This is a genomic window from Corynebacterium sp. HMSC073H12, assembly GCF_001837775.1.
GTDB lineage: Bacteria > Actinomycetota > Actinomycetes > Mycobacteriales > Mycobacteriaceae > Corynebacterium > Corynebacterium amycolatum.
In genome coordinates this window covers 352,689-410,359 of the sequence record NZ_KV834038.1, presented here as the reverse complement: position 1 = coordinate 410,359, position 57,671 = coordinate 352,689, and the positions used below count along the sequence as shown (strand labels likewise).

The window sequence follows — 57,671 nt, the reverse complement described above, 5'->3', positions numbered from 1 at the left end:
CGTCCGGCCTGATTTACGGCTGGCTGGCATTTTTGGTCGTGCGCGGTTTTGTGAACCGCCGGGTGATGCAGATTATTTTGGGCGTGATTCTGGCATCGATGTACTCGGGCCTTATCTGGGGAGTGCTGCCAACACAGATGGCTGTTAGTTGGCAGATGCACCTCTTCGGTGGGCTTGCGGGCATCTGGGCTGCGGTGATGTTTAAGCGCGGTCGCGCACGTGGCTAAGAGTGCACGTCGCTAAGAGCCCGAGGTAAGCGGCATCAACTCCTGGCGGAAACGGCCTAGAATAGGAGCTTCGGTGTTTGACCAACGATATGAGGAGTCCAGATAGCGGTGGGAGTAGAAGCAGGAACTCAGGCAGTCAATCAGCTGACGGCGCAGGATAGCGGCTTCCCCGACCGAACAGCGCCGATTGGCATCTTCGACTCCGGTGTCGGTGGGCTGACAGTGGCGCGTGCCATCATGGATCAGCTGCCGCACGAGTCGATTATGTACATCGGCGATACTGCCAACGGCCCTTACGGCCCACTGCGCATCGCCGAGGTTCGTCAGCACGCTGAAGCGATTGCCGATGAACTGGTTGCACGCGGCTGCAAGATGATAGTCATTGCCTGCAACACTGCTTCGGCCGCATTTTTGCGTGATGCCCGCGAGCGCTACCCAGTCCCAGTAGTCGAGGTCATTCTGCCCGCCGTGCGCCGTGCGGTCTCGACCACCAGGAACGGAAAAGTCGGCGTAATCGGTACCGCCGCCACGATTCGCTCCCGTGCCTACCAAGATCTCTTTGATGCAGTGCCCGGCGTGGATGTCTCCGCGGTCGATTGCCCGCGATTCGTGGACTTTGTCGAGCGAGGAATTACCTCTGGTCGCCAGATTCTGGGACTTGCAGAGGGCTACCTCGCGCCGTTGCAGGCCGATGGTGTGGACACCCTCGTGCTGGGCTGCACCCACTATCCGCTGCTGTCTGGTGTGATTCAGCTGGCCATGGGGGAGGACGTCGCCCTAGTGTCCTCGGCGGAGGAGACGTCGAAGGACGTTCTGCGCATCCTCACAAAGACCGACATGCTCGCTGACCCGGAGAGTAATCCGACCCCTGTGCGCACATTTGAATCCACTGGAGATCCGCAAGTTTTTGCATCACTGGCAAAGCGCTTCCTCGGACCCGGTATTAGCCAGGTCACTATGCATTCCCAAATGTGACCTTTCTTATTAAATCCAGACACTCCATTGGTTTTTTGCTCGTTTTTGATCAATTACATGGCAAGCTTGAAGTATGCGATTGAAGGTTCTGGGATGTACAGGCAGCATGGGTGGCCCATCGGCGCCAGCATCTGGCTACCTCATTGAGCTGGATAACGGTCGAACCTTTGTCATTGATTTGGGTCCCGGTGTCCTCGCCGAATTGCAGAAGATCTCTGATCCTGCAGCCTGTGATTTGTTACTAACTCATGTGCACCCAGACCACACTGCAGACATTCCAGGGCTGCTCGTCTGGCGTCGCTTCCACCCGACAGCCCCGGCGAGTTCCCGGAATCTCCTGGTTGGCCCCGGAGACATTCACGACCGGATAGGCACCATGTGCAAAGCACTGGGAAGTGAAGAAGATGCCAACTTGGAAGACACTTTTGACCAGGTTGTGAGTAACCCCGGTGAGCCTCTGTTTGTCGGTGGAGGCGAAGCGGGCGGAGGCGCCGTCGTCACGCCGTATAGCATGATCCACCCGGTGCCAGCTGTTGGATATCGCATTGAAGCAGATGGTCTGACCATTGCGTACACCGGAGATACTGCGTGGACCGATGAACTGGTGGAGCTGGCGCGGAATGCGGATATCTTCATCTGTGAAGCCACATGGTGCAGCAACGAAGAGGGCACACCGCCGGACATGCACCTGACGGGCTATGAGGCCGGAAAGGCAGCGACACTGGCGGGGGTCAAGAAGCTGGTGCTGACTCACATTCCGCCATACGCCGACGGTGAGGAAGCACTGCGTGCTGCGAAGAGTACCTTTGCCGGTGACGTTGAATTGGCCTACCTGGGCATGGAGCTAGGCGGCTAGTCTCAGCGATTATCGGGTTTCCGTACAGCTGTCGCACCGCATTCGCGCCGGGCGGTAGGGTAGTTGGCATGACTACAGCTAATTCCGATTTTCGCCGTGCCGATGGACGCGCGGTTGATGAAATGCGCAAGGTGACCATCACTCGTGGCTTCACCGACAATCCGGCAGGTTCTGTGCTGGTTACTTTCGGCAATACGCGTGTGATGTGCACCGCTTCCGTTGAGCAGTCGGTGCCGCGATTCAAGCGTGACTCCGGCGAGGGCTGGCTGACTGCTGAGTACTCCATGCTGCCGGCCTCTACCCACGAGCGCATGCCCCGCGAGTCGATGCGCGGCAAGGTCAAGGGTCGTACCCACGAGATTTCCCGTCTAATCGGTCGCTCTCTTCGGGCTGCTATCGACTTGAAGGAGCTCGGTGAGAACACCATCAACATCGACTGTGATGTTCTGCAGGCGGATGGTGGTACCCGCACCGCCTCCATCACCGGTGCGTACGTCGCGCTGGCTGATGCCTTGACATACCTGCATGCAGCGGGTGCAGTTCCGGGCACTCCGCTGAAGGCGCCAGTCGCAGCTGTTTCGGTCGGCATTATTGACGGCCGCGTCTGCCTGGACCTGCCTTACGAGGAGGACTCGCGCGCTGAGGTGGACCTCAACGTGGTGATGACCGCAGAGGGCAAGTTCGTCGAAATCCAGGGCACTGGCGAGGAAGGCACCTTCGACCGAGGTCAGCTGAATGACATGCTCGACTCTGCGGAAAAGGGTCTGCATGAACTCATCGCCCTGCAGCAGGAAGTGCTGCGCGCGCCGTACCCGGGTGAGCTGCCGTGAAGCTCCTCGTCGCTACCCGAAATTCTAAAAAACTAGTCGAGCTCGACCGCATTCTGCGTGCGGCGGGTATTGACTCTGTGGAGCTTCTTTCGCTTAGCGATGTCCCGGAGTACCCAGAGCGCCCTGAAACCGGTCGCACTTTTGCAGACAACGCCTATATCAAGGCTTTTGATGGCGCGACAAACACCGGCTACGCGTGCTTGGCAGACGATTCGGGGCTCAGCGTCGATGAGCTAAACGGCATGCCGGGTGTGCTCTCGGCGCGATGGTCCGGCACTCATGGCGACGACGTCGCTAACTACGAGCTGCTGCTCGCTCAAATGGGTGACTGTCCAGATGAGCGTCGCACTGCGTCCTTCCGTACCGCCTGCGCGTTGGTCGTCCCTGGTGTCAAGGAGGTGCCGTCCGCGCTTGCCGACGGCGGTTTCCCAGCCGTCCTCGATGAAGCCGGTAACCTGCTGCTGGTTGTAGAGGGCCGCTGGCCTGGCTCCATTCTGCGCGAGCCTGTTGGGGACAATGGGTTCGGCTATGATCCGGTGTTCGCGCCCGCAGTTGGTGAGGGCAATGATGCGGAGGGCACTTTGTCTGCGGCACAAATGAGCGCCGAAGACAAGGACGCTTTTAGCCACAGGGGGCGTGCACTGCGTGCCTTGACTCCGGCGCTGAAAATCCTGGCTGAGGCAGAGTCTGAGGGATAGCCCACGGGCGAGCCCTCGAGGGGGGGGAGCCCGCTACTTCAGCTGGAAAGCGGTCTCGACTTCCTCACGGCGCTTCTTCTCGACAAAGAAGGAGAGGAACGGGACGACACCGCCGAGCGCGGTAATAATCCACTTTGATGGTTCCCAGCGGGCCTTGGTGCCCAGGTTTACGGTGGCAATCAGGAATGCCATGTAGCCGAAGCCGTGAATCTGGGCGGTGTAGAAGAACCACCGTGGCGCGTCGGCGGAGTTGTCGAGGATGAGGTACTTGTAAATCATCTCGGCACACAGCAAGAGCAGCATCACACCCGTGAAGTAGGCAGTGACGGAGAAGTACGTCAGTGCCTTCCTTACGCGCTCTTGACGATCTGGATTGATATTGGTCACTAAAAGTCCTTTTCTCGAATAAGCAGTTATCGCCTAGGCGTTGGTGCCAGAGTCCGTCGATCGTGTCTCATCCACACGCTGCACCTTTCGCGAGCCATCTGGGTTGGTCGGCAGGAATTCGTCTGGAATTTCCGTCATGACATCGTCTTTAGTCTCAAAAGCGGCCTCGCTATTGCCGCTCAGGCGCTCGCGTTCGTACTCCATGTACTTGCGGTAGGCCCAAATAAAGAACAGACCGAAAGCAGGCCACTGCAGTGCGTATCCCAGGTTTTGGAATGAGCTGGTTGTGTTCCACCTGCTGAGCTGCCAGTAGGCGAGTGCAAGAGTGGCGCCGACTGCAAGAGCCAAGAAGATCAGTTGAACCACGCGTGTACGAGTGGGAATCTTTGCAGGCTTGTCAGTGGTATCGGAATGCTGTGAAGTGGACACATAACCACCATAGCTAGTCTGTGACCTGCCAAGCTAGCGCGCTTGCTGGATAAGGTAGGGGATGGGACATTAGGAATTCTGTGGCAAACCCGTTAAAGTGTGTACAGTCCAAATGAGCTGTGAAGGTTCGTTGCGCCTTTAGGCGGCTAATAAGTAGTCCATGCCTACGGGGGCTGTACGGAACTTTCACGGATTTGCGACGGGCGCCTGTGGCGGAATTGGCAGACGCGCTGGATTTAGGTTCCAGTGCCTTAGGGCGTGGGAGTTCAAGTCTCCCCAGGCGCACATATATATACCTCGTGACTATGCAGGTCACGGGGTATTTTTATTTTCTTCCCACCAGATTTTTCGCCCTCATTACGCCGCGTGTCCAGAATCTGACCCATTTCCCGCCCGAAGCTACTCCAAGGTCGCCAATCTCCCATGCAGGGTGTAGAAGCATAACTATGAAAATTGTCGTCTGTGTCATTTATCCCCGCTACCCGGATAACACTGAACCTCTCGGCGGCTTTGTCGAATCCGAAGAAACTGCCCTCGCGATTGACAACTGGTGGCGTGGACAGCCTGGCGACATGATTGGTACCTGGGAAGATTTCGAGGTCGAGGTCGAAAGCCGCGATCAACTCCTATATGGAGTCTTTACCGGCACTCCCACTCTCGAAATCACCGATAGCAGTTTCTGGGACCCCATCTGCTATGGGGTATACACCGACCGAGAAGAAGCTGAGGAGGCAACTAAACCGAAGTCGATGTGGGAAACAAACAACAGCCCCCAAAAATACGTCCTCCCCTTCCGCCTGGGCTGGAAGTTTGACCGGTATTTCCCCGATGGAAAGCCCTGGCCGCCAGACCAGTTGTAGATCTGCGACAGTCCCGCCTCTTTTGGCGGGAACACAAGACAGGGCAGTCGCACAGCGCGTGTGAGTACCATTCTGGGAAACCTCTGTTCGCTCATTCCACTGCGTAGGGCAATCGAACCTGTCGATACAATGACGCTGATCGAATCGTATCTTGAATCGTAAGGTGGAAGCAGGGAGGCAGCATGAGCATCTCGATGCATCTGGATGAGTACATGGCGCGTCGTGGCATAGTTCCCGACGACACTGTGGTCAACGATGATCCCTGCGCAATCTTCGACGGCAAAGTCGAGCGCGACGGTAGGTCGCAGCAGGACCTTGAAGAGTCAGAGCGGCGCTTAGAAGAAGCGGAGTCCGCAATTTTGGATGCGCTAGGCGATTAATTGGCGAAAAACTGAGCGTTCTAGTCGCGCATTGACGCTCATTCTGAGTGTGATGTTCATCACCGATTAGGTGTAAATCGACGCAGTTACCGTGGCTTCATTTTCCGTCGCCGATGCTGCCACGGGGATGAAGCGCAAGCAGTTTCCCAGCAGGGGAACACTGTTTCCTACCTGCGAAGTTCTTTCACTTTTGACGCGTTGTGCTCGCTGATCTTGCAGCCGTGTCAGGCCTCTCGTTTTGGGGCTGCAAATTATCTTCGCGTTGATGGCAGCGCAAAACTGCGCGAGAAAAACATGATGGATTCCTCATGATTTATGGCATAGTGTCCTGGCAAGGATTTGGAAACAAAAGATGTTTTCATTTCGTACTCCACAAGACAAGGACCTCAGCCACGTGAAATACGAAAAACTCGCCACTTTGCAGACCAATGTCGTAACTGCTCCAGACCTGGGTACCTTTGCAGTCACTTTTGCCGGTCAATCGCAACCATGGCTGGACACTCTCTCCAGCGTCATGGCCAGTGGCAACTCAAAGAAACTACGGGAAGTTTTCACTCGCGCTGAGGAACTGCTCGCACCGCTTGACGACGATCTCATCGGCCAGCTTCCCGCAGGTTTTGACCCCTTTGGCTGGGCAATCTCACTCGTGACAGACGAGCCTTTTACCGGAGATACAACCAACCCAGCGGTCAGCGTCCCAGGCATCGTCTTGGCACAGTTGGGCATCGTCGAGCTGCTGGCAAAGCAGGGAATTAATATCACCGAAGCGGTAGCGGTAACCGGTCATTCGCAAGGTGTTCTTGCCGCTGAGATTGTCGCTCGCCCAGAGAAGGCAGCAGAGCTTGTTGCACTTGCTCGCCTCATCGGTGTCGCGTGTGCACGCGGAAGCCGAGTAGCTGGATTTGGGCGCGCGCCGATGATGAGCATCTCTGGCCTGACGGTCGAGGAGTTGGAACCTCTGCTCCCACAGGGTTGCGTCATCGGTCTGAAGAATACGCAGACCACTAGCGTAGTTATCGGCAAGCAAGATGAACTAGACCAGCTGGCAGAGCAGCTCGCAGCGCACCAGCTGAAGGGGAGGGAAGTCGAATGTACAGTTTTGCCAGTTAGCGGCGCATTCCATCACCCAGCGCTGGTACCTGCTGTGGCATGGGTAGTGGAGCGAGCTGAGCGCATTGGGCTAGATGCGGAAACGGCGGACCGGCTTGCGCGTGCAATCTTGGTTGACTCCAGTGACTGGAGCGCCGAGGTACGGGGGCTCATCGACCAAGGGGCAACCACCATCTTGGATCTGGGGCCGAACACAGGCGTCGTCAAGCTGACAGAACGTAACTCTGAAGGCTATGGCGTAGCGGTGATTGCTGCGGCAACAGCTGCGGGGAGGAGTGTCCTGTCTGAGAGCGACATTGAGCATCCGACATCGTGGCTGGAGTTTGCACCGCGTCTGGTCACTGGGGATAAGCCCCGTGTCGAGACGAAGTTCACCAAGTTGACCGGGCGCTCGCCAATTCTGCTCGGCGGTATGACCCCGACAACCGTTGACCCTGAGATCGTGGCGGCTGCTGCGAATGCGGGGTTCTGGGCGGAGCTGGCCGGTGGCGGCCAAGTCACGCCGGAAATCTTCGAGGCTAATGTGGCGCGACTCTCCGAACTGCTCGAGGAGGGCCGCAGTGCACAGTTCAACACCATGTTTTTGGATCCGTACCTGTGGGGTTTGCATATTGGAAGCCGGCGTTTGCTCCCGCGTGCGGTGGCAGCCGGTCGACCGATTGATGGCGTAACCATCTCTGCGGGAATCCCCGAGGTGGACGAGGCAGTTGAGCTAGTAAAGCAGCTGCGTGAGGGCGGAATTCCGCATATTTCCTTCAAGCCGGGCACAATCGCACAAATCGATTCGGTGCTTGAAATTGCAGATACCTTGGCGCAGCAGGCCACGCCGTATCCAATCATCATGCAGGTTGAAGGTGGGCGTGCTGGTGGCCATCACTCTTGGGAAGACCTCGATGACCTGCTAATTAACACCTACGCAAAGATTCGCAGGCGAGATGTGGTGCTTGCTGTTGGCGGTGGCATCGGCAAGCCAGAACAGGCCCGTGATTATCTGATGGGTACGTGGTCGACACGTTACGGGTTGGCGCCGATGCCGGTAGATGCTGTCATCATTGGCACAGCTGCGATGGCGGCAAAGGAGTCGACCGCCTCTGAGTCCGTGAAACAAATGCTGGTCGACACCGTCGGCACTGACAACTGGATTCCCGCCGGTAGCGCCATGGATGGCATGGCGTCGGGGCGTAGCCAGTTGGGTGCTGATATCCACGAAATTGATAACGCCGCAGCGCGCGCTGGCAGATTGCTTGACGAAGTCGCAGGTGATCTCACTAAGGTGACCGAACGGCGCTCAGAAATTATCGAGGCAATTAACGCCACCGCGAAGCCGTACTTCGGAGACATCAGCACCATGACGTATGCCGAGGTGTTGAATCGCTATCTCGAATTGTGTGCGCCCGAAGGGACGTTCCTCGATCCGACGTGGTCGACGCGCTTTGTCGCACTCGTCGACCGCGTAGAGGCACGATTGAATGCCGTCGATGCGGGCACGTTTGCCGCGCTTGCCGACGGCGACAGCTTGCGCACCCAGCCGCAGACCGAGATCTCGCGACTATCCGGCCTGTTGGACCTGGATACCCAGCTCCACCCAGCCGATGTCACGTTCTTTATCTCTGAGCTCTGCCGCACACCCGGCAAACCTGTGCCCTTCGTTCCGGTCATCGATGCTGAGGTTCGTCGCTGGTGGCGATCGGACTCCCTATGGCAGGCGCATGACTCTCGCTACGATGCGGATCAAGTCTGCATCATCCCAGGGCCGCAGGCTGTTTCGGGCATTACCCGCGCGAATGAGCCAGTAGCGGAGATTCTGGGCCGGTTTGAAAAAGCTACCGCACAGGCATTGATGGATACCGGCTACCTGCCAGAGGTACCTGTTGACGCCCTCAGCCGGATGCTCGCAGCACCTGTGATTTGGTGGGCTGGCCGACAGCAGCCGAACCCGGCGCTGGCACTTGGCGCGGAACATGAGTGGGTATGTGTATCTGACACAAGTGATGTCTCTCGTTCGCAACGCCTGGAACACCCAGGTACTGGTGCCATGTTGGAGACCATTGGCGCTGATGGGAGCAATGATGAGGGCGGGGAGGACCTCGTCTGGGCACAGCTGACGGTTCCGCTGCCCGATGCTGCGGGGGAGAATACGAAACTGCGAATTCGCCTGTGCCAGAGTGCAGCGGTGGGCGCAGTGCCCGTCGTTAAGCATGCGGATGCGACAGCCGCGATGCGGGAGCTGACGCGAATCGCAGCTGGCGGTGAGCTTGCAAACATCGTCGATGGGGTCGCGGAGTGGGAATCCGTGTGGGATCCGATGGCGATGGCTGACTACGATGCGGTCACTATTGCAGCTGCCGGCGATGAGTCACAGGCGACGGTGCCGGACGCGTTGGTTGGACATGCTTGGCCGGCGATTTTTGCGGCAGTCGCGCAGGCACGTACTGAGACCGGCATTGATGTTGTTGAGGGCATGCTCGCGCTTGTTCACCTTGAGCATCACATTCGTATGATTGGGGCTCTGCCGCAGGAAACCACAACGTTGCGGATTAGTGCGCGTGTCGACGAGGTCGTTGATACGGACTTAGGGCGACTAGTCGTGGTGCGCGCGGAGGTTCGTGATGGCGATGCATTGCTCGCCACCTTGAGCGAGCGCTTTGCCATTCGTGGCCGAAACGGCGGCGAGACAGCGCAGACCAATACTGTGCCATTTCCAACGGTCACGGATACGCCACGGAGTTTCCGCGGTGCGTTGACCGTGGAAGCGCCTAAGGCGATGGAGCCATTTAGCTGTGTCACGGGCGATCGCAATCCTATCCACGTCGATTCCCGTGCAGCAGCGTTAGCTGGTCTACCGGGGGTTATTGTCCATGGAATGTGGCTGTCGGCGATGGCCGAGCATGCGGCTGTTGCCACGTCAGATGCCGGCATTGGCAATCGGGTGATTGAGTTCACTGCGACTATGCTGAGCCCGGTTCTGCCTGGACAAGAAGTGAAATTCTCTGTCGAACGCCGTGGTTTTGATGACCGCCCAGGCGCCGGTGAAGTCCGCGAAGTCACGGCCACAGTAGATGGCGAGCTGGTTTTGACCGCCACTGCTGTAATTGCCGCACCGACGACCGCATATGTCTTCCCTGGTCAGGGGATTCAATCACAGGGGATGGGGCTGTCTGCTCGGACTCGCAGCGTAGCGGCCCGCCGCGTGTGGGACCAGGCTGATGCGATGACCCGAGAGAAGCTTGGCTTTTCCGTACTGGCTATTGTCCGGGACAACCCGGTAGAGGTGGTCGTGGATGGTGTGCGCTATTTCCACCCAGAAGGTGTTCTGAATCTGACTCAGTTCACCCAGGTTGCGATGGCGACGTTGGGGCTGGCACAGGTTGCGGAGCTTCGTGAAGCAGGGCTGCTGGATGAAACAGCTCACTTTGCGGGGCACTCTGTCGGTGAGTACAACGCGCTGGCGGCTTTCGCTGGTGCGCTTGACGCAGACGCCGTGTTGGAGGTTGTCTACCGCCGCGGTTTGACCATGCATGAACTGGTCGAACGTGATGAGCAGGGGAGGTCCAACTATGGTTTGTGCGCCCTGCGTCCGGACAAGATTGGCGTAGGCGAGGACGAGGTCATCGAGTTTGTTAATCGGCTGTCGCAGGAAACCGGTGAGTTCCTCGAAGTCGTAAATCTCAACCTGGCAGGCAAGCAGTACGCCGTCGCTGGCACCGTCGCGGGGCTAGCGGCACTGGCTGAACAGTGCGAGCGCCGTAGCTCGGACGGCAAGGGATTCGTGCGTATCCCAGGTATTGATGTGCCATTCCACTCCAGTGTCCTACGCGACGGTGTGGATTCCTTCCGCAAACACCTGGAGCGGCTGCTACCAGCGGAAATTTCTCCAGAACGCCTGGTGGGACGCTATATCCCGAATCTCACCGCGACCTCTTTTGAGCTGACTGAGAAGTTCGTCCGCCAGATGGCTGCAGTCGTCGACTCAGACATTCTGGAAAACATCCTTGCCGATTTCGACTCTGCCGCTGAAAACCCGGCGCGCCTGGCCCGCATGTTGCTGGTCGAGCTGCTGGCCTGGCAATTCTGCTCACCGGTGAGGTGGATTGAAACGCAGGATCTGCTGCTTGAGGCTCTCGGTGTCAGCCGCATTATTGAAGTCGGTGTAGGTACAGCGCCCACACTGGCAAACCTGGCTGCCCGTACCTGCCAGTTGCCCCGTCACCGAAGCCGGGACATTCGAGTGTTCAATCTCGAACGTGATGCTGATGCAGTGTTTATGCGCGACCAAATTCAGCCGGAAAAGCCTGAGTCCGAGTCGGAGGTGACAACAGAGCAGGACTCGGCGCAGGCTCTATCTGGAGCAGCGGGAGCAGCGGGAGTAGCGGCCGCAGTGGGAGCAGCAGAGCAGGCAGTATCCACCGAACAATCCGCGGCGACCGAACAGGCCACCACGATCACGAGTGCTGCCACTCCGGCTGCCGAAGTTGCTGATATTTCCGTCAGCCCGGCAGAAGCGCTGGAAGTTCTTATTTGCCAATGGACGAAGGTGCGCCCCGACCAGCTCGGTGCCGCTGACTCCATCGAGACTCTGGTCGATGGAGTCTCATCTCGACGCAATCAACTGCTGCTCGATCTCGGAGTGGAATTTGAGCTCGGTTCAATCGAGGGGGCAGCAGATGCGGAACTGGCGGATCTAAAGGACAAGATTGATAGCTTGGCCAGTGGGTATTCGGCATTCGGTCCGATTCTCTCCGAAGCCATTGCCGACGGTATTCGCCGGATTACCGGTCCTGCTGGTGCAGGTGCGAATTACATCGATGATTATGTGCTGGGTGAATGGCAGCTTGGCAAGGGGTGGGCAACCGCAGTCAGTGCTGAGATTATGCTTGGTACTCGTGAGGGCGCATCCCTGCGCGGCGGCGATCTTGCGCATCTGGCACCGGCCGCCCCAACCAATACTGCTGAACTCAACCAGCTGATCGATGAAGCGATCCTTGAGGTCGCCACGCAGCGAGGTGTAGCTGTCGCTAAGCCGTCGGCAAGTGACAGTGGTGCTGGGGTGGTCGACTCGGCTGCACTCACTGAGTTTGCAGATAAACTGACAGGTCAGCGAGGCATTCTTGCTACCGCGGCACGCACGATTCTGGAGCAACTCGGCCACGAGATTACCGATGCCATTGACTTCGATGCCGAAGACGCCGACAGCAACCTGGTAAATCTTGTCACCGCTGAACTCGGCGCGGACTGGCCGAAGCTGGTCACCCCGACGTTTACGCCCACCAAGGCAGTGCTTCTCGACGACCGCTGGGCCACCTCCCGCGATGACCTCGCGCGACTATGGGCAGCCACTGATGAGGATGCGGCTGGCACCGCGCCGGGCAGTATCCATGAAACCGCAGTTGAGCAGGCACAGTGGTGGGCTGCCAAGGCAGACGAGGCAGGACGGACACAGTTGGCGAGTATCTACCGCCAGTTGGCGGATGAGGTCATCACGAATGTGGACGAACTGCCGATGAGCTCCGACATTGCAGTTGTTACCGGCGCATCGCCAAATTCGATTGGTTCCGCCGTAACTGCACAGCTGCTGTCTCAGGGGGCAACCGTTGTTGTTACCACTTCACGCCTTGGACGCGAACGCCTGAGCTTCTACAAGCAGCTCTATCGCGTGAATGCGCAGGGCGAGGCGAAGCTGTGGGTGGTACCGGCGAACTTGTCCAGCTTCCAGGACCTGGATTCCCTTATTGACTGGATTGGAACCGAACAGACTACAACAATTGGTGCGGAAGTGGTCGTGACCAAGCCCGCACTGTCACCGACGCTACTATTCCCGTTCGCGGCGCCTACGGTTTCGGGCTCGCTTGCCGACGCCGGTCCTGCGTCCGAGACCCAAATGCGTCTGCTTCTGTGGTCGGTGGAACGACTCATCGCAGGGATGTCAGCACTTGGTGGGGACAATAATCTGCAGCATCGTTTGCATGTGGTGCTGCCGGGTTCACCGAACCGTGGTCGCTTCGGCGGCGATGGTGCCTATGGTGAAGCCAAGGCCGCTCTCGACGCAGTGGTGGCGCGCTGGAATGTGGAGGACGCTTGGCGTACCCGCACCACTCTGGCTCATGCACAGATTGGTTGGGTCCGAGGAACCAACCTGATGGGTGGAAACGATCCGTTGGTTGCTGCAGTGGAAGCAAAGGGAGTTCGCACCTTCTCCACCGAAGAAATGGCAGCTGAACTGATTGAGCTCGCGAGCTCGGAGACTCGGAAGAATGCTCAAACCCGCCCGATTCAGGCCGATCTCACCGGCGGATTGGGTGACGTTGACCTCAACATTGCGCAATTGGCGCAGGAGGCTGCACAGGCGGCTGGCCTATCAGCTCAAAACTCCGAGGTCGCTAGTGGGGCGCGCTCGCAGGAGCCGTCGTCAAGCCGTGTCTTAAGCGGCCTGCCAAGCCCGCGTCGACCGATTTCGCAGACAACACCGACCTTTGGTGACATCGCAGCGGCTCCGGAGGACATGGTGGTCATCGTGGGCGCCGGTGAGCTTGGACCGTACGGTTCTTCCCGGACGCGCTTTGAGGCCGAAGTCGATGATATTTCTGCAGCTGGAATTGTGGAATTAGCCTGGTCAATGGGGCTGATTTCCTATGAGGGTGGCTGGCGCGATGCCGATGGGCAACCGTTAGCAGAAAGCGACATTGCTTCGCGCTACCGCGATGAAGTGTTGGCGCGAGTTGGTGTGCGTCGTTACGCCGATGATGGCGATTTGGTTGATAATACGATGACTGAGCTGACCACGGTCTACCTGGATCGTGCGTTGAGCTTTGCGGTGCGCGATCGCGCGGCAGCGGAGACTTTTGTCAGTTCCAACCCTGACAACACCACTGCGAGCTTCGATGCTGAGACAGGGCAGTGGCTTGTGACACGAGCCGCTGGCACGCCGGTTCAGGTTCCGCGCCGAATGGCGATGAGCCGCTATGTTGGCGGTCAGATTCCGCAGGGCTTTGACCCGACACGCTACGGTATTCCGGCGGACATGATGGACAATCTGGACCGCGTGAGCTTGTGGAACATTGTCTGTACTGTTGATGCGTTCCTGTCATCGGGCTTCAGCCCAGCACAACTGCTGGAAGCGGTCAACCCGGCGCGAGTGTCGTCGACACAGGGCACAGGTATTGGTGCGATGGAGTCGCTGCGCAGTCTCTACATCGACGGCCTACTGGGGCAACCGCGAGCCAATGACGTCCTGCAGGAGGCATTGCCAAATGTTATTGCCGCCCACGTGATGCAGTCTTATGTCGGTGGCTACGGACAGATGATTCACCCTGTCGCAGCCTGTGCGACGGCAGCGGTGTCGGTGGAGGAGGGCGTCGACAAGATAGCCCTGGGTAAGGCAGATTTCGTTGTCGCAGGTGGCTTCGATGACCTATCCACAGAGGGGATTACAGGTTTCGGCGACATGGCCGCCACAGCTGACTCCGCCACCATGGAAGATAAGGGTATCGACCATGCGTACTTCTCCAGGCCGAACGATCGTCGACGCGGAGGCTTCGTGGAGTCGCAAGGTGGCGGAACGGTGCTGTTGGCTCGCGGAGACATCGCTCGTGACATGGGACTCCCCGTGCTCGGTGTCGTGGCATACGCCCAGTCCTTCGCCGACGGCGCGCACACATCCATCCCGGCGCCGGGTTTGGGTGCACTAGCGGCAGCTCAGGGCGGCGAGAAGTCTCGGTTGGCTCGCGCACTTGCATCACTCGATGTCACTGCGGATCAGGTCGCGGTGTTGTCCAAGCACGATACCTCGACCAATGCCAATGACCCCAATGAGTCTGAACTGCATGAACGCATTGCAGATGAACTCGGTCGCGAGCGCTCGAACCCGCTGCTGGTGGTCTCTCAGAAATCCCTGACCGGACACGCCAAGGGGGGAGCTGCAGCGTTCCAGATCATTGGTCTGACTCAAGTATTGCGCAGCGGCATTGTGCCAGGTAATCGATCGCTGGACTGCGTCGATCCCGCATTGGCTGAGCATTCGCGTCTGGTATGGCCGACGAAGGCAGTCAATTTCGGCAATACGTTGCCGCTGAAGGCTGGCTTTGTTACCTCGCTCGGGTTCGGACATGTCTCGGCACTGGTGGCAGTCGTCCATCCGGAAGCTTTCTATCAAGCGATAATGCAGCACGATGGCGCTGAGGCTGCGGAGCGTTGGCGTAGCGCGGCGCACAACCGCGAAGCGGCTGGTCTGCGTCGCATTGATGAGGCCATTTACGGTGGGGAAGCTCTCTACGAGCGTCCACGCGAGCGAAACCTGGCGGACGGTGGTCGGTTCGGTTCACCCGCTGTATTGGAAAAGGCCGTCCTGCTTTCCGATGGCGCCCGTCTGATCGATGGTGTCCTCCAGCCATGATTGGCGTAGACCTCGTCTATATTCCGAGCTTCGAAGAGCAGCTGAATATGCCAGGAAGTCAGTTCGCGCAGGCGGTTTTCACACCGGCTGAGCTACTGATAGCAAAGCGCCGCCGACTGCTCCGCGGCGCGCTGGCGCGTCACTTAGCGGGCCGCTGGGCTGCGAAGGAAGCCTTCATCAAGGCCTGGTCGCAGACTCTCTTCGGCAGCCAACCGCCGATTGCGCGAGATCAGCTGGACTGGCGGGAAATAGAGGTGCAACCGGATGCCTACGGTCGCGTGAGCATCAGTCTCCACGGAGCTGTGAGCCGCCATTTCCACGATCAGGAATGGCAGCTGGGGCCGTCGTTAAGCATCTCGCACGACGGCGACTACGCAATCGCCGTCGTACGCTTGGACTAGTCCGGCGCAGTGCTAATCGACGGACTTTTGACGGCGACCGACCAGGATGCCGGCACCGAAGATTAGCGCGCCCAGGATTGCGCCGGTTCCGGCGACTGCGGCTGTTTGGAGCGGGGAATTGGTCGCGGCCTGCTGAGTCTGCACATCAGCTTCGCCGAGCCCATTACCGGAAGCGTTGGACTTTGCGGAAGCCTTGCCAGATGCCTTGGATGCGCCGCTGGCCTTGGACTCTCCGGTCTTGGAGGCACCGGCCTTCACAGCTTCTTCGCGTTCCTTGGCGGAGCCACCGACGCTGAGATCCGTGGCCGTGTCCTGGCTGCGGTCGGAAGAACCGTGTGCAGCAAAGGTGTAGAGTGCGCAGTCATTTTCGACGCAGTTGGCGGCCGAGGTGACAGCCTCGACATTGAGCGTGGTAGAGAAGCTGCCGTCGGAGGACATCTGGGAGGTGCGGACAAACTCCGCGGCGGAGAAAGCATCAGCGTTGGTGGTGGAGAACTTGTTCTTCTCAGCCACTGCGACGTAGATGCCGTTGCCGCTGGTTTTGAATCCGGTGCCGGAGACGGTAATTGCGGTGCTGCCCGATGGGTTCAGTTCCGTGGTAGACAGGCTTACCGCCGGGGTTCCGGTCGAGGAGCTGCTGTCGTTGGAGCTGCTGGAGCTGCTGGAAGCGCTGGTGCTACTCGTCCCACTAGACCCCGTGCTGCCACTGGCGCTGGAGCTTGCGCTGCCTGCGGACTGTGAGGAGCCACCGCCGGACGGCAGGGTAGCGTCCTGCTTGGCAGCTCCGCCGGCAAACGATACTGCTGTCGCCGTGTCCTGGCTGCGATCGGAAGAACCGTGAGCAGCAATGGTGTAGACCGAGCAAGCGTTCTGCATGCAGTCTGCCGTGCCAAACTTCGCGCTGACCGGAAGATCCACGCTGAAGCTGCCGTCGGACTTCAAGTTGCCGCGAGAGGTAGATACAAACTTGGTATCCGGGCCGAAGGAATCGGCGTTGGTCACATCCATCTGGTCATTTTGTGCGATACCGACGTAGATGCCCGGTCCAGAGGTCTTGAATCCCTTGCCTTCGACTCGAATGGTGTCGCCGCTCGGGTTCAAGTCTGAGGTCTTGGACAGGCTCACCGATGCGCTACCTCGTGACTGCGACGGTGACTGCGATCCCGACTGTGACTGTGAGCCTGAACCAGTGCTCTGGCCATCACTCGGTGCCGCGCCGGTGGGCCCCTGCGATTGAGCAGCCTGGGAAGTAGCACCCGCCTTGAAAGTGATGGGGACCCACTGGTCATTGCTGCGGTCAGAAAGATTAGGGAACGCAGTAAAGGAGGCTACGTAGCACTGGGTGGAGGTGCAGTCGACATCGCCAAAGCTGGTAGCGACCTTCATCTCCTGGGTAAAACTTCCGTCAGCGCCGACCGTGACCTTGGCGGCTTCGCCATAGGTCGAGGGGTAGCCCGACTTTGGCTTCTCGATTGTCTGGGCCAGGTAAATATTTGCGTTAGCGGGGTAGCCGACTCCCTTGATGGTCACGGTGGCGCCGTCGGAAAGATCAGTGGCAGGGGTCACGGAGAGCTGGCGCTCAGACTGATTGGTGCTACCGCCGAGAAGGTCACCGATGCCGGGGAGCGAACCGCCGAGCTGTCCAATCGATGGCAGCGACTGTGCCGATGCGGGGACTGCGGGTAGGAATCCCGTACTCATTACGACTGCCGAAGCTAGAACAATAGAGCGGGGAAGCAGGCTCCGTCGGAAAGCGCCCTGCGTCGTGGACATGTGAACCTCTGATTCTGTTTGGGAGTTCCGGCGCAGGCGCGGCGAAAAACACAGGGAACCTCACCGCGCTGACCAGAGTAAAGCGTAAACTAAGGCAAGCCTACCCTCTGTGTGTTGATAAGGGCAATAAATGCCCCTGCCGAGGTGGGGAGGGAAGCTTTCTAGTCTGCTGCCTCTGCGACGCTCATGAGATAAGAGATAGTCATGCGTTTGATTTCCTGCACCGTCAGCTCGTAATGAGCTTCCCGCTCAGCATCGCTTCCCGGATGGTCCACCGCATAATTCAGCAGGGCGTACGTCGCGTTAATCATGAGGTCGGAGATGAAGTTCAGTTCCGCATCGCTTGCCGACGGCACCAGCGGGCGCAGCACCTTTGAAATCTCGTTGACCAAGCGTGACTTCGTATCTTCTGCAGTCGCGCGGGTGGCGGGCGTTGATTGAACAGCCAGCCATACGGCTCTTCTAGAAACGTCCTCGCGCCAGAGTTTTGCCAGGTGATCGATGAACTCCGAGAGAAACTCCGGCCATTTCAGGGTGGGGACTGTTTCGCCGAAGCGTGAGACTTCCTCGATGACGGCCTCGGTGTCCTGACGGTCGAGTTCGCAGATCATCACATACTTGTTTGCGAAGAATTGGTAGAGCGTCCCGATTGGAACATCTGCGATGCGAGCGACTTCGTCGAAAGTGAAAGACTCAAACCCGTGCTCGATGAGCACTGTGCGTGCTGAGCTGAGCATGCGTGCGTACCGCTCTCGGCTGCGTTGTTGAGCCGGAGTGCGACGGGGACGAAGAATGTTCGGTGCGTCCTGGGATTGAGTCACTACTGCGAAACCGTCTAGTCGGGATGATATGAGATGAGAGTTTGGGGCCGGGGCCAGAGCAGGCCTTGCGGCCAGCTAGCTGTCGGAAGTCTGTGATTCCACGCCCAAATCACGCAGCACGCGCTGGACGTGCCCCTTGGCACGAACGTTGTACCAGGCCTTTTCAATTTCTCCTTCGGCATTAACCAGGAAAGTCGAGCGGATGACGCCCTGGACAACCTTGCCGTAGTTCTTCTTCTCGCCGAAAGCGCCGAACGCGGTCATAGTTTCTTTGTCCGGATCGGACAGGAGGGTGAAGTTCAAGCCGTGGTCCTCACGGAACTTTGCGAGTTTTGCCGGCTTGTCCGGAGAAATACCTACGACAGGAATGCCGGCATCGTTCAGGGCTGCGGATTCATCGCGGAAGTCGCATGCCTCAGTGGTGCAGCCTGGGGTGTTGGCCCGCGGGTAGAAGTAAATCAGCACGGGCTTGCCCGCGTAGTCCGACAGAGAAACCTGCTCGTCGGCGTCGTTGAGAAGAGTAAACGCTGGGGCAGGATCGCCAGCTTCCAGTCGGATGTTGTTCTGGCCGTATTCTTTGTCGCTGGAGGAAGAAGTAGTCATGGCTTAATCGTATCGACTCTGGAGCGGTGCGTGGCGACTCTGAAGCAATGCGTTGAGTTTTTCCCCGTGCTCGCCCACGTTGCTGTAGTGGAAGTGTTAGTCTTTTAGGCGAACAATCACTTTAGATATTCAACTTTTTAGGGAGTTTACGTGGCTCGCAGCATTGAAGATATCCAGCGCGATATTGAGCGTAACCGTAACCAGCTCGCCCGTACTCTGGATGAGCTAACCGTGCGAACGAATCCGAAGAACGTTGCGGATGACGCAAAGACCCGTGTTTTCGATGCTCTGAATGAGCCTAAGGTGCAGGCAGCACTGGGTGTCGTTGCCGCACTCGTTGTTGGCGGCATCGCAATGGGCATTCGTCGTAACCGCAATCGCAGCAAGGAAATCGACCGCATTCGCGAGATGATTGAGACTGCTGCCAAGTAGTTTTCAGTATTTAGCGCACGGTCTTCGGGTGGTTACCTGGGGTCGTGCGCTTTTGCGTATCTAATCCCTATTGGAGTCAGGCGTGGGGCGTAAGTTGGGGGCTGCGCTTGTTACGCAACCAAAAAGGCCGGGAGGGTATTTCTACCTTCCCGGCCTGTATTGTGCGCCATCAGGGACTCGAACCCCGAACCCGCTGATTAAGAGTCAGCTGCTCTGCCAGTTGAGCTAATGGCGCTTATTGTTTCCTGCTTGGCGCTCTCTTTGTGAGCTCCTCGCCGGCAACGAGAAGATATATAACCAGGTTTCTGATTGTTTGTAAAATCGGCTGGTCAGGCGCTGTTTTTGAATTGATGTTTTTGCATGTTTTTTGAAGGGTTTTGCGCAAGCGTTTGAAAAAAGTTCAAAAAAAGTTTGAAAATCCTCAAAGTGGGGTGGGGCTGTATCAAGGTCATCAACGCCGGGAGCGTGCATTGATGCCGTAGTTACGTTCGGTGACGTTCGGCGGTGTTTAGTAACGTCCGGTAACGTGCCGGTGGCACTTTTGAATAGCGAACTGGTTACTTTTCGGTAACGCCTCCTAGGGGGTGCGCCGTTTTCCCAGGTCGGTGGAAGTGCCCCGGTTTTTTGGGGTTGCACAGCATTTTTCCAGAGGGTTAACTGTAGGAACCGTTGGGCTACTTTGCGTGCTGCGCCCTGTGAAGAGTTGAAAACTGCGATTGGGCAGTCATTACGGCTTTTTCAGTTAGGGCGGGCGTTTTATCGGCGGCTAGTGCCGTTGCAAGGTAGTCTGAACTTTTTCGAGGGCGCACCAGGGGCTGTAGCAGGACTCCGCTGTGTGTCACAGTGTGTCCCCGGACTTACTACTTAATAAAAGCACTGTTGGAGTGAAGCACGATCATGCGGCAATCTTTTAAGCGCCTGTCGACGGCGGTGGTGACATTTGCGGCCACCATTTCGCTAGCTGCTTGTACCGTCGGCGGAGATAATGCCGAGCAGCAAGAGGCGGAGAAGCCAGACGTTGGTCTTGTCGCCAGTGTGAAGGACGATGCCACCGATGTTTCGGTGGTTGACCCGATTTCGGTTCAGGTGGAAGAGGGACATCGCCTGGACAAGGTTGTAATGACCAACCCTGAGGGCAAAGAGGTAAAGGGCAAGCTCGACTCCAGTGGTACCAAGTGGACCACTGCAGAACCCCTGGGCTACTCAAAGACCTATGAGATTAACGCCACCTCAGGCACAGAAAAGCTGGCTACTTCTTTCACCACCATTGAGCCGACTTCTCAGGTAAATGGCTACCTGTCCCCACTGGATGGTTCCACCGTGGGTGTCGGTCAGACTATTGCTGTGAAGTTCAGCGCGAGTATTTCGGACCGCAAGGCCGCTGAGGAAGCAATTAAGGTGACCACCGAGCCTAAGGTGGAAGGCGCTTTCTACTGGCTGAATAACAGCGAGGTGCGCTGGCGTCCAAAGGAGTACTGGAAGCCGGGTACCAAGGTTACCGTGAAGTCCGATATTTACGGCACGGATCTCGGTGACGACATGTACGGTGCGGAGTCCGCCGAAACCAGCTTCACCATCGGTGATGAAGTCATCGCTATCGCTGATGATGCGACGAAGACCATGGTCATTAAGAAGAACGGTGAAGTCGTAAACTCCATGCCTATCTCTATGGGGTCGAATGTTCACCCGACTCCGAATGGCCAGTACATCATCGGTGAGCGCAACGAGACTATGGTGATGGACTCCCGTACTTACGGCCTGTCTCTGGAAAACGGTGGCTACGTCACGCCGGTTAACTACGCAACGCAGATGTCTTACTCCGGTATCTACGTCCACGGTGCACCGTGGTCAACATGGGCACAGGGCAGCGTCAACCAGTCTCACGGCTGCATCAACGTCACTGACGCCAACGCTAAGTGGTTCCTGGAGAACACCAAGCGCGGTGACATCGTGGTTGTGAAGAATACGATTGGCGAGACGCTCTCCGGTGTTGACGGACTAGGTGACTGGAACATCCCGTGGGAGACTTGGAAGAAGGGCAACGCCGACGAGACCAGCTCTTGGTAACCCCCTGTCCTCTAAGTGAGGCCATCACTTAAGTCACACGGGTTAGACCGCTTACTATTCACCCAACATTCCCAGCTCCTGTGCCCGAGCAACAGCCGCGGTGCGGGAGTTGACGTCTAGCTTGGTGAAAATATGCACCAGATGCGATTTCACAGTCGCTTCAGTGAGCACCAGCTGCTCTGCAATTTTTCTATTCGACATACCCCGCGCGACCAACTCGAGCACCTCGAGTTCGCGCGGGGTTAGTGCTGTGTTGGGGTTGCGCATCCGCCCCATCAAGCGCCCGGCCACCTGTGTGTTCAGCACGGTCTCGCCGCGAACGGCGCGACGGATGCCATCGATGAGTTCTTCCGGAGCGGCATCCTTCAGCAGATAACCAACTGCGCCAGCGGTGACAGCGCCGAGGACATCGGAGTCCGAAGAATAGTTGGTCACCACCAACACCTCCGGAGCCTTCACGCCGCGGCCGGCGAGTGCGCGGATGGCTGCCGTGGCATCAACTCCGCCTGCGCGGGAAGCGGTGCCAGGGGCCTCGCCAAAGCGAAGATCCATGAGTACCAGATCGATGTGGTCGCAAGAGTCGTCGTCAAGCGATGCGCGCACCTTCTCGACCGCGTCGTCACCGCTGGCAGCCTCGCCAACCACGACGATATCCGGCGCCGATTCAACGACGGCGCGAAGACCAGCGCGCACGATGGGATGATCGTCGGCGATGAGGACTCCGATGGGCTTGGTCACCTGGCTATCTCCTCGGGTGATGTGAATGGTCGTTTGCTACCTGCATACCAGGCGCGGGGCTTTAAGAGGCGAGCTCGTGCGGGATGCTGACGCTGACACCGCAGCCGCGCCCAGGTTCCGACTCGATTGTGAAGGTGCCGCCGAGCTTTTCCACGCGTCGGCGCGCGTTGGCGATACCTACGCTGTCGTCGTTGGTTGGTGCGGTGGGGTCGAAGCCGATGCCGTTGTCGACGCAGTCGAGCAGAACCTCATCGGGCTGATAGGTCAGAGTGACGCGGCAGCGCGTGGCGCGTGCATGCTTGACGACGTTCGCCAAGCTCGCCTGGGCCACCCTGATGATTGTGGCTTCGACGGTGGCCGGCAGTCGCGTGGGTGTGCCGTCGACGCAGAAGCTGACAGCATCGCCCAGCACCGTGGAGGAGCAGACTTTCTCCAACGCGCCGGATAGGTCAGCCCCTTCGAGGGGCGCCGGCTGAAGTGCTGCGATAATGCGCCGAGTCTCGGCGAGGTTGTCGGCCGCGACCTTGCGAGCGAGCTGCAGCGAATCCACCGAGGCCTGGTCATGCTGAGTGGGAGCACTTTTCATGCGAGACTCCACCGAATGCAGCAGCAGCTGAATGGAGGAAAGTCCCTGCGCCACGGTGTCATGAATGTCGGCTGCGAGGCGTGCGCGTTCGTCCAGCTCACCGGCACGACGGGACAGTGCTTCCGAGTGGGCGCGGGCAGCTGAGAGCTCCTCCAACGCCTTGGTCTTTTCGATAGTCTCCTTCTGCAGGAGCCGAAACCCCAGCCCCACCGTGAGTACAAACGTCCCGCCCAGGATGGGGCCGAGGACACCACCAAATGTCAGCGGAGTATGGATAGCGATGGCGCCAATTGCCGTCGCCGTTGTCGCCGCCACCATGATTACAGCCGTAAGGCCGCCAGTGACCTGCAGAATTACGAAAAACAGTGGGAAAACCAGGAACGAGGCGTCGAGCGTCGCAAACGCCAACGCCGCCCAGCACAGCAGCAGAATCACCAACCAGCCCAGCAGTAGGCCACGCGGTTTAGCCAGTGCGACCTCGTTGGCTACGTTGCCATGCCGAGCCTGACCAATCGGCCCGATGGAACCTGCGATGTACACCGCTAGAAAGCACGCGGCGTAGGTGATGATTCGCCACTGCGGGTCCGGAACCACGCATACTGCCAGCAGCACCAGCACCAAAACGTCCAGGGCAAACCGCAGTAATTGCCAGCTGCGGTTCAGGGTCTCAGGAGTATCCACGCCCTCGAGCTTAGGACAGTTCCACCTGCCAAAACACCGCTGACAAGCCGGAATTGTCAACATCAACCGAAAGTTGGAGACGAAGTTCAACCTCCCTGGCGATTAAATCCTCCTTTGAATCCACGACCATAATGAGTATGTACCAGTCAATGAAAGAACTTCGAGCCGCTCCAGGCCGTGCTGCACTGATCACCATCACCGTCAGCATGATTGCTGTGATGGTCACCTTCCTCTCGGCTTTGGCTGCCGGCCTGTCCGCCCAGTCCGTCTCCGCACTTGACGAGGTCTATGGCAAAAACGACGCCGTCGTCATCTCTGAGGGGGCTACGTCGTTGTCGTCGTCAAGCATGGGTGAGCCGGCGCGTAAGAGTGTCCAGACATGGGCGAGCGATAACGGCGCAGACGTCCGCGATATCTACGTCAGTCGTGCGCGCGTCAACGAAACGCCCGTCACCGTCATCTCCGACTTTTCGCTTAACGACGACCAGGTGGCCGTCACCGACGGTGTCAGTGAAACCGCCATTGCGGAAGGTGAATCGCTGACCCTGTCTGGCGCGATGGGCGACCACGAGACCACCGTTGCGCGCGTGGTGGGGGATAAGTGGCTGGATCACCAGGCAGTTATTTACGCCGGGCGCGGAGTGATGGAAGACCTGACGCCGGGGCAGATGGTTCCGGCGGCGATGGTTGTCGACGAGACTGCGGCACAGCTGCCGAATGTCCCGGAAGGAACCATTCTGCGCGACGGCGAGCGCAATAACCTGTCGGCTTCCTACCAGGGCGAGCAGACTTCTCTCAACGCAATGATCTCGATGCTGTATGTGATTTCTGCGCTGGTAGTAGGCGCATTTTTTACCGTGTGGACCGTCCAGCGACTGCGTGGTGTGGCCATTTCCTCGGCGCTCGGGGCCTCGCGCTCAGTGCTGGTGGCTGATTCTTTGGCACAGGTCCTGGCCGTGCTGGCAATCGGAGTCGGCGGCGGTGTTGCGGTGACCGCGGCAGCGGGCTGGGCTCTGCAGAGCGGCAACGTCATGCCGATTGTGGTCGATGCTTCCACGACCGTCGTGCCGGGGCTCATTCTCGCTGTGACCGGCATAGTTGGTGCGCTGCTGGCACTGGTGCCGGTATTCCGCGTCGATCCGACCACCGCACTGGCGAACGCATAGTGGCTCGTTAATACGGCGGTTTCCCACAAAACCCGTACATCGCGTTAATCATGCACAACCTGCACAACCAGCAACTGAGGAATTGAGGACAAAATGACTACCTACATCGACAACAACGCTCCCGTGGCACTGGCGCTGAAGAACATTTCGCTGACCGTCCAGGACGGTGAAAACAAGCGCACCATTTTGGATGACATCTCGCTGAAGATTCGAGCTGGCGAGGTAGTTGGATTGGTTGGTCCATCGGGTTCCGGTAAGTCGACTCTGTTGACCATCGCAGGTTGTTTGAAGAGCGCCGATACCGGACATGTCACTCTGTACTCCACCAAGCAGGACTCGAACGGTGCAGGCGCGGACGAGAGTGCGGAAAGGACGGCCATTGACCTGAGCGCTCGCGGCGCGGATGCTGCCAAGGTTCGTCGCGAACATATCGGTATCGTCTTCCAGCAGCCGAATCTTCTGCCAGCGCTGACGGTTAAGCAGCAGCTCATCGCAATGCGGCGGCTGGGCCGCGTCTTTGGTTGGCTCGCGGGTGGCCGTTGTGAAGCGGAGAAGCGAGCGGACGAGCTGCTTGAGGCAGTTGGCCTGGTGGGGCTGGGAAACCGTCGCGTGAGCCAGCTTTCCGGTGGTCAGCAGGCACGTGTCAATGTTGCGCGCGCACTGATGAATGAGCCGGAAGTGCTGCTAGTCGACGAGCCGACCGCGGCCTTGGATCAGAAGAGCGCAGGGGCCGTGACGCAACTGATTATGGATGTGACGCGGAAGATGGGTGTGGCCACCCTGTACATCACCCACGACCTGGGCCAGCTCCACGGTGCCGACCGGATCGTGGAGATGGTCGACGGCAAACTGCAGGCATCGGATGCAGGTTTGGTTGCTACTCGGTAGTGACTGTGTGTGGGGGTGGGGCTAAGTAGCAAAAGGGCCCACCCCGGCGACGCGCCGGGCGGACACACAAAAACCCTCGGCCAGGAATTTTCCTGGCCGAGGGTTCTACTTGGGGTGACTGACGGGACTCGAACCCGCGACACCCAGGATCACAACCTGGTGCTCTACCAACTGAACTACAGTCACCATTACCGCATTAAAGTAGCTGTTTCCTCAGCTCATCTCTGCAGCGAACTATATGGTAGCCCACAGTGGGCTGGAAACAAAAACAGCAGGTCAACCCTGATGAATTTGGGAAAGGGTGGGGTTTGGGGTCGTCGTAAAGCGGACTAGCCGCGAATCTCACCGTACTTTTCTGTGGATTCCTTGCTTGCGGCGGAAATAGCGTCGCCATCGGGACCGGGGTGGGGCAGAAGCATGGCGCGACGGTAGTAGTCCAGCTCGCGGATCGACTCCTTGATATCCGCGAGAGCTCGGTGAGCGAGACCCTTTTCTGGAGCGCCCTTGAGGACCTGGGGGTACCAACGGCGGGCCAGTTCCTTGAGGGAAGAGACATCAATCATGCGGTAGTGCAGGTGCTGATCGAGCTCTGGCATGTAGCGGTGGATGAACTTGCGGTCGGAAGCAATCGAGTTTCCTGCCAGCGGAGCGGTGCGGGGCTCGGGAACCCAATGGCGGATGTAGTCCAAAACAGCTTGTTCGGCGTCGGCGACATTGGTCTTGCTTGCGCGAATCTCCTGATCCAGACCGGACTTCGCATGCATCTTGGTGACGAAATCGTCCATCTGTGCCAATTCGGTCTCGGACGCATGCACGACGATGTCCACGCCTTCACCTAGGACGTTGAGGTTGGCATCGGTGACGAGAGCCGCGATTTCGACAATGACGTGGCGCTCGGGCTCGAGGCCTGTCATCTCACAGTCAATCCACACAATCCGGTCGAGCTCAGTGGAGAGCTGGAGATCGGGATTGGGCTGAGTCATGATTTCACCTTTCGCTGAGATTCGGCATGTTTCTGCAGTGCGCCTTATTTTGTGCCCGGACTGGGCTGTGGGGCGCGTGTTGACTACGCCCAGCTTAGCGATGTGGATTGTGATGCGGTTGGGAGTGTGGATTGGAGCGTGGTTTGTGGAGCGAATTGCGGGGAAACGAAATTAACTGGAAAGTGAGGTTTTAGAATTGGACAACGGGGCATGAACTAAATCGACCTATTTGCCTGATAAAATTACTTCTGAATTCGGATTCCAACGGGAGAAATAGTTACATGGATGAGACGAGTCGTGTTGGCGACGCTGCTCAAAGCAACACCGCGGCACAGAAACCATCCGTCGATAATGTCATCATTGCCGCTGCGCGTGAGAGCGTAATGACTGTTGGCTTGCGTAGGACTTCGATTGCAGAAATTGCTCGCAAGGCAGGAGTTTCGCGGCCGACTGTATATCGCCGTTACGCCGATATTGGCGAGCTTCTCGCGGAAGTGACCAACCGCGAAATCCTGCACATGCTTGAGGGGCTCCGTTATGTCCCTGGCGATTCACGCGCTCGTATGTTGCTGCGTATTCGAATCGTCGTTCAACGCATCATCGAAAGTGACTTTTTCCCTGGCCTAGTCAAGACAGATCCCGATCGCGTCTTAGAAGCGCTCACTGGAGAGATGAGCGACACTCAGCTGGAAATTGTGGAGAAGTTCATTCTCCCCGGTGTCCGTCACGGGCAGGAAGACGGCACTATTCGCGAGCACGATTCATATCTGCTGGCGCGAAACATTTACCGTCTGATTCAGACGATGGTGCTGGTGTGGCGTCCGGATGGCAAGGACGCGGCGCTAGACAAGAAATCTGTCGAAGAGGTCGTCGACATGGTTGACCGCTACTTGCGTCCGGATCCTGCGGATAACAAGAAGAACTAAGAGGTAAAAACCCGCCTGATGCTGGTATGAAACCAGGTCAGGCGGGTTATTTTTGCGCCCCCAGAAGGATTCGAACCCTCGACCAATCGGGTAGAAGCCGACTGCTCTGTCCACTGAGCTATGGAGGCTAGCTAAGAAAAGCATTGTAGCGTCTCTAATGTAGCCAATCACAACCGGTTCTCATCCCAGTGGTGTTACCGGTTCTGTTCTAGGGGCTTTGGTCGCTAAGCTTAGGGCTATGACTGCCACGACCAAGGCCGAGACCTCTCCGCCTGTTAGCAAGGATAAGAAAGTCCGTAAATCTGCTGGTTGGTACGTTGTTTTTGTGCTTATCGGCGGCGTTCTAGCTGGTTTGCTCTCGATGGCGTTCAACATGGATTCGCGCGCCACGTTGGGTATTCCGGATCCCGGCACAATCACCACCTTCGGGTTCCCGTTCGCCAAGGCGGTCGGTGAGCTGCTCGCCTGCCTCGGTGTCGGTTCGTTTATGCTCGCCGCTTTCGGTACGAAGCAGCGTGCCGACGGCACTTTGGGCCTCGACGGCTACACGGCATCCCGCACGGGTATGTGGGCCATGCTCGGCTGGGGTCTCATGGCGCTGATGGAGATTCCACTGGTTCTCTCCGATGTGTCGGGCCAGCCGCTGTCAACGACGATTCAGCTGAGCAACTGGGCTGTGTCCTTGGAGCAGACCAAGGAGGGCTTGGCGTGGCTGTGGGTAGCTATTTTTGCGGGCATTGTGGCGCTCGGCTCATCGCTGACTCGTAAGTGGATTTGGCAGCCGGTGTTCTTCGCCATCAGCTTGGTGTCGATGATGCCGTTGGCTGTTGTGAGCCACAACGCCTCCGGTGGTGCGCATGACTACGGCACCAACTCCTACATCTGGCACTTGACTTTCACTGTGTTTTGGGTCGGCGGTTTGATGGCGTTGGTTGGCCACGCGCGTCGTCGTGGTGAGTGGATGCCAGAAGTCGTGAAGCGCTACTCCTTCGTGGCGTTGGTTGCATTCATTGCAATGTCTGCCTCTGGCTTCATTAACGCAGCCATCAATATTGGCTGGTCTGATTTGGTCAGCAATAACTACGGCATCTTGGTGCTGGTCAAGGCGGTGCTCACCATCTTGCTGGGCCTGTGTGGCTATGTGCACCGCAAGATCACCATTCCGGAGATTGAGCGCGCTCAGTCGAATCGTCCATTCTGGCGTCTGGCCATTGTCGAGGTGATCATCATGGCGCTGACGATTGGCGTTGCCGTGGCCCTCGGCCGTACTCCGCCGCCACCGAATTTCTCTGAGCAGGCCGGTGGTGAGGGCCTGCCATCCATTACGCAGATGCAGGTCAAGCTCGGCTACAACCTGGAGATTCCATTCGGTTGGGAGGCCATGTTTACGCAGTGGCGCTTTGACATCTTCTTCGGCTCTGCCGCCATCATTGCCGCGTGGATTTACCTGTACTGGCTCTACCTACTGAAGAAGCGCGGCGGTACCTGGCCGCTTTCCAACACCCTGTGGTGGCTCGCCGGCTGTGCCACGTTGCTGTTTACTTCGTGCAGCGCGCTGGGCGTATACATGCCGGCTCTGTTCTCGGTTCACATGATTGCCCACATGCTTTACTCCATGGGTATTCCGGTCATGCTGGTGCTGGGCGGTCCTGTCACGCTCGCGCTGCGTGCGCTGAAGCCGGCCGGCCGTGATGGTCTGCCGGGTATTCGTGAGTGGCTGGTGGTCTTCATCAACAACCCGGTGTCGCGTTTCCTCACTCACCCGGTGGTAGCAACGGTGCAGTTCGTCGCAGGTTTCTACCTGCTCTATATGACACCGATCTACGACTTCCTGGCCGATGAGCACGCGGGTCACGTGTTCATGAACATCCACTTCTTGATCTCCGGTTACATCTTCTACTGGGTCATTATTGGTGTCGATGCTGCACCACAGCAGATTGAACCGTCGGTCAAGCTGGTCACGCTGATGGGCTCGTTGCCGTTCCACGCTTGGTTCGGTATTTCGCTGATGCAGTCGCAGAAGGTGCTTGCCGAGACCTACTACGCCAGCCTGGATCTCCCTTGGGCAGTCAATCTCCTGGAGGATCAGAATGTTGGTGGTGCCGTCGCGTGGGCTGCAGGTGAGGTTCCGCTCTATATCGTCACCGTTGCGCTGTTTGTGCAGTGGCGGCGTTCCGATGAAAAGGATGCAGCCCGCTACGACCGCGTCGCAGACCGTAACAACGATGAGGAGTTGGCCGCTTACAACGAAATGCTCGCACGTATGAGCCAGCAGGTCGGTGTTGGTGGCGAGGATGAGCGCGATTACTACACCTCGGAGGTTGACGCGCAGCATCCGGTGCACATGGACAATCCGATTGATGCCTCGAAGAGGCGTGGAAGGTAGCGTCGTTAAGCTGATTTCGTTCGCTTGACGACGAGGATTGCTGCGACTTCGCTCCTCAACTTCATACGTAGCCTGTGGATAGTTGTCTTTTTGACGAACTTATCCACAGGCTTTTTATGTACCTCTTTCATTTGTTTCTCGAAGCCGGAAAAGTAATTGGCACGGCACGAATGAGACATCTTCGGATTATTCGGCCGCAGTAGGTAAACGCTTTCTTTGGGGGAGGAGCCCGATGTCTGAGGCAGTTATTACCGTGGTGGGCAATGTGGTCCATCATGTGGAAAATCGAAATACCAATTCTGGGGCAAAGGTCTGCAAGTTTTCTGTGGCATCCAGCAAGTCATGGAAGGGGGAGAATGGTTGGGAGCAGTCGGAGACGTCATATTTTGATGTTGAATGCTGGGGCAAACTAGCCGAGAACGTGAATAACACGGTGTGGAAGGGCCAAGCCGTTATTGTCCACGGTCACGTTCGTACGGATCGTTGGGAGGGCGATGATGGTACGAAGCATCAGCGCCAGAAGATTATTGCTAAGGCGGTGGGGCCGAATCTGCGTCGTCACCTGGCAACGGTCAAGACTATGACTGAGAAGCCGCATGAGTCGCCGACGGGTCTTGGTGAGGCTGCTGCTGGGGAATCGGACGCCTCGGTTACTGAGACAGTGCGTACATTCAGCGCTGGTGCTGGCGACGCTAGTGAGGCTGGGAACACAAGTGCAGCTCGTGCTGAGCAGCAAGAAATGGCTGGTGCAGGAGCTAGTGCGCCGTTTTAGTGACGGAGTTAGTTGGCCTGTTCCAGGCAAGGAGTTAGTTGGTCGTTCTAGAGCGGATTAAGGGGGGGCGTTAAAAGAGGGGAGGGGTATTTGCTGCATGTGAGGTGACGCTGCTGAGAAAGGGGGAGGGGCCGCATACGATTCGGCAGCGTTATCTCGCAGCTAGTTTTGCTAGCAGCCTGGCAGAGATTTTGGTGGGAAAGGAATGCGGGTACGCCCTTGTAGATTGTGCCTTTTGGCTCCTATGCGTAACCTCTACAGGGATTGCTTATTTCCTTTTTACGAGGGGACGAAATTCCACCATGGGTGAGTTCATCTACCAGATGAAAAACGTGCGTAAGGCACACGGCGATAAGGTTATTCTCGACAACGTCACCATGGCGTTTTACCCGGGCGCAAAGATCGGCGTGGTCGGTCCGAACGGTGCAGGTAAGTCGTCGATTCTGAAGATTATGGCTGGCCTGGATCAGCCGAGTAACGGTGAAGCTTTCCTGGAGCCGGGCGCCACTGTCGGCATCCTGCTGCAGGAGCCTCCGCTGAATGAGGAGAAGACTGTTCGCGGCAACGTCGAGGAAGGCCTCGGCGACATCTTCGAGAAGAAGGCTCGTTTTGAAGCCATCGCCGAGGAGATGGCCACCAATTACACCGACGAGCTCATGGAAGAAATGGGCAAGCTCCAGGAGGAGCTCGACGCCGCTGATGCTTGGGAGCTGGACTCCAAGATTGAGCAGGCAATGGATGCGCTTCGCTGCCCGCCGGCAGACGAGCCGGTTACTCATCTCTCCGGTGGTGAGCGTCGTCGTGTAGCACTGGCTAAGCTGCTGCTCTCCGAGCCGGACCTGCTGCTTCTCGACGAGCCCACTAACCACCTGGACGCCGAGTCCGTGCTGTGGCTCGAGCAGCACCTGGCTAAGTACCCGGGTGCCGTCCTGGCCGTGACTCACGACCGTTACTTCCTGGATCACGTCGCTGGCTGGATTTGTGAGGTCGACCGCGGCAAGCTCTACCCGTACGAGGGCAATTACTCGACTTACCTGGAGAAGAAGGCTGAGCGCCTTGAGGTTGCAGGTAAGAAGGACGCCAAGCTGCAGAAGCGCCTGAAGGATGAGCTGGCGTGGGTCCGCTCGGGGCAGAAGGCTCGCCAGGCCAAGAACAAGGCCCGTCTGGAGCGCTACGAGCAGATGGTGGAGGAAGCCGAGCAGTACAAGAAGCTCGACTTCGAAGAAATCCAGATTCCGACCCCGCCGCGCCTGGGTAACCAGGTTGTTGAGGTCAAGGACCTGGAGAAGGGCTTTGATGGTCGCGTCCTGATTAAGGACCTGTCGTTCACCCTGCCGCGTAACGGCATCGTCGGTGTGATTGGCCCGAACGGTGTGGGTAAGTCCACCTTGTTCAAGACCATCGTGGGGCTGGAGCAGCCGGATTCCGGTGAGGTCAAGGTCGGTCAGACTGTTCAGCTCAGCTACGTAGACCAGGGTCGTGAAAACATCGATCCGGAAAAGACCGTCTGGGAGGTCGTCTCTGATGGTCTCGACTACATCGTGGTCGGCCAGAACGAGATGCCGTCTCGTGCGTACCTGTCTGCCTTTGGTTTCAAGGGCGCGGACCAGCAGAAGCCATCGAAGGTTCTCTCCGGTGGTGAGCGCAACCGTCTCAACCTCGCGCTGACCCTGAAGCAGGGCGGTAACCTGATCCTCCTGGATGAGCCGACTAACGACCTTGACGTCGAAACCCTGTCTTCGCTGGAAAACGCACTGCAGAACTTCCCGGGCTGTGCCGTGGTCATTTCCCACGACCGTTGGTTCCTGGACCGCACCTGTACCCACATCCTCGCATGGGAAGGCAACTTCGAAGAGGGCAAGTGGTTCTGGTACGAGGGCAACTTCGAGGGCTACGAGAAGAACAAGATTGAGCGTTACGGCGAGGAGGCTGCACGCCCGTCGCGCGTCACTCACCGTCGCCTGACCCGCTAATCTATTTCTCGCGCATCTGATTTTTGCCGACGGCAAAGCCCGGAACCGTGTGGACTGGCTCGCACCAGTGCACAGGTCCCGGGCTTTCGCGTATTCGCAGGATTGTAGCCCCAGAAAACGCCTATAGTTCTGGGTATGACTGAATCAGCACCATTTCGTACCAACGTCGCTATCCGCTGGTCTGATTTCGATCAGTACGGCCACGCTAACAACACCGCTTTCCTGGAATACGCCCAGCAGGCTCGTCTGGACTTTGTGATGCGCGGCCTCGGCGGCGGGGCAGGGAGGCCCGCGGCAGTGGTGCGTCGCCTGGAGATCGACTACGTCCGCGCAATTTTGCCGGACACCCAGGAAGTTGTGGTTGAGACTGAGATCATCAACTTCGGTCGCACCTCTTTCACACTCCGCCAGACTATCTCCGACCAGCATGGTCACATCGTGGCTGTGCTCGAAACCGTGATGGTGATGTTTGATCTCAAGACTGCGAAGGCAGTCGAGCTCTCCCCGTCTGCCCGCCGTGAACTGGAGCGTTTTGCAGCTCCCGCAATCGAAGACAACAAGGAAGACCAGGACAAGTAATTCGCCGTGACTACTTCTCACCCCGTTGCCGAGCTGACCTTCGGCACTCCCGATGCCCTGAAGAATCTGGGCGTCCTGGCCCATAAGGCCTATGCCCTCGACGAGAACACGTTGCTGCGTATCCGAGCCCGCAAGACCACCTCCAGTACCAGCTCCATCACCGCCGCCGGTATCAGTTCCTCGTCCCAGCCCACCGCTGCGCCAGCAATGTCGCAGGTATGGGTGAAGACCCCGATCGGCCCGCTCGCCATGCGCACAATTGCGCTACACGCGCTTCCCGACGACATCATCGTCACTGTCGCGGAGATTAAAGACATCGCAGTGCGTGCCTTTGCGCAGGCAAAATCATCCGACGATGCGGAGGACAAGGAAGCTTCGCTCACCGCGTTGCCGTACCGGGTGCATGCGCAGTCGGCGTCCGCCTGGCCGGGATTCCTGCCGGTGCCGGAAGGATGGCAGGTTGTCGATTATGTTCCGGCCACTGCTTTCCGGACTCTCGAGAAGCAGGGGCGCGCGGTCGCTGTGGAATCTTCCGGCCCCATGGGAATGCCGCCATCTCTGCTGGATCAGAAGGTTCTTACTGTCAGCGGAGATACCAGCGACGCAGCCACCGGCACAGCCACTGCCTCCGGTGAAGCCACTGTTGACTCAGGGGAGGGGCAGTCGCAGGAGACGTCGAAAAGCGTTGTCGACGTGACCATGCGGGATGTGTTTGCGCTGTGTGCGATGGGCTTCATTCCGGAGCAACCGGATGAAAAAGAGCCGGTGCGCGTGTCCACGAAGGGACGGTGGCATCGGCTGGATGGGCGATTTGGCTCAATCTTTACGCTTGAGTCCTTCGGCGTGCTGCCGCTGCTGAACTAGCGGGGCAGGGGCCTAATTCCTACTGCGCGTCGAAGCGGTTGATGAGCATGTCAGCGACCTGCACCATGTGGTTCCACATGGCTTCGCGCTGAGGGCGGGGGAGCTCTTCATCGGAAATGTCTGCGAGTGAGGCGCTCATGATCTCCAGCCAACGGTCGCGTTCGGCTTCGCCGATGGAAAACGGCATGTGGCGCATGCGCAGGCGCGGATGACCACGCTGTTCGCTGTACGTACGCGGCCCGCCCCAGTACTGGACGAGGAACATGCGGAGTCGATCCTCGGCGCCCTCCCAGTCATCGCTGGGGTACATCGGTCCGATGAGGTCATCGGAACGCATACGCGTGTAAAAGCCATGGACGATGCGATTGAAGACATCCTCGCCGCCGACGGAGTCAAAGAGCGTCTGAGAAGTTGTCATGGCACCAAGTCTATCGACTTGATGCCACGAAAACGATAACGGCCAAAGTGCCGGCCGAAATCACTTGCTACTTCGCGTCGAACTCGCGGGCGCGAAGAGCGAGCTTCACCAGGAACTGCTGCTCAGAGATGATGCGCTTGACCGGCGCTGCGGTCTCGTCGCTGTCGAGCAGACGTTGAGCAGCCGCAATTGCCTCATCGCTGATCTCCCAGGTGGGGTAGAAGCCCTCGAGCAGAGTCTGGGCCGTCTCGGAGGAGAACTGCTTCCACCAGCTGTTGGCAACAGCGAAGAAGTGCTCCGAAAGCGAGGTCGCCGACTGCTCCGCGTTGATGGTGGCGCGGGAGCCGTCGTCAAGCGCCTGTGCGAGCACCGCACCCGAGCCCGGCGCGTTGAAGCCGGCCAGCAAGTGGCGAATGACAAGGTTCGACGGGGCATCGTTGCCGGAGACCGTCGCCTCTGCCCAGACGCGGGACTTGTTGGCGAGCGTCGGCACGGAGGCGCGGCAGGCGATGGCGGCCTGCGCACCGAGTGCCGAGTTGTCGGTCTTCTCAAGCTTTGCGATGGCTTCCTCGCCTTCGAGACCTGCGGAAACCAGCGCCTTCAGGGCGCGCCACTGCATGTCGGTGTCTACCGTGACAGCTGGGAAACCAGCCTTGTCTGCGTCGCCAGCGTAGATGGCGTGCAGTGCGTCAACGACGTCGCTATTCGACGAGCCCACGGTGGTCAAAGCGTTAACGAAGATCAGGGCGCGGTCGGCGTCGGTTTCCTTCTTCGCGTAGTCCAACAGACCCTGAGCCAGCAGGTCGCGGCCAGTGGAATCAGCCCACTGTGGATCGGCGTAGACGTTGACGGCGCTGACCGCCTGAGCGATGACGCGCTCCAAGACGGAGAGCTTGTCCTCGCCCGGGATGCCGCGGAGTACCAGGTTGACGAAGTCGCGAGCGCGCATCTGGCCTGCGCGAACCATCTGCCAGGTGGCGGACCAGCACAGTGTGCGCGCCATCGAATCGGTGAAAGCGCCGATGTTGTCGATCACGGTGGCAAGTGAGCCTTCGTCCAGGCGAATCATGCTGTAGGTGAGGTCGTCGTCATTAACCAGCACGACATCGCCGACTGGGGTGTCGACCAGTTCTGGGACTTCGGTGCGGGCACCGCGGACGTCGATTTCGACGCGCTTGGTGCGCTCGAGTACGGCATCCGCGTCGGTGCCGCGCAGGTTGTAGATACCCACGGCGATTCGGTGATCGCGGAGTTCTCCGGCGCCCGGCTCGGCACCTTCCTGCGTGACTGCGAAGGAGGTGTATTTGCCGGCCGACTGGCGGAAGTCTGGTGCCAGGGTGGTGATGCCAGTAGTGGTCAGCCACTGATCGGCCCAGCCAGACAGATCGCGACCGGAAGCCTCGGAGAGCGCGTCCAGCAGGTCCGCGAAGGTGGCGTTGCCAAAGCGGTGACGGGAAAAGTGAAGACGAGCACCGGCGAGGAAGGCGTCCTGACCAACGTAGGCGGCCAGCTGCTTGAGGGTAGAAGCGCCCTTGGCGTAGGTGATGCCGTCGAAGTTCTGCTCGACGGTGTCAATGTCGCTGGCATCGGCGGCAATCGGGTGCGTCGACGGCAGCTGATCCTGCTTGTAGGCCCAGGCCTTCTCTACGTTGGCGAAAGTGGTCCAAGCGTGGCTGTAATCGGAAACCTCGACCTGAGCGGCCGCGGCCGACCAGGTGGCGAAGGACTCATTGAGCCAGAGGTCATCCCACCACTGCATGGTGACCAAATCACCGAACCACATGTGAGCCATCTCGTGCAGGATGGTGTCGTTGCGGCGCTCGTAGAGGTAATGGGTGGGCTTGGAGCGGAAGACGTACTCGTCGCGGATGGTCACGCAGCCGGCGTTTTCCATCGCGCCCATGTTGTATTCCGGGCAGAAGATCTGGTCGTACTTACCGAACGGGTACGGCTCGCCGAAATGCTTGGCGTAGAAGTCGAAGCCTTCCTTGGTCTCCTTGAACAAGGTGTCGGCATCGAGGTACTCGGCGATGGACTGGCGGCAGTAGAGTCCCAGTGGAATGGTCAGCTCGCCATCCGGCTGGTGCTCAGCAGGGGTTTCCGGGTGCGGTGCGACAGTGCCGGTCCACGAGTCAGTGACCTCGTGCCATGGGCCCGCACAGACTGCGATGAGATACGTCGACAGCGGAACGTCCACCGAGAAGTCGAAGGTGTCGGCCTCATTGCCGTGGACATCGGTGGTGGCGCCGGTCTTGGCCACCGAGTTGGAAATAACCTTCCAGCCCTTCGGTGCCACGACGTGGATTGAATACGTCGCCTTCAAATCCGGCTGGTCAAAGCAGGCGAACACGCGCTTGGCGTCGGCAGTTTCAAACTGCGAGTACAGGTATGTTTCGCCGTCGGCAGGATCCTGGAAGCGGTGAATTCCCTGGCCGTTGTTGGTGTAACGGCAGTCCGCGTCGATAACGATGGTGTGGTCACCTTCGGTCAGATCCACGTTAATGCCGGTTTCGCTGGCATAGCGAGCGGCCTCCGTAGCATCGATGCCGTCGATGGTCACACTCTTGACGACTGCATCACGCAGGTCAATAAAGGTGGAACCAGCGCGCTTCGCCGTCAGAGAAATTGCGGTCGTGGAAGCGAATGTTGGTGCACTGTGCGGCCCACCGACAGGTGCGGTAGTGAGGTCAAGAGAGATGTCGTAGTGGGACACCTCGAGCATGGCCGCACGGTCGGCGGCCTCGGTCCTGGTTAGGTTCGTGGAAGTCATGCGACAAGTGTAACCACGACCCCGGATTGGGAATCGGGCAGTAGCGGGGTGGGCGGCGTGACCTCGACTTCCTCGCTCATTCCACGTCGATTGAGGCGGTCGCATTGGCGGTCGATTGGCGGTCGAAGGGACGAGATTTTGGCTTCTTCGGCATGCGAGCAAAGCCGATTGTGAATACACTTCGTTTCATGTACGAACTCAGTGATGATACAAGCAAGGTTGAACGGGTCAACGCGGCGTGGGATCGCATTGAAGCAAAGCTTGGCGACGATGCCCTGGAGGCCCCGGCGACAGAAGCGGAACTGGATCAGCTTGAGGCTGACCTCGGAGTAAAGCTGCCAGACTACGTGCGAGCTTCGTGGCTGCGGCACGCGTCTGTGGACGGTGAGCCGTGGGACGGTGGCTGGATTGCGCCGCCGAAGTCGATTCTGAACGACTACAAGCTGTGGACTCAGCTGCAGGCAGACGGCGACTTCGATGATTTTGAAGCCGAAGGCATGGACAGCGCCGACTCGGATGGCAAGTGGTATCACGAGGCATGGATTCCGCTGGTCATGGACTTCGGCGGAAACAACTACTGTTTGGACATGCGCTCGGGGAAGATGGTCTCTATGGATCACGAGGTGGGCCCGGAGTTCCTGGACTACGCAGATTGGCCTGCCTACCTGGAGGCCACCGCTGATTGTTTGGAGGACACGGGCTTGCCCTCGCGTGGTTAGGATCCTCACATGGCCACTGGGAAGTCCCGGAGGGAACGAACCGCAAATAGGCGGAAAACATGAATGCGAGCCGAAAAATTCCCCCCTATAGTCGTTGATAAGTCAATCAATGCTTTAGGAGGACTTTCACATGAGCAATCGAGACAAGGTCACTTTCTACTTCGACGTTTCCTGCCCGTTTTGCTGGGTGACGTCGCGCTGGATTAAGGAAGTCGAAAAGGTCCGCGACATCGCGGTCGAGTGGAAGCCGATGAGCCTGTCGGTACTCAATGAAGGCCGCGACGAGCTGCCGGAAGAGTACAAGTTCATGATGCAGTGCAACTGGACCCCGGCACGCCTGTTTAATGCAGTGTTCTCCCAGGATGGTCAGGAGGCCGTCGACAAGCTCTACACCGCGCTGGGCACGAAGATTCACAACGAAAACCGCATCGATCGTCATGCGCATGTCGACGAGCCGGAGCATGCATTCGACGAACTGATTAAGGAAGCCCTCGCAGAGGTTGGACTGCCGGAAGAGCGCCTGGCACAGGCCCTGACTACCGAGTTCGATGAGCTCATGCGTGAAAACCACGCAGAGGCCATGAAGGAGGTCGGCAACGACGTCGGCACTCCGGTGGTCAAGCTCAACGACGTTGCCTTCTTCGGTCCGGTGCTTACCCGTATCCCACGCGGCGAAGAAGCCGGCAAGATTTTCGACGGCTCGGTTGCCGTCGCCAGCTACCCGTACTTCTTCGAAATTAAGCGCTCTCGCACTGAGGATCCGCGCTTCGACTAAGAAACCTGTAGCAGCTGGGGCATGCGGCTAAGGAACCTGAGCGGCCCTATCTTCGGCATTCTGCCCGGTAGAGGCCTGCTGTTCTTCTTCGCTCATGGCAGCCCACCGTGGTGGAATGTAGATGCAGGTCGGGTCGGATGCGGTGTAATCGCCGGTCAGTGCATACGCAGTGGATCGGGATCCACCGCATACGCTGTGGTATTCACAGACGCTGCACTTGCCGTGCCAATTATCAGGATCACGAAGGGCTTTGAACGCCGGCGAGTTCGAATAGATTTCCTGGAATGGTGTTGCCTTTACATTGCCGCAGTGAAGCGGCAGGAAACCATTGGGATAGACATCGCCGATATGGTCGATGAAGGCAAAACCTGACCCGGAATTGACGGCCATCGGGGAGCGCGGTCGGCGTGGCTTTTCCGGTTCAGCGCCGAGCAGCTTTGTCGTTTCCTCGGTCAAGTAGCGGTAGAGCTCGCCGCCCTCATAGGGTGGCAGCCCTTTTTCTTTCGCTTCCTCCTGCTGCATGACGACGCGCCGATACTGCGGCGCCTCCGTCGTCTTAATGGCAATTCGGTTGGACACATCCGATAGCCAGTGAAGAACATCCTCGCGTTCCTCCGGCGACAAAGCGCCCAAATCCGCGCCGCGACCAGTGGGAACGAGGAAAAAGACGTACCACATCTTGGCCTGCATCTCCATGACCGTCTTCAGCAGCGCTGGCGCCTCATGAATATTTCCCTTGGTCAGGGTCGAATTAATCTGCAGCCGGTAACCGGCCTCGTTGATGTGCGGAGCCATTTCAAGCGTCTTTTCAAAAGTCCCCGAAAACCCGCGGAACTTGTCATGGGTCTGGGCGGTCGCGCCATCGAGCGACATCGACATCGCCTTACCTCCGGCCTCACGCAGCGACTGAATTCGCTCCGGCGTCAACCGCGGCGTCACCGATGGCGACAGCGACATGTTCAGACCGTGCTCCGTGCCGAATCGCACCAATTCTTCCAGGTCATCACGCTCAAACGGATCGCCGCCGGTGAGCACTACAAGCGGCTTCGGCTTGCTATACGCCGCCAAGGTCTCTAGCAGCGTCTTGCCCTCGGTGGTCGAAAGCTGAAGTGGATGCGGCTCATGTTGCGCATCAGCGCGGCAGTGCTTGCAGACTAGGCCACAAGCCCGCGTGACCTCCCAAATGACAATAAATGGCTTCTTGTTGATGTCATGCCGAACCGTTCGCACCACCGGTGCGTGATGATGCCCATGGGAGCCATGAGCTTCCGGATCGACTTGGAAGTGAGCTTGCGGCGCAGGAGACACGGTAAAAGCACCCAATTTCCGGTTTCGAAGACGTGCTGAAACGCAAAAACAGTTTCATTTTCACCCTATTCGGCTGCGCAGGGGGACGTCGTCAAGCAATACCTAAAACGGGTGCAGACACCGTCAAATCCGTGGGAACCGCTAGACTTGCTGCCATGCGTATTTACCTTGGTGCAGACCACGCCGGTTTTGAAATGAAGAACCTGATTAAGACCCACCTGGAGAAGGCGGGCCACGACGTCGTTGACTGCGGCGCTCACACCTACGACCCTGCAGATGACTACCCAGCATTCTGCATCGAGGCGGCTTCCCGTACCGTCGCCGATCCGGGCAGCCTGGGCATCGTGCTCGGCGGTTCCGGCAACGGCGAGCAGATCGCTGCTAACAAGGTCAAGGGCGCTCGTTGTGCGCTGGCTTGGTCGGTGGAGACCGCAAAGCTCGCCCGCGAGCACAACAACGCTCAGCTGATCGGCCTCGGTGGTCGTATGCACTCTGAGGAAGAGGCTCTGGCCATCGTCGATGCTTTCGTCTCCCAGCCGTGGAGCGAGGAGGAGCGTCACCAGCGCCGCATCGACATTCTGGCAGAGTACGAAAAGACTGGCGTCGCCCCGGAGCTGCCTGAGGCTTAAAGGGTTGTTGTTCGCTATCTGTTGATAGGAATAAAAGGGTCTGGTTCCAGAAAACTCTGGAACCAGACCCTTTTTATGTATAGACGGAGTAGGAATTGTCGTATGACAATTCCAGAAGTGCATCGCCGAGTAACTATTGTGCTATTCCCCGGGTTCGAGCTCTTGGACGTATTTGGGCCGGTTGGCCTTTTTGGTCATGTCCCAGAGATTGAGGTCGAATATGTCGCCCACATTTCTGGTCCGATAACCAGCGCTCAGGGGGCGCAGGTTATTACCACACGTTGTGCCGCTGACCTCGAAACGGTCGATATTCTTCTAGTTCCTGGCGGAGCCGGGAGTAGAACACTAGTTGAGGATGCAGATTTTTTGGACTGGCTTAACAACCTCGGATCCCGGGCGCGGTTAGTGGCATCGGTTTGCACAGGTTCTGCACTGCTTGCTGCGGCTGGGCTTCTTGAAGGAAAACGGGCAACTAGTAATAAGTTGGCTTTTGATTGGGCTACCTCGTTCGGAAACGAAGTGACGTGGGTGAAAGAGGCTCGATGGGTTGAAGACAGAGATCGGTGGAGCTCATCAGGAGTCGCAGCAGGTATGGATATGGCTGTTGCTTTAATTAGCAGCATCCTTGGCAAGGAAGCTGGTCGATTCGCCGCCAGAAAAATTGAGTATCGGCCCCAGACAGACGGCACTGTCGATCCTTTTGCGGATTTAGCGAAATAGCGGCGCCGGGCTTTTTCTAAATATCGAAACCGTCGAATCCGCCGTCGAAGAATCCGCCACCGTCACTGCCACCGTCGCCGCCGCCGAAGAGTCCGTCGAAGAAACCTCCGCCGTCGTCTGCGTCACCGGCATCTGCACCGCCGCCACCGAAGTCGCCGCCAAGGTCATCTCCACCGAAATCGTCTCCACCGAAGTCTTCGGCTCCAAAGTCCTCGGTGCCACCGAAGTCGTCAGCGCCGGTGCCCATGCCGCTGGCGAACTCATCAGCGCCGTAGGCAACACCGGCCATACCGTGGAAGAGGGTAGAGAACAGCAGCATCGAGCCTGCGGTCCAGACACCGGTGCGGAGCGCGGACTTCCACCATGGCTCGGAGTACCAACCGGCTGGAACCGGACGGCCAGCGACACGGCCGCCGGGGTAGTAGTTCGGAGTCTCAGGGGTGGCGTATGGAGAGGCGGTAACCGAGTGGCCTTCGTGCTCAATGGTGCGAGTTTCGGTCACAGAACCAGCAGCCTTCTGGCCTTCCAGTGGTGGCAGTGTCGGCCCCGCCGGCAGGCCCATGATCTCGCGAGCTGCATTGATGTAGTGCAGGCCCTCCAGCGCCGATTCGCGCGCCATTCGTGCCTGTGCTGGGGTGCGTGCAGTAGAAATCTGCGAGGAAGCAGCGTTGTAGCGCTCGGATGCGTCAGCAAGAGCCTGTGTGGAAGCCGAATCGGTGCCAGCGAGATTCAGCACCTGTGAGCCCAGTCGCTCAATCCATCGGCGGGCGTCTGCGACGGCGTCTTCCAATTGATTGTTCTGGCGGGCATCAAAGGCCCTGTTAGAACGGTTTTGAGCCATCGACGCGATGATAATTGCGCCGCCGACGGTGATAGCGATCAGGATTAAAGCCCCCATGGGCTAGGCCTCCAAAAAGGAAATTTCGAGTATTGCTAGTAATTACTTCAAACAACGCATGTAGAGCGCGAAAAGTTCCCGAGCTGACATCTCTGTGCGACAGAGGCAGCTCGGGAACCAGGAAATGATTGGGTATGGGTAGGTATCTATGACTCGGCGGAGTCGGTGCGCTTGGTGCGGCTCTTTCGATTGGCGTGCCATTCGCGAACTTCTTCGGAATCCCACAGGGTCAACCCATGAAGCTTCGCGACGGGCTCAGGAGCCTTTTTGCGGCCAGCGTAGCTGGTGAAAGTGCCACGTGCGGTGCCGGAAAAAGCAGCGCATTCGACCGCGGTCCATAGTTCGTGTCCAGTATCGGCATCGATAATGGTGGGCTTCATGGTGCCCAGAGTACCCGTGGCACTGGATCCTGAACAGAGGGCAGAAGAATTTCTGGCCCCGGGCATCAGCTTGGAAAAAACAAAAACCGGGAGCAAAGCTCCCGGTTACGTGGAGGGGATGACGGGAATCGAACCCGCGTCTTCAGCTTGGAAGGCTGAGGTATTAGCCACTATACGACATCCCCATAGACAGAAATCCGGCTTAGCTACTCAATCGTTTCCACCAGACTGTGTCTTGGTACAAGGCATACTAACCCGTTAAAGCGCACATACAAAAATCGATGCCAGGTTTTTCTCGAAGGCTTTAAAGAAAAGTGGCTGTGGCCGGGAAAAACAGAAAATGAAACTAAAGCAACGTGGGGTATGTGAAACAGGCATATAGCCGTTGATTACACTGTCACACGACTCAACAAAGGGGCGGTCGTTTTAGGCGGTTTCTTTGATGAGTCGGCCGACGAATGGAGTGTTTGCAGTAAACGAGGCCGCCAAAAGCAGTGCTGAGGTGATGCAAACGCCCGGTGATATGCATGGATTTCATGAAACCAGTAGTAGTTGGCAGGTTGGCTCTCGATGGCGTCGTAAAGCGTTTTCAGATAGAGCATTAGCCTGGTTGAACGCGTGGTTTTGTGATTTCATTAATCGTCAGGTAAATCTATACGGGTCCGTTGTGGAAACGCGATTTCGCGACTATGAGGGCCCCGGTGCAGATGCTCCAAAGGGGTTTCTGCTAGGTTTCGAATGACGCATACGGGGTATGGCGCAGCTTGGTAGCGCGTCCGCTTTGGGAGCGGAAGGCCGTGGGTTCAAATCCCGCTACCCCGACCAGTATCACGGGCACTCCCGTGGTCTATGAATTAATCATCGAGTTGCAGGAGAGTGCACCAGTGAAGTCTTCCGTTGAGAAGCTCAATGAGACCCGAGTGAAGATTACCGTCGAGGTCCCGTTTGATGAGCTGAAGCCAGAGTTCGACAACGCCTACAAGGCACTGGCTCAGCAGGTCCAGATTCCGGGCTTCCGTAAGGGCAAGGCACCGGCAAAGCTGATTGAGGCCCGCTTCGGCCGCGGCCCAATCCTGGAGCAGGTGCTCAACGACATGGTTCCGTCCCGCTACGACGAGGTCGTTCGCGAGGAGGACCTGAAGGTTATCGGTCAGCCTGAGGTTGACATCACCAAGCTGGAAGATGGCGAGCTCGTTGAGTTCACCGCTGAGGTTGACGTCCGCCCGGAGATTGAGCTGCCGAAGTTCGAGGACATCGCAGTTGAGGTTGACCCGCTGGTCGCCGACGAGGAAGCTGTTGAGGCTGAGCTGCAGAACCTGCTCGCTCGCTTCGGCACCCTGACCGGCGTCGAGCGCGCAGTCGAGAAGGACGACTTCGTCTCCATCGACCTGTCCGCCACCATCGACGGCGAAGAGCTGGAAGAGGCTTCGACCGAGGGGCTGTCCTACCAGGTTGGCTCCGACGACCTGATTGACGGCCTGGATGACGCTGTTGTTGGCCTGTCCCAGGGCGAGTCCAAGGAGTTCACCACCAAGCTGGTTGCTGGCGAGCACGAGGGCGAGGACGCTCAGGTCACCGTTACCGTTCAGTCCGTCAAGGTCCGTGAGCTGCCGGAAGCTGACGACGACTTCGCTCAGATGGCTTCCGAGTTCGACACCATCGACGAGCTGAAGGAAGATCTGGCTCGCCAGGTCGAGAACACCAAGAAGGGTGAGCAGGCTCAGCAGGTTCGCGACAAGGTCCTGGCTGCCGCTATGGAGCAGACCACCATCGCTCTGCCGGAGGGTGTTGTCAAGGAGCAGGTCGAGGGCCAGCTGCAGCAGCTGCTGGGTCAGTTCGGCGGCGACGAGAAGGTTCTGAACTCCATGTTGGAGGCTCAGGGCACCACCCGCGAGCAGTTCGACGAGGACTCCAAGAAGTCCGCTGAGGAAGCTGTCCGCACCCAGCTGTTCCTGGACGCACTGGCTGAAGAGATCCAGCCGGATGTTTCCCAGCAGGAGCTCACCGACCACATCCTGTTCACTGCTCAGTCCTACGGCATGGATCCGAACCAGTTCATCCAGCAGATTCAGCAATCCGGCCAGCTCGGCAACCTGTTTGCAGACGTTCGCCGCGGCAAGGCTCTGGCCACCTCGATCCTGAAGGCTTCCGCCAAGGACACTGAGGGCAACGAAATCGATCTGAACGAGTACTTCGGTGAGGTCGAAGCTGAGGCTGAGAAGGCTGAGTCCGACAAGGCTGAGGACAACTCGGCTGAGTAAGCCCCGCCGTTAGCGCGACGCATTCCTTATGCTGCAACGCTTATAGCGAACAAGGGCCGTTCCTGAAACAAAGGGACGGCCCTTTTCGTTACCCTCTAGTGAACGACAAACTCGCACACGTACGAAGAAGGAGTACACAGATGAGCGATAACGCCCAGATGTCGACGAACACAGTTTTCGACAAGCTGCTCAAGGAGCGCATTATTTGGCTGGGTGAGCAGGTCGACGACGAGATTGCCAACAAGCTCTGCGGTCAGATGCTGCTCCTGGCAGCTGAGGACCCGGAGGCGGATATCTCGCTGTACATTAACTCCCCGGGTGGCTCCGTCACCGCCGGCATGGCCATTTACGACACCATGCAGTTTGTTCCGTGCGACGTGGCTACCTACGGCATGGGCTTGGCAGCTTCCATGGGCCAGTTCCTGCTCGCCGCAGGTGCTAAGGGCAAGCGTTACGCACTGCCGCACGCCCGCATTATGATGCACCAGCCATCGGCAGGTATTGGCGGTACCGCATCCGACATCACCATTCAGGCTGAGCAGTTCGCTGCCACCAAGAAGGAGATGGCTCGTCTGATTGCGCAGCACACCGGTCAGCCGGTCGAGCGCATTGAGGAAGACTCGGACCGCGACCGCTGGTTTACCGCAGCTGAGGCTAAGGAATACGGCCTGGTTGACCACGTCGTGACCGCCCTCAAGGACACCGCACGCTAAAAGCGGACAGTAGCGAATAATTAGAGGCGATTTAATCAACATGGAGATGAACAATATGCAGATGCCGCAGTCGCGCTACGTGCTTCCTTCTTTCGTGGAGCACTCCAGCTTTGGTGCTAAGGAATCCAACCCATACAACAAGCTCTTCGAAGAGCGCATTATCTTCCTCGGCTCCCAGGTCGATGACACCGCCGCTAACGACATCATGGCGCAGCTGCTGGTGCTTGAGGGCCTGGACCCGGATCGTGACATCACGATGTACATCAATTCCCCAGGCGGCTCCTTCACCTCGCTGATGGCCATCTACGACACGATGCAGTATGTGCGTCCCGACGTGCAGACCGTGTGCCTGGGCCAGGCTGCCTCCGCGGCAGCCGTGCTGCTCGCTGCGGGTGCACCGGGTAAGCGTGCAGCTCTGCCGAATGCGCGCGTGCTCATTCACCAGCCGGCTACCCAGGGAATCCAGGGCCAGGTTTCCGACCTGGAGATTCAGGCGAACGAGATCGAGCGCATGCGCAAGCTGATGGAGGAGACGTTGGCTCGCCACTCCGGTCGCACTGCAGAGCAGATCCGCAAGGACACCGACCGTGACAAGATCCTGACCGCTGAAGAGGCCGTCGAGTACGGCATCATCGACCAGGTCTTCGAGTACCGCAAGCACAACGCCTAAAGTGTTTGGTTGCATGGCCTTAATCGGAAAACTTTCAATCCGGTTAAGGCCTTGTTCATTTTTGGGTATGTATTAATACTTAATATCGATTCATGCCTTTTCGACCTGATATCGATGCCCAACAGTTCAGCCGTGATGATTCGGAAGTCCAAGTTAGCCGACGTCAAGTTTTGCGTGGCCTCTTTCTGTCTGTAGCAGGTGCAGCAACTACTTATTCGGTCTCTTCGTTTTCGAACCTAACGGCCGCTCAAGCTGTAGCTGCGAAACCGGTAACACCGGGGTCTTTTGAAATACCTATCTTGCCTCTTGGTAAGCGAACCGGTGCACCTGAAGATGCCGGTGAGGACAATATCTCGCTGCCAGGACAAGGAGCTAGCGAGAATAATCGTGGCGTCGGTATCGTGCCGGTGGATGACTTCCCAACGGCTTATGATTTCCCATTTGCTCACGGCGTTGCCTCGGGAGACCCATTGCAAGATCGCGTAATTATTTGGACTCGCGTTACGCTCGCAGAGCGAGACCCTGATGGCGCTCCTGGCGCTAATCCAAAAGGTATGAGGATTCCGGTCGATTGGTCAGTGGCCACGGACCGAGAAATGTCCAATGTTGTGGTTTCGGGTACTCAGGAAGCTATTGCTGAGCATGATTGGACTATCAAGGTTGATGTCACTGGATTAGCGACAGGTGAAACGTACTATTACCAGTTTGTTTCGCAAGGGCAGAAGTCGGTGATTGGACGGACCCGCACTGCATTTGGTGCAGGTATCGATGAGATGCGCATGGCCGTGATGTCTTGTAGCTCCTACTGGTCATCATGGTGGTCTGGACTTAGTCACTTGGCAAATCGAAACGATCTTGACTTGGTGGTTCACCTAGGGGACTACTTGTACGATTTCATCGATAAGGATGAAATGGTGCGCTCACGCCCTGGTTTTGACAAGCTTGATCATCCGGATAATCGGGACTGGCTCAATCTGGACGAAGTCCGACGTCGTTATGCCCTGTGGCGCTCGGACGAGAATTTTGCCCGTGCCCATCAACAGCACCCTTGGACCATTATTTGGGACAATCACGATATTGATCCGTTTTACGGAAACCAAGTTGATGTGCCGGAAATTAGTATCGCCGAAACCGTGACTATTTCAGATACTTTCCGCGCATTCTGGGAATGGACCCCCACGCGGCCACCGCGTGGTGATGGATCCGGCGAGTTCATGCTGGTAGAGGACTTCTCATACCCAGTGCCGGAGAATCCAGCGCTGGTGTACCGAAAGCTACAATTCGGTGATCTCGTTGATATTCATGCCATGGATGCGCAGTCGCTATTGCCAAAGTACGAGCTGCCGGTCGATAACTCGCACCTCGACGGCGCGCCTAGTTTGCTTGGCCGCCCTCAGTTCGAGTGGTTGGAAAAGGGACTGGCCGATTCGCAAGCACGCGGAGTGCGCTGGAAAGTCTTAGCCCAGCAGGCTTGGTTCTCGCCAACTGAATTGCCTGATGTCATTCCTGGTCAAGAAGGGCCAAAGTTTGGCCTCAGTCGTTGGTCGGACTATCTGGCGGAAAAGGAAAAACTCATCGCACTGTTGCGGGATGGAATCAACAATGCGGTTATGGTCTCCGGAGATGCACATGGAAATCTCGGGTCAGATTTGCTGTCGCAATCAGTAGTAGGCGACGGCTACATTTCTGGGTTGCCGGGTGCCAATCCACGGCCAGGTGCAGAGTCAGGGAATGTGCGGGCAGGAGCGCTCAGGACAACCACGGGCAACAGCGGCGCCTTTAATGCCCGAAGGTACAGCGCCGGTGTTGAGTTTTGCCCAACCTCGATGGGGCGTGGGGGTGCAGATGACGCGGTTAGGGGTGTGACAAGTGCTGTCAGTGGAAATACTCCTGAGGCGCGGATGGCTGCTTTTGCAGCTTCTCGCGTAGCGGAGATGGCGCTGTTGAATCTCAATTCGAATGTCCAGTTCATGGAGTGGTCCGATCATGGATATGGAATAGTCCATTTTGATAGGCAAAAGGCTATATTCGAATTTTGGTGGCAGGACAAATACGAACGCAATGCACCCGACATCTTGGGTCATCAAATGGTCAGTTGGGCGGATGAAGATTTCGAACATCCAGTGCCGCGGTATCCGAATCAAATTGATTCCGTAACGCTCCACGGCCTTCCTGTGGAAGCGACGCAGGGCAGTCGCGTATCTGAGTCAGCGTAGTTTCGACTGTCTGTTGTCGAGACATGGTCCTTTGGTATCAGCATTGGATTTGGGTCAGTAGCTACGCTGGATAACGCGAGTGCAATTCATGTAGCAAACGCCTCGTTTGAAAAGCTTCAACAGCATCAGGCGTGGGGGCTTCGTTCTTATCCTGAATCTTGGTAGGCTCGTGCGAAGTCATACCGAAATTAATCAGCGGAAAGGCGGCGGCGGGAGCCTCATGGCGCGTATGCAAGAAAGTGCGGATTTGCTGAAGTGCTCTTTCTGTGGAAAGAGTCAGAAGCAGGTCAAAAAGCTGATTGCCGGACCTGGTGTGTACATCTGTAATGAGTGCATCGAGCTCTGCAACGAGATTATTGAAGAGGAGCTCAACACCGGCGGCGAGGCAACTGGCAACGACGACCGCCTGCCCCGGCCGATGGAAATTCGCGACTTCCTCGATGAGTACGTCATCGGCCAGGACACGGCAAAGCGCACGCTGGCCGTCGCAGTCTACAACCACTACAAGCGCCTTCGTGCTGCAGAGACCAAGTCGGACAACGACGTCGAGCTGCAGAAGTCGAACATCCTCCTGCTGGGGCCGACCGGCTGTGGCAAGACCTACCTGGCACAGACGCTGGCTCGCAAGCTGGATGTGCCGTTTGCAATCGCCGATGCCACCAGCCTGACCGAGGCCGGCTATGTCGGTGAGGATGTGGAGAACATCCTGCTGAAGCTGCTGCAGGCTACTGATTTCGACGTCGAGAAGGCGCAGCGTGGCATCATTTACGTCGATGAAATTGACAAGATCTCGCGTAAGTCTGAAAACACCTCCATCACTCGCGATGTCTCCGGTGAAGGTGTGCAGCAGGCGCTGCTGAAGATTCTCGAGGGAACCGTAGCCGCCGTGCCCCCGCAGGGTGGGCGCAAGCTGCCGAACCAGGAGTTCATTCAGTTCGACACTTCCAATGTCCTGTTCATCGTCGCCGGTGCGTTTGCCGGTCTGGAGAAGGTCGTGCAGGAGCGTGTCGGCAAGAAGAGGCTGGGCTTCGGCGCAGATGTCACCTCGGCTAACGACGCGGACATGAAGGATCCATTCCGCGACGTGCTGCCGGAGGACCTCGTTCGCTTCGGCCTGATCCCTGAGTTCATTGGTCGCCTGCCCGTCATCGCATCGGTCACCAACCTCGATGAGGACGCGCTGGTTCGCGTACTCACCGAACCCAAGAACTCCCTGGTCCGCCAGTACCAGCACCTGTTCGACATGGACGGTGTGCGCCTCACCATCGACGATGAGGCACTGCGCGCCATTGCTGCCAAGGCGATTAGCCGCAATACCGGCGCCCGTGGTCTGCGCGGCATCATGGAAGAAATCTTGGTTCCCGTGATGTTCGAAGTACCAGAGCGTGACGACGTCGCGGAGGTCATCGTCCACAAGGAATGCATCACGGACGGTGCAGCGCCAGAACTCGTTGAACGCAGCGAGAACAAGAAGACTGCGTAAAGGTAGCTGAAAACCCGGTTAGAGTAGCTGCTCTAACCGGGTTTTGGTGTCTGTATGGAGCCCTAGTCGTCCATGCCGTAGATGTCGCGGTAATCCGGGGCATCATCAGCAGCCAAGTCCTGAGTCTCTGGGTTGGGCTGATCGCCATAGACCTCTGCGCCAAGCGCGGACGAGTTCGCGCCATGGGAGGCCAGCAGGGAAGTGTACGAGCTGCCCGGTTCGTTGCGAGGCGAGGATGTCAACAGGCTGGTCACGGTGTCCTGTGCGAACTCACGCAGCTTGTCCGACAGCACCGTCGACTGCATTTCAATGCCGTAGAGGTTTTCAAAAGTTCGTTGGTGCAGGGTGGGGAAGGTGGCCAGCGACAGCACGAGAATATAAAGATCAAGTGCGGAAATGTCAGTGCGGAATGCGCCGTAATCGCGGCCGAGCAACAAGATGCGGTCAAACTCCAAAACAATAGGGCTCTGACCACCAAGCCCAGTCACGCCTTCAAGCGGCAGGACTGGGTGTAGGTTTTCCTGGATGATGAACCGTACGGCGAGTGGGTTCGCCGAGAAATAGTCGTAGATAACGCCGACTACATGCTGCAGGGCTTCCACCGGCACATTGGAGTGCGGACGCAGGTCGTCGTCGTCAGGCCTTACGGTCTCCAGCACATGTGCCCACGTCGCCCTGTAGAGTCCCAACTTGTCACCACAGTGGTAGTGAAGCATACGCTTGGAGACACCAGAGGCGGCAGCAATGGCATCCAAACGGGCATCTGCATACCCCTTTGCGGTGAATTCTTGAAGTGCTGCCACCAAGACTGCATGGGGGATTGCATCAGAGGAGCCTGGAGACTTCATGAAAATCCTTTGCTTGGACTAGAGAGCGGCTACGGGGTTTTGGCTATCTAACGGGGGTGAAATTGGTCAGTCGCGGACTTCTTTCTAGTGAAATGAGTACACGACCGTAAGTCATGCCTAATGCTATCCGTTTTTCAGAAATGGTCTGAGCGCATCGCCCCCGTCTGCGCTAAACCCGCAGTCGCATTAGAGTGGGCAGCGAATTGATTCTCTCTCGAGAAAGGCCTGTAGTGAACAAGACTCCCGTAAAGGTTGCAGTTACCGGCGCCGCCGGACAAATCGCTTACTCCCTGCTCTTCCGCATTGCCAGCGGTTCGGTTTTCGGCCCTGAGACCCCGGTTGAGTTGAATCTGCTGGAGATTACTCCTGCGCTGCACGCCACCGAAGGCGTTGCCATGGAGCTGTTCGACTCCGCCTTCCCGCTTCTGACTGGCATCAACATCACCGATGATCCGGCAAAGGCATTCGACGGTGCCAACGCCGCATTCCTGGTCGGTGCAAAGCCGCGCGGCAAGGGCGAGGAGCGCTCCGCACTGCTGGGCGCTAACGGCAAGATTTTTGGCCCGCAGGGCGCGGCACTGAACGATCACGCAGCAGACGACATCAAGGTTCTGGTTGTCGGCAACCCGGCCAACACCAACACCATGATTGCCGCTTCCCACGCTAAGGACATCCCGGCAGAGCGCTTCACCGCCATGATGCGCCTGGACCACAACCGTTCCCTGTCCCAGCTGTCGCAAAAGATTGGTGTTCCGACCACTGAGATCAAGAACATGATCGTCTGGGGTAACCACTCCGCAGACCAGTTCCCGGACATCACCTACGCCACCATTGCAGGCGAGAAGGTCTCCGACAAGGTTGATGCAGCATGGGTTGAGCAGGACTTCATCCCGCGTGTCGCCAAGCGTGGCGCAGAAATCATCGAGGTCCGCGGTTCCTCCTCCGCAGCTTCCGCTGCAGCTGCCGCAGTTGACCACATGCGTGACTGGGTCACGGGTACCCCAGAGGGCGATTGGGTCTCCGTCGCACTTCCGTCCGACGGCTCCTACGGCATCGACGAGGGCCTGGTCGCTGGTGTTCCGTGCTACGCCAAGGACGGCGAGTGGGTTCGCGTTGAGGGCCTGGATCTCTCCGAGGTGCAGCGCGCTGGCATCGAGCGCAACGTCAAGGCACTGCGCGAAGAGCGCGACGCAGTTAAGGACCTGCTGGCCTAAGGGCTGGTCAACGGCCGTTTAGAGGCGCTCTCTTGTGATGATTTCACAAGAGAGCGCTTTTATTTTGTGCGGTAATCGCCGATTGGCTCGGGACGTGAGTAAAGCTTGAATTCGGCGTTGCGTAAGTCGCCGATAGCAGATATGGGTTGGGGCGCAAGGGTCGTCGTAAAGCCCCTGGAAAAACAAATCCGGGCAAGGCGCTAAGATGTGACGCGTGACTGAGAACAACGTGGACCTAAACAGAGCAGATAAGTTGCCCAAGTCGTGGAACCCGGCTGACGTGGAGTCGGACCTGTACCAGGGCTGGGTAGACGCTGGCTATTTCGAGGCTGATCCGTCTAGCTCCAAGCCGGCTTACTCTATTGTGCTGCCCCCGCCGAATGTGACGGGTCAGCTGCACATGGGCCACGCACTGGACCACACTTTGATGGATGCGCTGGTGCGCCGTAAGCGCATGCAGGGCTACGAGGTGCTGTGGCTGCCGGGTATGGACCACGCGGGTATCGCAACGCAGACCAAGGTCGAGGCGATGCTGAAGGATTCCGAAGGCAAGGACCGCTTCGATTATGGCCGCGAGGAGTTCGTGGAGAAGGTCTGGGAGTGGAAGCACGATTACGGCGGACGTATCGGCAACCAGATGCGCCAGATTGGTGACTCCCTGGATTGGTCCCGTGAGCGCTTCACTCTGGACGAGGGCCTGTCCCGTGCGGTTCAGACGATTTTTAAGGAACTGTTTGACCGCGGCCTAATCTACCGCGCCAAGCGCATGGTCAACTGGTCGCCGGTGCTGCAGACTGCGATCTCGGATATTGAGGTCAAGTACGAGGACGCTGAAGGCGAGCTCGTCTCCTTCCGCTACGGCGATGGGGAAGACTCCATTGTTGTGGCGACGACTCGTGTGGAGACGATGCTGGGCGACGTGGCAATTGCCGTGCACCCGGAGGATGAGCGCTACACGCACCTGGTGGGCAAGGTTTTGGACCACCCGTTCCGCGAGGACCTGAAGATTCAGGTCATCGCCGATGACTATGTGGATCGCGAGTTCGGTACCGGTGCGGTGAAGATCACGCCGGCACACGATCCGAATGACTTCGCCATGGGCCAGCGCCACGACCTGGATATGCCGGAGGTCATCGACACCACTGGCCGTATCTTCAACACTGGCACGCGTTTCGACGGCATGGATCGTGCGGAAGCCCGTACTGCGCTGACGGAGGCGCTGCGTGAGCAGGGGCGCATTGTCAAGGAGGTCCGCCCGTACGTTCACTCGGTTGGCCACTCGGAGCGCTCGGGTGAGCCGATTGAGCCGCTGCTGAGCCTGCAGTGGTTCGTTAAGGTCGATGAGCTGGCCAAGATGTCCGGCGATGCTGTTCGCGAGGGCGACACGGTTATTCACCCGGCTTCACAGGAGCCGCGCTGGTTCGATTGGGTCGATGACATGCACGACTGGTGTATTTCCCGCCAGCTGTGGTGGGGCCATCGCATCCCGATTTGGTACGGCCCGAATGGCGAGGTCGTCTGTGTCGGCCCGGATGATGAGGCTCCGACGGGTGAGGGCTGGACACAGGATCCGGACGTGCTGGATACCTGGTTCTCCTCTGCGCTGTGGCCGTTTTCCACGATGGGTTGGCCGGAAGCCACCCCAGAGCTGGAGAAGTTCTACCCGACATCCGTGTTGGTCACCGGCTATGACATTCTGTTCTTCTGGGTCGCGCGCATGATGATGTTCTCGACCTTTGCTGCCACCCTGTCTGATTCACCGCTGGGTAAGGGGCGCGACGGTCGTCCGCAGGTGCCGTTTAAGGATGTCTTCCTGCACGGTCTGGTCCGCGATGAGCAGGGTCGCAAGATGTCGAAGTCCCTCGGCAATGGCATTGACCCGCTGGACTGGGTCCGCGACTACGGTGCGGACGCACTTCGCTTCACGCTGGCGCGTGGCGCTAACCCAGGCTCTGACCTGCCGGTCGGTAATGACGCCGCTCAGAGCTCCCGTAACTTCGCTACCAAGCTGTTCAACGCCACCCGCTTTGCGCTGATGAACGGGGCCCACGTGGGCGAGCTGCCGGACCGTGACCAGCTCACCGACACCGACCGCTGGATCCTGGACCGCCTGGAACAGGTCCGCGCCGAGGTCGACGCTGCGCTGGATAAGTACGAGTTCTCCAAGGCCAACGAGGCCCTCTACCACTTCGCATGGGACGAGGTCTGTGACTGGTACCTGGAGATGACCAAGGTTGACTTCCCGCGCCTGAACGATGGCGAGACCATGACCGAGGAGCAGGCCGCGCGCGCAGCCTCCACGCGTCTGGTTCTCGGCCGCGTGCTGGATACGCTGCTGCGTCTGCTGCACCCGTCCATGCCGTTCGTCACGGAGACGCTGTGGAAGGCGCTTACCGACGGCGCGGAGGGCTTCGAGGACTCTCTGGTTATTTCCGCCTGGCCGGATGCCACCATGACCACCGACGGCGCTGCTGTCGACGAGGTTGCCGCACGTCGTATTGCCGATGCCCAGAAGTTGGTCACCGAGCTGCGTCGTTTCCGCAATGACCAGGGTGTGAAGCCGTCGCAGCGCGTGCCGGCACGCATGAACCTGGCGGATGCTGATCTGACTGCTCAGGAAGAGATGATTCGTTCGCTGGCTCGTGCTGAGGCACCGGAGGATGGATTCACCGCTACCGCATCCATTGAGGTGCGCCTGTCTCAGGCCACGGTCCTGATCGAGCTGGATACCTCCGGCACTGTCGACGTGGCCGCTGAACGCAAGCGCCTGGAAAAAGACCTGGCCAAGGCCGAGAAGGAACTGGCCGGCACCGAGAAGAAGCTCGGCAACGAGGCCTTCCTGTCCAAGGCTCCGGAGCAGGTCGTGGAGAAGATTAAGACTCGCCACCAGTTCGCACTGGAGGAGATTGACCGCATTAAGGCTCGTTTGGAGGGACTTCCGCAGGCATGACCGAACCACGGGATATCGAACCTCGGGATGCTGAATCGCACGATGAGATTGCAGGGGAGATTCGTTTGAATCTTGGCGGCGAGGACGATTCGGTGGTGCAGGAAGAGTCTGCGGTGCGAGAAGAGTCCACCGCAGCGCCTGAGTTCGAATTCGATCCGGCTGACTCTCAGATTGTCGAGGACCTTGAGCCTCGCGAAATCGCCGGTGTGATGGCCGATGACCGCATGCCCGATGACATGCGCCTCGGTGAGGTCTCCGTGTCCGAGGAAGGCCTGAGCCTGCCGGTCGATGTGGACCGCCCAGTCAACGAGCCGGCTCCGCTGGAGGCCACCGCCGAGGAGCTGCGCGAGCTCGCAGAGGTGGAAGCCGAGCTGGATCAGCGCTGGCCGGAGACCAAGATTGACCCATCGCTCGAGCGGATCGAGATGCTGATGGACATCCTTGGCCATCCCGAGCGTGCCACTCCGGTGATTCACGTTGCCGGCACTAATGGCAAGACTTCCACTGTGCGCATGATTGAGTCGCTGGTGCGAGCTCTCGGTCGTCGCACTGGCCGCACCACCAGTCCGCATCTGCAGCTGGTTACCGAGCGCATCGCCATAGATGGCCAGCCCATCCATCCACGCGACTACGTGCGCATCTGGCGCGAGATTCAGCCCTACGTGGAAATGGTTGACGCCAAGTCCGCCGAAAAGGGCGGCCCGCAGATGAGCAAGTTCGAGGTTCTCACGGCCATGGCCTACGCTGCCTTCGCCGACGCTCCTGTCGATGTCGCCGTGGTGGAAGTCGGCATGGGCGGCACATGGGATGCGACCAATGTGGTGGAGGCCGACGTGGCCGTCATCTGCCCGATCGGTCTTGATCACACGGAGTACCTCGGCGATACCCTGGCTGAAATCGCTGCTGAGAAGGCCGGTATCATCAAGTCGCGGTGGAACAAGGACGACCTGCTCACACCACCGGACAATGTCGCCATTGTTGGCGAGCAGGAACCGGAAGCAATGGACGTCGTTTTGCGCCGTGCTGTGGAAATGGATGCCTCGGTCGCCCGTGCTGGGGTTGAGTATGGCGTCGTCAGCCATCAGCTGGCGGTCGGTGGGCAGAACCTAACGCTCAAGGGCCTGGCCGGCGAGTATGACGACATCCATCTGCCACTGCACGGTCCGCATCAGGCGCGCAACGCCGCCACAGCACTGGCCGCGGTGGAGGCGTTCTTCGGCGCAGGTCCGGGACGTCCGCTCAACATTGATGCGGTTCGCGAAGGCTTTGCGACGGTCGCATCGCCCGGCCGCCTGGAGCGCGTGCGTTCGACCCCGACGGTGTTCATCGATGCCGCTCACAATCCTCACGGTGCCCGTGCGCTACGCACGGCGCTCTCCGCTGAGTTCGACTTCCGCCGTGTCATCGGTGTGTTGTCGGTGTTGGGGGAGAAGGATGCTCGTGGGCTGCTGGTGGAGCTGGAGCCGTACTTCGAAGAAGTGGTTATTACCCAGAACACCTCGCCGCGTGCGTTGCACTACGACGACCTGGCTGACCTTGCGGAGGAGATTTTCGGCGAGGAGCGCGTGCATCGCGTGCCAACTCTGCCGTCCGCCGTTGAGCTAGCTGTCGCGCTAGCTGAGGAAACCGACACCGGAGACGGTATCGTCTCTGGTTCCGGTGTGATCGTCACTGGATCTGTTGTTACCGCGGGCGAGGCCCGGACACTATTTGGAAAGGACCCGCAATGAGTGAATCTCAGGCGAGCCAGCCACAGGGCAATGGCGCGGAGGATTACACCGCAGCCGACCGCGAGGCCCTGCGCGCCTACCGCGAGGGCCGTGACCTGAGTGAGGGCGGCAAGTATGGCCCGCTCGGTGCGGGACACGATCCGGCTAAGGACCCGCTGAAGGGCCTGCGCGGTGTTATGTCCGGCACGCTGATTATGCAGGCTATCTCGGTGCTGCTTGGTCTGACTGTGGTCACGCGCATTCCCGACGGGCAGATCAACCAGACCTTCTCGGTTACGTACATCACCATCCTGGGCCTGGCTCTGATTGCGATGGCTTTCCTGCAGAAGCAGCCCTGGGCGCTGAAGGCCAACATTGTGCTGCAGGTCTTTGGTGTGCTGGCTATCTTCACACACGTGTCGATGGGCGTGGTGGGTATCTTCTTCGCACTAGTGTGGGCCTACATTCTGCACCTGCGGAAGAACCTCATCCAGCGTATGGAGCGCGGTCTGTTGACCACTCAGCACTCGTAAATCTCCAGCGCTCGTAGTCGCGCTGGGTTACGCTGCATATTTCACCCCGCTGCACCACCACTCCGGTGCAGCGGGGTTTGTCATAGTATGATGCTCACCATGACTGAACGTACTCTTATTCTGATCAAGCCGGACGGCGTTTCCCGCGGTCTGGTCGGCGAAGTTATCTCCCGCATCGAGCGCAAGGGCCTGAAGCTGGTCGCGCTTGACCTCCGTGTTGCTGACGAGGCAACTGCGAAGGAGCACTACGCAGAGCACGTCGATAAGCCGTTCTTTGGTGAGCTGGTTGATTTCATCACCGCTGCACCGCTGGTCGCTGGTGTTATCGAGGGCCCGAACGCAATCGCTGCTTGGCGTCAGCTCGCTGGCGGCACCAACCCGGTCGAGGCTGCAACTCCGGGCTCCATCCGCGGTGACTTCGCACTTGAGGTTGCTAACAACGTTGTTCACGGTTCCGATTCTCCGGAGTCCGCTGAGCGCGAGATTGGTATTTGGTTCCCGAACCTCTAAGCGTTGACGGTTCAGCATTGACCTGTGAGCGTTGAACTGGCGCCGAACTGGGCAAGCAATTGTTTGCCGGTTCGGCGCTTTTTGCTTGTCGACGACCGTGGGGCGGCCCTTCAGCGGGCTGCACGTGTGAATGCGGGCGCGGGCTGCAAATGTGAAACTGTGCGAGT

General features: G+C 58.3%; 48 protein-coding genes and 6 tRNA genes (1 of these 54 only partly in view). 36 read left to right on the top strand and 18 right to left on the bottom strand.

Annotation, left to right across the window (positions count from 1 at the left end):
* From HMPREF2708_RS08485 to HMPREF2708_RS08465, 5 genes are all read left to right on the top strand, one after another.
* A protein-coding gene (locus tag HMPREF2708_RS08485) for a rhomboid family intramembrane serine protease (protein WP_070833876.1) crosses the window boundary here: on the top strand, positions 1-227 show its final stretch. It extends 448 nt beyond the left edge of the window; only the last 227 of its 675 coding nucleotides appear in the window; its start codon lies beyond the left edge, outside the window; it ends in the stop codon at positions 225-227.
* A gap of 108 nt (positions 228-335) precedes the next feature.
* Positions 336-1,202, top strand: a complete 867-nt coding sequence (gene murI, locus HMPREF2708_RS08480; protein WP_371326298.1) for a glutamate racemase — start codon at positions 336-338, stop codon at positions 1,200-1,202.
* Between the two features lie 73 nt (positions 1,203-1,275).
* Entirely contained in the window at positions 1,276-2,058 is a 783-nt protein-coding gene (locus HMPREF2708_RS08475) for an MBL fold metallo-hydrolase (protein ID WP_070833875.1), read from the top strand.
* A 68-nt stretch (positions 2,059-2,126) separates the two neighbouring features.
* Positions 2,127-2,888, top strand: coding sequence for a ribonuclease PH (gene rph, locus HMPREF2708_RS08470; protein ID WP_070833874.1), 762 nt, complete (start codon positions 2,127-2,129; stop codon positions 2,886-2,888).
* Positions 2,885-3,586, top strand: coding sequence for a non-canonical purine NTP pyrophosphatase (locus HMPREF2708_RS08465; protein WP_070833873.1), 702 nt, complete (start codon positions 2,885-2,887; stop codon positions 3,584-3,586). The genes rph and HMPREF2708_RS08465 overlap by 4 nt, the downstream gene beginning before the upstream one ends.
* Before the next feature lie 33 nt (positions 3,587-3,619).
* Here the strand turns inward: HMPREF2708_RS08465 and HMPREF2708_RS08460 are convergent, their stop codons facing one another.
* Both HMPREF2708_RS08460 and HMPREF2708_RS08455 read right to left on the bottom strand, forming a co-directional pair.
* A complete protein-coding gene (locus HMPREF2708_RS08460) occupies positions 3,620-3,973 on the bottom strand; it encodes a DUF3817 domain-containing protein (protein ID WP_070833872.1) in 354 nt (117 codons plus the stop codon).
* A 33-nt stretch (positions 3,974-4,006) separates the two neighbouring features.
* Positions 4,007-4,402 (bottom strand): hypothetical protein, encoded by a 396-nt coding sequence (locus HMPREF2708_RS08455; protein WP_070833871.1) that lies wholly within the window; start codon positions 4,400-4,402, stop codon positions 4,007-4,009.
* Between the two features lie 203 nt (positions 4,403-4,605).
* On the opposite strand from HMPREF2708_RS08455, the gene HMPREF2708_RS08450 reads away from it, so the two are divergent.
* The 5 genes from HMPREF2708_RS08450 (at position 4,606) to HMPREF2708_RS08430 (ending at position 15,542) form a co-directional block, all read left to right on the top strand.
* Positions 4,606-4,687 (top strand) — tRNA-Leu (locus tag HMPREF2708_RS08450).
* A gap of 161 nt (positions 4,688-4,848) precedes the next feature.
* Complete coding sequence (locus HMPREF2708_RS08445) at positions 4,849-5,262, top strand: hypothetical protein (protein WP_070833870.1); 414 nt, start codon at positions 4,849-4,851, stop codon at positions 5,260-5,262.
* A 182-nt stretch (positions 5,263-5,444) separates the two neighbouring features.
* A complete protein-coding gene (locus tag HMPREF2708_RS08440) occupies positions 5,445-5,642 on the top strand; it encodes a hypothetical protein (protein ID WP_038628037.1) in 198 nt (65 codons plus the stop codon).
* Between the two features lie 394 nt (positions 5,643-6,036).
* A complete protein-coding gene (locus tag HMPREF2708_RS08435) occupies positions 6,037-15,141 on the top strand; it encodes a type I polyketide synthase (RefSeq protein WP_070833933.1) in 9,105 nt (3,034 codons plus the stop codon).
* Positions 15,138-15,542, top strand: a complete 405-nt coding sequence (locus HMPREF2708_RS08430; protein WP_070833869.1) for a holo-ACP synthase AcpS — start codon at positions 15,138-15,140, stop codon at positions 15,540-15,542. The genes HMPREF2708_RS08435 and HMPREF2708_RS08430 overlap by 4 nt, the downstream gene beginning before the upstream one ends.
* Before the next feature lie 12 nt (positions 15,543-15,554).
* Here HMPREF2708_RS08430 and HMPREF2708_RS08425 read toward each other — a convergent pair whose 3' ends face one another.
* From HMPREF2708_RS08425 to bcp, 3 genes are all read right to left on the bottom strand, one after another.
* The gene (locus HMPREF2708_RS08425) at positions 15,555-17,315 is read right to left on the bottom strand and encodes a neocarzinostatin apoprotein domain-containing protein (protein WP_083321902.1); all 1,761 of its coding nucleotides are present in this window, start codon (positions 17,313-17,315) and stop codon (positions 15,555-15,557) included.
* Positions 17,316-17,476: 161 nt separating this feature from the next.
* Entirely contained in the window at positions 17,477-18,136 is a 660-nt protein-coding gene (locus tag HMPREF2708_RS08420) for a TetR/AcrR family transcriptional regulator (protein WP_070833867.1), read from the bottom strand.
* A gap of 75 nt (positions 18,137-18,211) precedes the next feature.
* Positions 18,212-18,739 (bottom strand): thioredoxin-dependent thiol peroxidase, encoded by a 528-nt coding sequence (gene bcp / locus HMPREF2708_RS08415; RefSeq protein ID WP_070833866.1) that lies wholly within the window; start codon positions 18,737-18,739, stop codon positions 18,212-18,214.
* Positions 18,740-18,889: 150 nt separating this feature from the next.
* Between bcp and HMPREF2708_RS08410 the strand changes: the two genes are divergently transcribed.
* Positions 18,890-19,171 carry a DUF3618 domain-containing protein gene (locus HMPREF2708_RS08410; protein WP_038628049.1) on the top strand — a complete coding sequence of 94 codons (282 nt, stop codon included), beginning with the start codon at positions 18,890-18,892 and terminating at the stop codon, positions 19,169-19,171.
* Between the two features lie 162 nt (positions 19,172-19,333).
* Here the strand turns inward: HMPREF2708_RS08410 and HMPREF2708_RS08405 are convergent.
* Positions 19,334-19,406: transfer RNA gene (locus HMPREF2708_RS08405), tRNA-Lys, on the bottom strand.
* A 662-nt stretch (positions 19,407-20,068) separates the two neighbouring features.
* Here HMPREF2708_RS08405 and HMPREF2708_RS08400 point away from each other — a divergent pair.
* Positions 20,069-21,238, top strand: coding sequence for a L,D-transpeptidase (locus tag HMPREF2708_RS08400; protein WP_070833865.1), 1,170 nt, complete (start codon positions 20,069-20,071; stop codon positions 21,236-21,238).
* A 54-nt stretch (positions 21,239-21,292) separates the two neighbouring features.
* On the opposite strand, the gene HMPREF2708_RS08395 is transcribed toward HMPREF2708_RS08400, so the two are convergent.
* Both HMPREF2708_RS08395 and HMPREF2708_RS08390 read right to left on the bottom strand, forming a co-directional pair.
* Positions 21,293-21,976, bottom strand: coding sequence for a LuxR C-terminal-related transcriptional regulator (locus tag HMPREF2708_RS08395; protein WP_083321901.1), 684 nt, complete (start codon positions 21,974-21,976; stop codon positions 21,293-21,295).
* A 61-nt stretch (positions 21,977-22,037) separates the two neighbouring features.
* Positions 22,038-23,243 (bottom strand): sensor histidine kinase, encoded by a 1,206-nt coding sequence (locus HMPREF2708_RS08390; RefSeq protein ID WP_070833863.1) that lies wholly within the window; start codon positions 23,241-23,243, stop codon positions 22,038-22,040.
* A 149-nt stretch (positions 23,244-23,392) separates the two neighbouring features.
* Here HMPREF2708_RS08390 and HMPREF2708_RS08385 point away from each other — a divergent pair, with 149 nt between their 5' ends.
* The gene (locus HMPREF2708_RS08385) at positions 23,393-24,409 is read left to right on the top strand and encodes an ABC transporter permease family protein (RefSeq protein ID WP_083321912.1); all 1,017 of its coding nucleotides are present in this window, start codon (positions 23,393-23,395) and stop codon (positions 24,407-24,409) included.
* Positions 24,410-24,502: 93 nt separating this feature from the next.
* Positions 24,503-25,297 (top strand): ABC transporter ATP-binding protein, encoded by a 795-nt coding sequence (locus HMPREF2708_RS08380; protein ID WP_070833862.1) that lies wholly within the window; start codon positions 24,503-24,505, stop codon positions 25,295-25,297.
* Positions 25,298-25,407: 110 nt separating this feature from the next.
* Here HMPREF2708_RS08380 and HMPREF2708_RS08375 read toward each other — a convergent pair.
* Positions 25,408-25,483: transfer RNA gene (locus HMPREF2708_RS08375), tRNA-His, on the bottom strand.
* A gap of 143 nt (positions 25,484-25,626) precedes the next feature.
* Complete coding sequence (gene orn, locus HMPREF2708_RS08370) at positions 25,627-26,280, bottom strand: oligoribonuclease (RefSeq protein WP_070833861.1); 654 nt, start codon at positions 26,278-26,280, stop codon at positions 25,627-25,629.
* On the opposite strand from orn, the gene HMPREF2708_RS11115 reads away from it, so the two are divergent.
* Complete coding sequence (locus HMPREF2708_RS11115; protein ID WP_168168110.1) at positions 26,279-26,455, top strand: hypothetical protein; 177 nt, start codon at positions 26,279-26,281, stop codon at positions 26,453-26,455. The genes orn and HMPREF2708_RS11115 overlap by 2 nt on opposite strands.
* A gap of 106 nt (positions 26,456-26,561) precedes the next feature.
* A complete protein-coding gene (locus HMPREF2708_RS08365) occupies positions 26,562-27,206 on the top strand; it encodes a TetR/AcrR family transcriptional regulator (RefSeq protein ID WP_070833860.1) in 645 nt (214 codons plus the stop codon).
* 55 nt (positions 27,207-27,261) lie between these two features.
* On the opposite strand, the gene HMPREF2708_RS08360 is transcribed toward HMPREF2708_RS08365, so the two are convergent.
* Positions 27,262-27,334 (bottom strand) — tRNA-Arg (locus tag HMPREF2708_RS08360).
* A 110-nt stretch (positions 27,335-27,444) separates the two neighbouring features.
* Here HMPREF2708_RS08360 and HMPREF2708_RS08355 point away from each other — a divergent pair.
* From HMPREF2708_RS08355 to HMPREF2708_RS08335, 5 genes are all read left to right on the top strand, one after another.
* Complete coding sequence (locus HMPREF2708_RS08355; protein ID WP_070833859.1) at positions 27,445-29,592, top strand: bifunctional copper resistance protein CopD/cytochrome c oxidase assembly protein; 2,148 nt, start codon at positions 27,445-27,447, stop codon at positions 29,590-29,592.
* A 232-nt stretch (positions 29,593-29,824) separates the two neighbouring features.
* Positions 29,825-30,364, top strand: coding sequence for a single-stranded DNA-binding protein (locus tag HMPREF2708_RS08350; protein ID WP_070833858.1), 540 nt, complete (start codon positions 29,825-29,827; stop codon positions 30,362-30,364).
* A 302-nt stretch (positions 30,365-30,666) separates the two neighbouring features.
* Entirely contained in the window at positions 30,667-32,337 is a 1,671-nt protein-coding gene (ettA, locus tag HMPREF2708_RS08345; protein ID WP_070833857.1) for an energy-dependent translational throttle protein EttA, read from the top strand.
* A 135-nt stretch (positions 32,338-32,472) separates the two neighbouring features.
* Positions 32,473-32,916, top strand: a complete 444-nt coding sequence (locus HMPREF2708_RS08340) for an acyl-CoA thioesterase (RefSeq protein ID WP_070833856.1) — start codon at positions 32,473-32,475, stop codon at positions 32,914-32,916.
* A 6-nt stretch (positions 32,917-32,922) separates the two neighbouring features.
* The gene (locus tag HMPREF2708_RS08335; protein WP_070833855.1) at positions 32,923-33,780 is read left to right on the top strand and encodes a DUF8185 domain-containing protein; all 858 of its coding nucleotides are present in this window, start codon (positions 32,923-32,925) and stop codon (positions 33,778-33,780) included.
* Between the two features lie 19 nt (positions 33,781-33,799).
* Here HMPREF2708_RS08335 and HMPREF2708_RS08330 read toward each other — a convergent pair whose 3' ends face one another.
* The gene (locus HMPREF2708_RS08330) at positions 33,800-34,198 is read right to left on the bottom strand and encodes a globin (RefSeq protein WP_070833854.1); all 399 of its coding nucleotides are present in this window, start codon (positions 34,196-34,198) and stop codon (positions 33,800-33,802) included.
* Positions 34,199-34,265: 67 nt separating this feature from the next.
* Complete coding sequence (gene pepN, locus HMPREF2708_RS08325; RefSeq protein WP_070833853.1) at positions 34,266-36,968, bottom strand: aminopeptidase N; 2,703 nt, start codon at positions 36,966-36,968, stop codon at positions 34,266-34,268.
* Positions 36,969-37,156: 188 nt separating this feature from the next.
* On the opposite strand from pepN, the gene HMPREF2708_RS08320 reads away from it, so the two are divergent.
* Positions 37,157-37,687 carry an SMI1/KNR4 family protein gene (locus tag HMPREF2708_RS08320; protein WP_246840393.1) on the top strand — a complete coding sequence of 177 codons (531 nt, stop codon included), beginning with the start codon at positions 37,157-37,159 and terminating at the stop codon, positions 37,685-37,687.
* Between the two features lie 130 nt (positions 37,688-37,817).
* Complete coding sequence (locus tag HMPREF2708_RS08315) at positions 37,818-38,462, top strand: mycothiol-dependent nitroreductase Rv2466c family protein (protein ID WP_070833851.1); 645 nt, start codon at positions 37,818-37,820, stop codon at positions 38,460-38,462.
* A 27-nt stretch (positions 38,463-38,489) separates the two neighbouring features.
* On the opposite strand, the gene HMPREF2708_RS08310 is transcribed toward HMPREF2708_RS08315, so the two are convergent.
* Positions 38,490-39,695, bottom strand: a complete 1,206-nt coding sequence (locus HMPREF2708_RS08310) for a TIGR04053 family radical SAM/SPASM domain-containing protein (RefSeq protein ID WP_070833850.1) — start codon at positions 39,693-39,695, stop codon at positions 38,490-38,492.
* Between the two features lie 230 nt (positions 39,696-39,925).
* Here HMPREF2708_RS08310 and HMPREF2708_RS08305 point away from each other — a divergent pair, with 230 nt between their 5' ends.
* A complete protein-coding gene (locus tag HMPREF2708_RS08305) occupies positions 39,926-40,399 on the top strand; it encodes a ribose-5-phosphate isomerase (RefSeq protein WP_070833849.1) in 474 nt (157 codons plus the stop codon).
* Between the two features lie 102 nt (positions 40,400-40,501).
* Complete coding sequence (locus HMPREF2708_RS08300) at positions 40,502-41,119, top strand: DJ-1/PfpI family protein (protein ID WP_070833848.1); 618 nt, start codon at positions 40,502-40,504, stop codon at positions 41,117-41,119.
* A 16-nt stretch (positions 41,120-41,135) separates the two neighbouring features.
* On the opposite strand, the gene HMPREF2708_RS08295 is transcribed toward HMPREF2708_RS08300, so the two are convergent.
* The 3 genes from HMPREF2708_RS08295 to HMPREF2708_RS08285 all read right to left on the bottom strand — a co-directional run bounded on the left by HMPREF2708_RS08295 (position 41,136) and on the right by HMPREF2708_RS08285 (position 42,582).
* On the bottom strand, positions 41,136-42,017 hold the full coding sequence (locus HMPREF2708_RS08295; RefSeq protein WP_070833847.1) for a hypothetical protein: 882 nt from the start codon (positions 42,015-42,017) through the stop codon (positions 41,136-41,138).
* A 146-nt stretch (positions 42,018-42,163) separates the two neighbouring features.
* A complete protein-coding gene (locus tag HMPREF2708_RS08290; RefSeq protein ID WP_070833846.1) occupies positions 42,164-42,397 on the bottom strand; it encodes a hypothetical protein in 234 nt (77 codons plus the stop codon).
* A gap of 110 nt (positions 42,398-42,507) precedes the next feature.
* Positions 42,508-42,582 (bottom strand) — tRNA-Gly (locus tag HMPREF2708_RS08285).
* Positions 42,583-43,145: 563 nt separating this feature from the next.
* Here HMPREF2708_RS08285 and HMPREF2708_RS08280 point away from each other — a divergent pair.
* From HMPREF2708_RS08280 to clpX, 6 genes are all read left to right on the top strand, one after another.
* Positions 43,146-43,222, top strand: a tRNA-Pro gene (locus HMPREF2708_RS08280).
* Positions 43,195-44,658 (top strand): trigger factor, encoded by a 1,464-nt coding sequence (gene tig, locus HMPREF2708_RS08275; protein WP_126107931.1) that lies wholly within the window; start codon positions 43,195-43,197, stop codon positions 44,656-44,658. Before HMPREF2708_RS08280 ends, tig begins: the two co-directional genes overlap by 28 nt.
* Before the next feature lie 140 nt (positions 44,659-44,798).
* On the top strand, positions 44,799-45,371 hold the full coding sequence (locus HMPREF2708_RS08270) for an ATP-dependent Clp protease proteolytic subunit (protein ID WP_016422302.1): 573 nt from the start codon (positions 44,799-44,801) through the stop codon (positions 45,369-45,371).
* 46 nt (positions 45,372-45,417) lie between these two features.
* Complete coding sequence (locus HMPREF2708_RS08265) at positions 45,418-46,041, top strand: ATP-dependent Clp protease proteolytic subunit (RefSeq protein ID WP_369707172.1); 624 nt, start codon at positions 45,418-45,420, stop codon at positions 46,039-46,041.
* Between the two features lie 92 nt (positions 46,042-46,133).
* A complete protein-coding gene (locus HMPREF2708_RS08260; RefSeq protein WP_246840392.1) occupies positions 46,134-48,257 on the top strand; it encodes an alkaline phosphatase D family protein in 2,124 nt (707 codons plus the stop codon).
* 220 nt (positions 48,258-48,477) lie between these two features.
* Positions 48,478-49,740, top strand: a complete 1,263-nt coding sequence (gene clpX, locus HMPREF2708_RS08255) for an ATP-dependent Clp protease ATP-binding subunit ClpX (protein ID WP_070833843.1) — start codon at positions 48,478-48,480, stop codon at positions 49,738-49,740.
* 62 nt (positions 49,741-49,802) lie between these two features.
* Here the strand turns inward: clpX and HMPREF2708_RS08250 are convergent, their stop codons facing one another.
* A complete protein-coding gene (locus HMPREF2708_RS08250; RefSeq protein ID WP_049190863.1) occupies positions 49,803-50,588 on the bottom strand; it encodes a TetR/AcrR family transcriptional regulator in 786 nt (261 codons plus the stop codon).
* 230 nt (positions 50,589-50,818) lie between these two features.
* On the opposite strand from HMPREF2708_RS08250, the gene HMPREF2708_RS08245 reads away from it, so the two are divergent.
* The 5 genes from HMPREF2708_RS08245 (at position 50,819) to ndk (ending at position 57,504) form a co-directional block, all read left to right on the top strand.
* On the top strand, positions 50,819-51,802 hold the full coding sequence (locus HMPREF2708_RS08245; RefSeq protein ID WP_070833842.1) for a malate dehydrogenase: 984 nt from the start codon (positions 50,819-50,821) through the stop codon (positions 51,800-51,802).
* A gap of 214 nt (positions 51,803-52,016) precedes the next feature.
* On the top strand, positions 52,017-54,752 hold the full coding sequence (locus HMPREF2708_RS08240) for a valine--tRNA ligase (protein ID WP_070833841.1): 2,736 nt from the start codon (positions 52,017-52,019) through the stop codon (positions 54,750-54,752).
* A 224-nt stretch (positions 54,753-54,976) separates the two neighbouring features.
* Positions 54,977-56,482 carry a bifunctional tetrahydrofolate synthase/dihydrofolate synthase gene (locus HMPREF2708_RS08235; protein WP_187402728.1) on the top strand — a complete coding sequence of 502 codons (1,506 nt, stop codon included), beginning with the start codon at positions 54,977-54,979 and terminating at the stop codon, positions 56,480-56,482.
* On the top strand, positions 56,479-56,994 hold the full coding sequence (locus tag HMPREF2708_RS08230; RefSeq protein ID WP_016422309.1) for a DUF4233 domain-containing protein: 516 nt from the start codon (positions 56,479-56,481) through the stop codon (positions 56,992-56,994). Before HMPREF2708_RS08235 ends, HMPREF2708_RS08230 begins: the two co-directional genes overlap by 4 nt.
* Positions 56,995-57,093: 99 nt before the next feature.
* Complete coding sequence (gene ndk, locus HMPREF2708_RS08225; RefSeq protein WP_070833931.1) at positions 57,094-57,504, top strand: nucleoside-diphosphate kinase; 411 nt, start codon at positions 57,094-57,096, stop codon at positions 57,502-57,504.
* Positions 57,505-57,671: the final 167 nt, after the last annotated feature.

Bases quoted from the DNA above. Each gene is read 5' to 3' on its own strand.
- HMPREF2708_RS08430 (WP_070833869.1), top strand. From the start codon at position 15,138: ATGATTGGCGTAGACCTCGTCTATATTCCGAGCTTCGAAGAGCAGCTG.
- HMPREF2708_RS11115 (WP_168168110.1), top strand. From the start codon at position 26,279: ATGATTTCACCTTTCGCTGAGATTCGGCATGTTTCTGCAGTGCGCCTT.
- HMPREF2708_RS08385 (WP_083321912.1), top strand. From the start codon at position 23,393: ATGAAAGAACTTCGAGCCGCTCCAGGCCGTGCTGCACTGATCACCATC.
- HMPREF2708_RS08230 (WP_016422309.1), top strand. From the start codon at position 56,479: ATGAGTGAATCTCAGGCGAGCCAGCCACAGGGCAATGGCGCGGAGGAT.
- HMPREF2708_RS08315 (WP_070833851.1), top strand. From the start codon at position 37,818: ATGAGCAATCGAGACAAGGTCACTTTCTACTTCGACGTTTCCTGCCCG.
- HMPREF2708_RS08290 (WP_070833846.1), bottom strand. From the start codon at position 42,397: ATGAAGCCCACCATTATCGATGCCGATACTGGACACGAACTATGGACC.
- HMPREF2708_RS08350 (WP_070833858.1), top strand. From the start codon at position 29,825: ATGTCTGAGGCAGTTATTACCGTGGTGGGCAATGTGGTCCATCATGTG.
- HMPREF2708_RS08425 (WP_083321902.1), bottom strand. From the start codon at position 17,315: ATGTCCACGACGCAGGGCGCTTTCCGACGGAGCCTGCTTCCCCGCTCT.
- HMPREF2708_RS08355 (WP_070833859.1), top strand. From the start codon at position 27,445: ATGACTGCCACGACCAAGGCCGAGACCTCTCCGCCTGTTAGCAAGGAT.
- orn (WP_070833861.1), bottom strand. From the start codon at position 26,280: ATGACTCAGCCCAATCCCGATCTCCAGCTCTCCACTGAGCTCGACCGG.
- ettA (WP_070833857.1), top strand. From the start codon at position 30,667: ATGGGTGAGTTCATCTACCAGATGAAAAACGTGCGTAAGGCACACGGC.
- HMPREF2708_RS08475 (WP_070833875.1), top strand. From the start codon at position 1,276: ATGCGATTGAAGGTTCTGGGATGTACAGGCAGCATGGGTGGCCCATCG.
- HMPREF2708_RS08295 (WP_070833847.1), bottom strand. From the start codon at position 42,017: ATGGGGGCTTTAATCCTGATCGCTATCACCGTCGGCGGCGCAATTATC.
- HMPREF2708_RS08270 (WP_016422302.1), top strand. From the start codon at position 44,799: ATGAGCGATAACGCCCAGATGTCGACGAACACAGTTTTCGACAAGCTG.
- HMPREF2708_RS08260 (WP_246840392.1), top strand. From the start codon at position 46,134: ATGCCTTTTCGACCTGATATCGATGCCCAACAGTTCAGCCGTGATGAT.
- HMPREF2708_RS08340 (WP_070833856.1), top strand. From the start codon at position 32,473: ATGACTGAATCAGCACCATTTCGTACCAACGTCGCTATCCGCTGGTCT.
- bcp (WP_070833866.1), bottom strand. From the start codon at position 18,739: ATGACTACTTCTTCCTCCAGCGACAAAGAATACGGCCAGAACAACATC.
- HMPREF2708_RS08440 (WP_038628037.1), top strand. From the start codon at position 5,445: ATGAGCATCTCGATGCATCTGGATGAGTACATGGCGCGTCGTGGCATA.
- pepN (WP_070833853.1), bottom strand. From the start codon at position 36,968: ATGACTTCCACGAACCTAACCAGGACCGAGGCCGCCGACCGTGCGGCC.
- HMPREF2708_RS08250 (WP_049190863.1), bottom strand. From the start codon at position 50,588: ATGAAGTCTCCAGGCTCCTCTGATGCAATCCCCCATGCAGTCTTGGTG.
- HMPREF2708_RS08400 (WP_070833865.1), top strand. From the start codon at position 20,069: ATGCGGCAATCTTTTAAGCGCCTGTCGACGGCGGTGGTGACATTTGCG.
- HMPREF2708_RS08365 (WP_070833860.1), top strand. From the start codon at position 26,562: ATGGATGAGACGAGTCGTGTTGGCGACGCTGCTCAAAGCAACACCGCG.
- HMPREF2708_RS08305 (WP_070833849.1), top strand. From the start codon at position 39,926: ATGCGTATTTACCTTGGTGCAGACCACGCCGGTTTTGAAATGAAGAAC.
- clpX (WP_070833843.1), top strand. From the start codon at position 48,478: ATGGCGCGTATGCAAGAAAGTGCGGATTTGCTGAAGTGCTCTTTCTGT.
- HMPREF2708_RS08445 (WP_070833870.1), top strand. From the start codon at position 4,849: ATGAAAATTGTCGTCTGTGTCATTTATCCCCGCTACCCGGATAACACT.
- HMPREF2708_RS08300 (WP_070833848.1), top strand. From the start codon at position 40,502: ATGACAATTCCAGAAGTGCATCGCCGAGTAACTATTGTGCTATTCCCC.
- HMPREF2708_RS08330 (WP_070833854.1), bottom strand. From the start codon at position 34,198: ATGACAACTTCTCAGACGCTCTTTGACTCCGTCGGCGGCGAGGATGTC.
- HMPREF2708_RS08265 (WP_369707172.1), top strand. From the start codon at position 45,418: ATGAACAATATGCAGATGCCGCAGTCGCGCTACGTGCTTCCTTCTTTC.
- HMPREF2708_RS08380 (WP_070833862.1), top strand. From the start codon at position 24,503: ATGACTACCTACATCGACAACAACGCTCCCGTGGCACTGGCGCTGAAG.
- ndk (WP_070833931.1), top strand. From the start codon at position 57,094: ATGACTGAACGTACTCTTATTCTGATCAAGCCGGACGGCGTTTCCCGC.
- HMPREF2708_RS08235 (WP_187402728.1), top strand. From the start codon at position 54,977: ATGCCCGATGACATGCGCCTCGGTGAGGTCTCCGTGTCCGAGGAAGGC.
- HMPREF2708_RS08320 (WP_246840393.1), top strand. From the start codon at position 37,157: ATGTACGAACTCAGTGATGATACAAGCAAGGTTGAACGGGTCAACGCG.
- rph (WP_070833874.1), top strand. From the start codon at position 2,127: ATGACTACAGCTAATTCCGATTTTCGCCGTGCCGATGGACGCGCGGTT.